General features: G+C 71.6%; 56 protein-coding genes (1 of these 56 cut by a window edge). 27 read left to right on the top strand and 29 right to left on the bottom strand.

Annotated elements, in window-relative coordinates:
- The 3 genes from ACZ4D5_RS19120 to ACZ4D5_RS19110 all read right to left on the bottom strand — a co-directional run.
- Positions 1–973: the 5' portion of a DEAD/DEAH box helicase gene (locus ACZ4D5_RS19120; protein ID WP_467773513.1), read on the bottom strand. 446 nt of this gene lie to the left of the window's left edge; only the first 973 of its 1,419 coding nucleotides appear in the window; it begins with the start codon at positions 971–973; its stop codon lies beyond the left edge, outside the window.
- Positions 974–1,283: 310 nt separating this feature from the next.
- On the bottom strand, positions 1,284–1,487 hold the full coding sequence (locus ACZ4D5_RS19115) for a cold-shock protein (protein ID WP_030788646.1): 204 nt from the start codon (positions 1,485–1,487) through the stop codon (positions 1,284–1,286).
- A 321-nt stretch (positions 1,488–1,808) separates the two neighbouring features.
- On the bottom strand, positions 1,809–2,156 hold the full coding sequence (locus tag ACZ4D5_RS19110; RefSeq protein ID WP_467773512.1) for a MerR family transcriptional regulator: 348 nt from the start codon (positions 2,154–2,156) through the stop codon (positions 1,809–1,811).
- A 464-nt stretch (positions 2,157–2,620) separates the two neighbouring features.
- Between ACZ4D5_RS19110 and ACZ4D5_RS19105 the strand changes: the two genes are divergently transcribed.
- From ACZ4D5_RS19105 to ACZ4D5_RS19095, 3 genes are all read left to right on the top strand, one after another.
- Complete coding sequence (locus ACZ4D5_RS19105) at positions 2,621–2,998, top strand: hypothetical protein (RefSeq protein WP_467773511.1); 378 nt, start codon at positions 2,621–2,623, stop codon at positions 2,996–2,998.
- Positions 2,999–3,149: 151 nt separating this feature from the next.
- Positions 3,150–3,569 carry an Hsp20/alpha crystallin family protein gene (locus ACZ4D5_RS19100; protein ID WP_467773598.1) on the top strand — a complete coding sequence of 140 codons (420 nt, stop codon included), beginning with the start codon at positions 3,150–3,152 and terminating at the stop codon, positions 3,567–3,569.
- A gap of 76 nt (positions 3,570–3,645) precedes the next feature.
- Positions 3,646–4,044 carry a DUF2267 domain-containing protein gene (locus tag ACZ4D5_RS19095; protein WP_467773510.1) on the top strand — a complete coding sequence of 133 codons (399 nt, stop codon included), beginning with the start codon at positions 3,646–3,648 and terminating at the stop codon, positions 4,042–4,044.
- A 144-nt stretch (positions 4,045–4,188) separates the two neighbouring features.
- Here the strand turns inward: ACZ4D5_RS19095 and ACZ4D5_RS19090 are convergent, their stop codons facing one another.
- Entirely contained in the window at positions 4,189–5,040 is an 852-nt protein-coding gene (locus ACZ4D5_RS19090; protein WP_467773509.1) for a trypsin-like serine peptidase, read from the bottom strand.
- Between the two features lie 189 nt (positions 5,041–5,229).
- On the opposite strand from ACZ4D5_RS19090, the gene ACZ4D5_RS19085 reads away from it, so the two are divergent.
- Both ACZ4D5_RS19085 and ACZ4D5_RS19080 read left to right on the top strand, forming a co-directional pair.
- Positions 5,230–6,441 carry a pyridoxal phosphate-dependent aminotransferase gene (locus ACZ4D5_RS19085; RefSeq protein WP_467773508.1) on the top strand — a complete coding sequence of 404 codons (1,212 nt, stop codon included), beginning with the start codon at positions 5,230–5,232 and terminating at the stop codon, positions 6,439–6,441.
- A gap of 133 nt (positions 6,442–6,574) precedes the next feature.
- Positions 6,575–6,985 carry an SCO4983 family protein gene (locus tag ACZ4D5_RS19080; RefSeq protein WP_467773507.1) on the top strand — a complete coding sequence of 137 codons (411 nt, stop codon included), beginning with the start codon at positions 6,575–6,577 and terminating at the stop codon, positions 6,983–6,985.
- A gap of 72 nt (positions 6,986–7,057) precedes the next feature.
- On the opposite strand, the gene ACZ4D5_RS19075 is transcribed toward ACZ4D5_RS19080, so the two are convergent.
- Positions 7,058–8,767, bottom strand: a complete 1,710-nt coding sequence (locus tag ACZ4D5_RS19075) for an Ig-like domain repeat protein (RefSeq protein ID WP_467773506.1) — start codon at positions 8,765–8,767, stop codon at positions 7,058–7,060.
- A 224-nt stretch (positions 8,768–8,991) separates the two neighbouring features.
- Complete coding sequence (locus ACZ4D5_RS19070; protein WP_467773505.1) at positions 8,992–10,824, bottom strand: phosphoenolpyruvate carboxykinase (GTP); 1,833 nt, start codon at positions 10,822–10,824, stop codon at positions 8,992–8,994.
- A 255-nt stretch (positions 10,825–11,079) separates the two neighbouring features.
- On the opposite strand from ACZ4D5_RS19070, the gene trhA reads away from it, so the two are divergent.
- The 4 genes from trhA (at position 11,080) to ACZ4D5_RS19050 (ending at position 14,906) form a co-directional block, all read left to right on the top strand.
- Positions 11,080–11,796, top strand: a complete 717-nt coding sequence (trhA, locus tag ACZ4D5_RS19065; protein ID WP_467773504.1) for a PAQR family membrane homeostasis protein TrhA — start codon at positions 11,080–11,082, stop codon at positions 11,794–11,796.
- A 111-nt stretch (positions 11,797–11,907) separates the two neighbouring features.
- Positions 11,908–13,467, top strand: a complete 1,560-nt coding sequence (locus tag ACZ4D5_RS19060) for an MFS transporter (protein WP_467773503.1) — start codon at positions 11,908–11,910, stop codon at positions 13,465–13,467.
- Between the two features lie 5 nt (positions 13,468–13,472).
- The gene (locus tag ACZ4D5_RS19055; protein ID WP_467773502.1) at positions 13,473–14,108 is read left to right on the top strand and encodes a TetR/AcrR family transcriptional regulator; all 636 of its coding nucleotides are present in this window, start codon (positions 13,473–13,475) and stop codon (positions 14,106–14,108) included.
- Positions 14,109–14,138: 30 nt separating this feature from the next.
- Complete coding sequence (locus ACZ4D5_RS19050) at positions 14,139–14,906, top strand: Mut7-C RNAse domain-containing protein (protein WP_467773501.1); 768 nt, start codon at positions 14,139–14,141, stop codon at positions 14,904–14,906.
- Here ACZ4D5_RS19050 and ACZ4D5_RS19045 read toward each other — a convergent pair.
- Positions 14,875–15,192 (bottom strand): hypothetical protein, encoded by a 318-nt coding sequence (locus tag ACZ4D5_RS19045; protein ID WP_467773500.1) that lies wholly within the window; start codon positions 15,190–15,192, stop codon positions 14,875–14,877. The genes ACZ4D5_RS19050 and ACZ4D5_RS19045 overlap by 32 nt on opposite strands.
- A 9-nt stretch (positions 15,193–15,201) precedes the next feature.
- Positions 15,202–17,229 (bottom strand): thioredoxin domain-containing protein, encoded by a 2,028-nt coding sequence (locus ACZ4D5_RS19040; RefSeq protein ID WP_467773499.1) that lies wholly within the window; start codon positions 17,227–17,229, stop codon positions 15,202–15,204.
- Between the two features lie 167 nt (positions 17,230–17,396).
- On the opposite strand from ACZ4D5_RS19040, the gene ACZ4D5_RS19035 reads away from it, so the two are divergent.
- Positions 17,397–20,615, top strand: a complete 3,219-nt coding sequence (locus ACZ4D5_RS19035; protein ID WP_467773498.1) for a tetratricopeptide repeat protein — start codon at positions 17,397–17,399, stop codon at positions 20,613–20,615.
- Positions 20,616–20,634: 19 nt separating this feature from the next.
- Here the strand turns inward: ACZ4D5_RS19035 and ACZ4D5_RS19030 are convergent, their stop codons facing one another.
- Together ACZ4D5_RS19030 and mca are read right to left on the bottom strand one after the other, a co-directional pair.
- Positions 20,635–20,853, bottom strand: a complete 219-nt coding sequence (locus tag ACZ4D5_RS19030) for a hypothetical protein (RefSeq protein WP_467773597.1) — start codon at positions 20,851–20,853, stop codon at positions 20,635–20,637.
- Between the two features lie 19 nt (positions 20,854–20,872).
- Positions 20,873–21,754 carry a mycothiol conjugate amidase Mca gene (mca, locus tag ACZ4D5_RS19025; protein ID WP_467773497.1) on the bottom strand — a complete coding sequence of 294 codons (882 nt, stop codon included), beginning with the start codon at positions 21,752–21,754 and terminating at the stop codon, positions 20,873–20,875.
- A gap of 113 nt (positions 21,755–21,867) precedes the next feature.
- Between mca and ACZ4D5_RS19020 the strand changes: the two genes are divergently transcribed.
- Positions 21,868–22,299, top strand: a complete 432-nt coding sequence (locus ACZ4D5_RS19020) for a DUF4307 domain-containing protein (protein WP_467773496.1) — start codon at positions 21,868–21,870, stop codon at positions 22,297–22,299.
- 192 nt (positions 22,300–22,491) lie between these two features.
- Positions 22,492–22,989 (top strand): transcription elongation factor GreA, encoded by a 498-nt coding sequence (gene greA / locus ACZ4D5_RS19015; RefSeq protein ID WP_467773495.1) that lies wholly within the window; start codon positions 22,492–22,494, stop codon positions 22,987–22,989.
- A gap of 69 nt (positions 22,990–23,058) precedes the next feature.
- Here the strand turns inward: greA and ACZ4D5_RS19010 are convergent, their stop codons facing one another.
- The 3 genes from ACZ4D5_RS19010 to ilvA form a co-directional block, all read right to left on the bottom strand.
- Positions 23,059–23,910 carry an ABC transporter permease gene (locus tag ACZ4D5_RS19010; RefSeq protein ID WP_467773494.1) on the bottom strand — a complete coding sequence of 284 codons (852 nt, stop codon included), beginning with the start codon at positions 23,908–23,910 and terminating at the stop codon, positions 23,059–23,061.
- On the bottom strand, positions 23,907–24,914 hold the full coding sequence (locus ACZ4D5_RS19005) for an ATP-binding cassette domain-containing protein (protein WP_467773493.1): 1,008 nt from the start codon (positions 24,912–24,914) through the stop codon (positions 23,907–23,909). The genes ACZ4D5_RS19010 and ACZ4D5_RS19005 overlap by 4 nt, the downstream gene beginning before the upstream one ends.
- A 232-nt stretch (positions 24,915–25,146) precedes the next feature.
- The gene (gene ilvA, locus ACZ4D5_RS19000; protein ID WP_467773492.1) at positions 25,147–26,376 is read right to left on the bottom strand and encodes a threonine ammonia-lyase; all 1,230 of its coding nucleotides are present in this window, start codon (positions 26,374–26,376) and stop codon (positions 25,147–25,149) included.
- A 157-nt stretch (positions 26,377–26,533) separates the two neighbouring features.
- Between ilvA and ACZ4D5_RS18995 the strand changes: the two genes are divergently transcribed.
- The 3 genes from ACZ4D5_RS18995 to ACZ4D5_RS18985 all read left to right on the top strand — a co-directional run bounded on the left by ACZ4D5_RS18995 (position 26,534) and on the right by ACZ4D5_RS18985 (position 27,847).
- A complete protein-coding gene (locus ACZ4D5_RS18995; protein WP_362331900.1) occupies positions 26,534–27,052 on the top strand; it encodes a MarR family winged helix-turn-helix transcriptional regulator in 519 nt (172 codons plus the stop codon).
- 64 nt (positions 27,053–27,116) lie between these two features.
- A complete protein-coding gene (locus ACZ4D5_RS18990; RefSeq protein WP_467773491.1) occupies positions 27,117–27,599 on the top strand; it encodes a sigma factor-like helix-turn-helix DNA-binding protein in 483 nt (160 codons plus the stop codon).
- Positions 27,596–27,847: a hypothetical protein gene (locus ACZ4D5_RS18985; RefSeq protein WP_467773490.1), complete on the top strand. Its 252-nt coding sequence runs from the start codon at positions 27,596–27,598 to the stop codon at positions 27,845–27,847. The genes ACZ4D5_RS18990 and ACZ4D5_RS18985 overlap by 4 nt, the downstream gene beginning before the upstream one ends.
- A gap of 23 nt (positions 27,848–27,870) precedes the next feature.
- Here ACZ4D5_RS18985 and ACZ4D5_RS18980 read toward each other — a convergent pair whose 3' ends face one another.
- Positions 27,871–29,025: a cystathionine gamma-synthase gene (locus ACZ4D5_RS18980; protein ID WP_467773489.1), complete on the bottom strand. Its 1,155-nt coding sequence runs from the start codon at positions 29,023–29,025 to the stop codon at positions 27,871–27,873.
- 101 nt (positions 29,026–29,126) lie between these two features.
- Between ACZ4D5_RS18980 and ACZ4D5_RS18975 the strand changes: the two genes are divergently transcribed.
- From ACZ4D5_RS18975 to ACZ4D5_RS18960, 4 genes are all read left to right on the top strand, one after another.
- Positions 29,127–30,245 (top strand): hypothetical protein, encoded by a 1,119-nt coding sequence (locus ACZ4D5_RS18975; RefSeq protein ID WP_467773488.1) that lies wholly within the window; start codon positions 29,127–29,129, stop codon positions 30,243–30,245.
- 99 nt (positions 30,246–30,344) lie between these two features.
- A complete protein-coding gene (msrA, locus tag ACZ4D5_RS18970) occupies positions 30,345–31,007 on the top strand; it encodes a peptide-methionine (S)-S-oxide reductase MsrA (RefSeq protein WP_467773487.1) in 663 nt (220 codons plus the stop codon).
- Between the two features lie 247 nt (positions 31,008–31,254).
- On the top strand, positions 31,255–31,914 hold the full coding sequence (locus tag ACZ4D5_RS18965; RefSeq protein WP_467773486.1) for a ClpP family protease: 660 nt from the start codon (positions 31,255–31,257) through the stop codon (positions 31,912–31,914).
- 20 nt (positions 31,915–31,934) lie between these two features.
- A complete protein-coding gene (locus tag ACZ4D5_RS18960) occupies positions 31,935–32,543 on the top strand; it encodes a ClpP family protease (RefSeq protein ID WP_467773485.1) in 609 nt (202 codons plus the stop codon).
- A 30-nt stretch (positions 32,544–32,573) separates the two neighbouring features.
- Here the strand turns inward: ACZ4D5_RS18960 and ACZ4D5_RS18955 are convergent, their stop codons facing one another.
- A complete protein-coding gene (locus ACZ4D5_RS18955; protein WP_467773484.1) occupies positions 32,574–33,062 on the bottom strand; it encodes a helix-turn-helix domain-containing protein in 489 nt (162 codons plus the stop codon).
- Positions 33,063–33,153: 91 nt separating this feature from the next.
- On the bottom strand, positions 33,154–34,128 hold the full coding sequence (locus ACZ4D5_RS18950; RefSeq protein ID WP_467773483.1) for a helix-turn-helix domain-containing protein: 975 nt from the start codon (positions 34,126–34,128) through the stop codon (positions 33,154–33,156).
- 117 nt (positions 34,129–34,245) lie between these two features.
- Between ACZ4D5_RS18950 and ACZ4D5_RS18945 the strand changes: the two genes are divergently transcribed.
- Together ACZ4D5_RS18945 and ACZ4D5_RS18940 are read left to right on the top strand one after the other, a co-directional pair.
- A complete protein-coding gene (locus tag ACZ4D5_RS18945) occupies positions 34,246–35,298 on the top strand; it encodes an NAD(P)-dependent alcohol dehydrogenase (protein WP_467773482.1) in 1,053 nt (350 codons plus the stop codon).
- 181 nt (positions 35,299–35,479) lie between these two features.
- Complete coding sequence (locus ACZ4D5_RS18940; RefSeq protein WP_467773481.1) at positions 35,480–35,866, top strand: VOC family protein; 387 nt, start codon at positions 35,480–35,482, stop codon at positions 35,864–35,866.
- Here ACZ4D5_RS18940 and ACZ4D5_RS18935 read toward each other — a convergent pair.
- Together ACZ4D5_RS18935 and ACZ4D5_RS18930 are read right to left on the bottom strand one after the other, a co-directional pair.
- The gene (locus ACZ4D5_RS18935; RefSeq protein ID WP_467773480.1) at positions 35,848–36,654 is read right to left on the bottom strand and encodes an alpha/beta fold hydrolase; all 807 of its coding nucleotides are present in this window, start codon (positions 36,652–36,654) and stop codon (positions 35,848–35,850) included. The genes ACZ4D5_RS18940 and ACZ4D5_RS18935 overlap by 19 nt on opposite strands.
- 6 nt (positions 36,655–36,660) lie before the next feature.
- Positions 36,661–37,113, bottom strand: coding sequence for an ASCH domain-containing protein (locus tag ACZ4D5_RS18930; RefSeq protein ID WP_467773479.1), 453 nt, complete (start codon positions 37,111–37,113; stop codon positions 36,661–36,663).
- A gap of 139 nt (positions 37,114–37,252) precedes the next feature.
- On the opposite strand from ACZ4D5_RS18930, the gene ACZ4D5_RS18925 reads away from it, so the two are divergent.
- Together ACZ4D5_RS18925 and ACZ4D5_RS18920 are read left to right on the top strand one after the other, a co-directional pair.
- Positions 37,253–37,855, top strand: a complete 603-nt coding sequence (locus ACZ4D5_RS18925) for a TetR/AcrR family transcriptional regulator (protein WP_467773596.1) — start codon at positions 37,253–37,255, stop codon at positions 37,853–37,855.
- Positions 37,852–38,226, top strand: coding sequence for a VOC family protein (locus tag ACZ4D5_RS18920; protein ID WP_467773478.1), 375 nt, complete (start codon positions 37,852–37,854; stop codon positions 38,224–38,226). Before ACZ4D5_RS18925 ends, ACZ4D5_RS18920 begins: the two co-directional genes overlap by 4 nt.
- On the opposite strand, the gene ACZ4D5_RS18915 is transcribed toward ACZ4D5_RS18920, so the two are convergent.
- Complete coding sequence (locus ACZ4D5_RS18915) at positions 38,223–38,606, bottom strand: winged helix-turn-helix transcriptional regulator (protein WP_467773477.1); 384 nt, start codon at positions 38,604–38,606, stop codon at positions 38,223–38,225. The two genes, ACZ4D5_RS18920 and ACZ4D5_RS18915, sit on opposite strands and share 4 nt — an antisense overlap.
- Before the next feature lie 247 nt (positions 38,607–38,853).
- Between ACZ4D5_RS18915 and ACZ4D5_RS18910 the strand changes: the two genes are divergently transcribed.
- Positions 38,854–39,045, top strand: coding sequence for a Cif family virulence factor (locus ACZ4D5_RS18910; RefSeq protein WP_467773476.1), 192 nt, complete (start codon positions 38,854–38,856; stop codon positions 39,043–39,045).
- A 12-nt stretch (positions 39,046–39,057) separates the two neighbouring features.
- Here the strand turns inward: ACZ4D5_RS18910 and ACZ4D5_RS18905 are convergent, their stop codons facing one another.
- The 4 genes from ACZ4D5_RS18905 to ACZ4D5_RS18890 form a co-directional block, all read right to left on the bottom strand.
- Positions 39,058–42,396, bottom strand: a complete 3,339-nt coding sequence (locus ACZ4D5_RS18905; protein WP_467773475.1) for a S8 family peptidase — start codon at positions 42,394–42,396, stop codon at positions 39,058–39,060.
- A 153-nt stretch (positions 42,397–42,549) separates the two neighbouring features.
- Positions 42,550–43,242, bottom strand: coding sequence for an ABC transporter ATP-binding protein (locus tag ACZ4D5_RS18900; RefSeq protein WP_467773474.1), 693 nt, complete (start codon positions 43,240–43,242; stop codon positions 42,550–42,552).
- Between the two features lie 126 nt (positions 43,243–43,368).
- Positions 43,369–44,625: a L,D-transpeptidase gene (locus tag ACZ4D5_RS18895; protein WP_467773473.1), complete on the bottom strand. Its 1,257-nt coding sequence runs from the start codon at positions 44,623–44,625 to the stop codon at positions 43,369–43,371.
- Positions 44,626–44,912: 287 nt separating this feature from the next.
- Positions 44,913–45,251 (bottom strand): hypothetical protein, encoded by a 339-nt coding sequence (locus ACZ4D5_RS18890; RefSeq protein ID WP_467773472.1) that lies wholly within the window; start codon positions 45,249–45,251, stop codon positions 44,913–44,915.
- Positions 45,252–45,379: 128 nt separating this feature from the next.
- On the opposite strand from ACZ4D5_RS18890, the gene ACZ4D5_RS18885 reads away from it, so the two are divergent.
- Entirely contained in the window at positions 45,380–45,697 is a 318-nt protein-coding gene (locus ACZ4D5_RS18885; RefSeq protein WP_467773595.1) for an LPXTG cell wall anchor domain-containing protein, read from the top strand.
- On the opposite strand, the gene ACZ4D5_RS18880 is transcribed toward ACZ4D5_RS18885, so the two are convergent.
- On the bottom strand, positions 45,609–46,988 hold the full coding sequence (locus ACZ4D5_RS18880) for an MFS transporter (RefSeq protein ID WP_467773471.1): 1,380 nt from the start codon (positions 46,986–46,988) through the stop codon (positions 45,609–45,611). The two genes, ACZ4D5_RS18885 and ACZ4D5_RS18880, sit on opposite strands and share 89 nt — an antisense overlap.
- 135 nt (positions 46,989–47,123) lie before the next feature.
- On the opposite strand from ACZ4D5_RS18880, the gene ACZ4D5_RS18875 reads away from it, so the two are divergent.
- Together ACZ4D5_RS18875 and ACZ4D5_RS18870 are read left to right on the top strand one after the other, a co-directional pair.
- Complete coding sequence (locus ACZ4D5_RS18875; protein ID WP_467773470.1) at positions 47,124–47,885, top strand: TetR/AcrR family transcriptional regulator; 762 nt, start codon at positions 47,124–47,126, stop codon at positions 47,883–47,885.
- The gene (locus ACZ4D5_RS18870) at positions 47,882–48,511 is read left to right on the top strand and encodes an AAA family ATPase (RefSeq protein ID WP_467773469.1); all 630 of its coding nucleotides are present in this window, start codon (positions 47,882–47,884) and stop codon (positions 48,509–48,511) included. Before ACZ4D5_RS18875 ends, ACZ4D5_RS18870 begins: the two co-directional genes overlap by 4 nt.
- 34 nt (positions 48,512–48,545) lie before the next feature.
- Here ACZ4D5_RS18870 and hutH read toward each other — a convergent pair whose 3' ends face one another.
- From hutH to ACZ4D5_RS18845, 5 genes are all read right to left on the bottom strand, one after another.
- Positions 48,546–50,084 carry a histidine ammonia-lyase gene (gene hutH, locus ACZ4D5_RS18865; RefSeq protein WP_467773594.1) on the bottom strand — a complete coding sequence of 513 codons (1,539 nt, stop codon included), beginning with the start codon at positions 50,082–50,084 and terminating at the stop codon, positions 48,546–48,548.
- 96 nt (positions 50,085–50,180) lie between these two features.
- Positions 50,181–51,122 (bottom strand): hypothetical protein, encoded by a 942-nt coding sequence (locus ACZ4D5_RS18860; protein ID WP_467773468.1) that lies wholly within the window; start codon positions 51,120–51,122, stop codon positions 50,181–50,183.
- Between the two features lie 207 nt (positions 51,123–51,329).
- Complete coding sequence (locus ACZ4D5_RS18855) at positions 51,330–52,505, bottom strand: GGDEF domain-containing protein (RefSeq protein WP_467773467.1); 1,176 nt, start codon at positions 52,503–52,505, stop codon at positions 51,330–51,332.
- Between the two features lie 94 nt (positions 52,506–52,599).
- A complete protein-coding gene (locus ACZ4D5_RS18850) occupies positions 52,600–53,397 on the bottom strand; it encodes an enoyl-CoA hydratase/isomerase family protein (protein ID WP_467773466.1) in 798 nt (265 codons plus the stop codon).
- A gap of 88 nt (positions 53,398–53,485) precedes the next feature.
- A complete protein-coding gene (locus ACZ4D5_RS18845) occupies positions 53,486–54,664 on the bottom strand; it encodes an adenylate/guanylate cyclase domain-containing protein (RefSeq protein ID WP_467773465.1) in 1,179 nt (392 codons plus the stop codon).
- Positions 54,665–54,729 lie beyond the last annotated feature (65 nt).

Here is a 54,729-nt window from a genome sequence, read left to right as displayed (position 1 = left end):
CCAGCGTACGGGTGCGTTGGGGCTGGGACTTGCCCCCGTGCAGCGCCGCCGCGCGCACCCCGCTGTTGAGCAGGTGCTCGGCGAGCCGGTCCACGCCGTGCTTGGTGTCCAGGAACAGGATCACCCGTCCGTCACGGGCGGCGATCTCCGTGGTGGTGGCGTACTTGTCGGCACCGTGGATGTGCAGGAGGTGGTGCTCCATCGTGGAGACCGCGCCCGCCGACGGGTCGACCGAGTGGACGACCGGGTCGTTGAGGTACCGGCGGACCAGGAGGTCGACGTTGCGGTCCAGGGTGGCCGAGAACAGCATCCGCTGACCGTCGGGCCGCACCTGGTCGAGAACCTCGGTGACCTGGGGCAGGAAGCCCATGTCGGCCATCTGGTCGGCCTCGTCGAGCACGGTGACGGCCACCTGGTCCAGATGGCAGTCGCGGCGCTCGACGAGGTCCTTGAGCCGCCCCGGCGTCGCGACGACGACCTCGGCCCCGGCACGCAGGGCCCCTGCCTGCCGCCCGATGGACATGCCGCCGACCACGGTGGCGAGGCGCAGCCGCAGCGACCGCGCGTACGGCATGAGGGCGTCGGTCACCTGCTGGGCGAGCTCACGGGTGGGGACGAGGATCAGCGCGCGGGGACGGCGCGGTTCGGCGCGCTGCCCGGCGGTCCGGGTGAGCACCGCGAGGCCGAAGGCGAGTGTCTTGCCCGATCCGGTGCGCCCGCGGCCCAGGACGTCCCGGCCCGCGAGGGAGTTGGGCAGCGTCGCCGCCTGGATCGGGAACGGCTCGGTGACACCGAGGCCGGCGAGGGTCTTCAGGACACCGTCCGACAGGCCGAGCGCGGCGAAGTCCTCGACGGGCGGCAGGGCCGGGGTGACGGTGACCGGCAGGGCGAACTCGCCCTGGAGCGGGGCGGGGCGGGTGCGGCGACCGGGGCTCGTGGAGCGTCGGCCATATGTGCGAGTTGAGCGGTTCATGGAGAACCTTCCTCGATGCGGCACGTATCGAGGAATTCTCATCGGGCACCGATCGGTGCCGAGAACCGCAGGAACGGCCGGGGGAAATGAAAAACAATCCTGGCCGCCGGTGAATCACTCCGGGTCCGGCCCGAGAAAAAGCGGCGCACCACCCGAAGGAACCCAGAATTCTTTGAGCCCAGGATTCGAACGGGATACCGACCGCTTCGAACGGCAAAGCGTCGGGGTTTTCCACCCCCGAAAACGCGACGAGCTGGGGCCCGCACCCAAGGTGCGGGCCCCAGCTACGAAGTGCGCGTCAGCGTCAGCGTCAGGCGGGAACGATGTTCTCGGCCTGCGGGCCCTTCTGGCCCTGCGTGACGTCGAAGGTCACCTTCTGGCCCTCCTGCAGCTCACGGAAGCCCTGGGTGGCGATGTTCGAGTAGTGGGCGAAGACGTCGGCGCCGCCACCCTCCTGCTCGATGAAGCCGAAGCCCTTTTCCGCGTTGAACCACTTCACGGTGCCAGTAGCCATGTCATATCTCCTTCGGGGCAGTGCCCGGGAGCCCGCACTGTGCGGACTCCACGTCGCCGCGATGATTACCCCGTCCGGATTCGAGCCCGGCAATACAAAGTGCCCCGCCGACACAGAAAGTCGACCGAGCACTTGAAGTCTCTGGGAACCACAACTGCAACTAATAGCGACAGTAGCACGCCACAGCCCTCGGCGGGAGGTTTTCGATATCGCTTCGCCGGTCGTCGAATAAACCCTCATCGCGCATCACACGAAATTCTATATTTGCCGTCGTAGATATCCGGTGGCGTGGGGCGCAGCGTTTCCCGGGCGGCGACGGCCTCAGGACGCGGGCGTCCCCTCGGACCCGGCGGCGGGACGGCGCAACTCCTCGTTGATGCGCAGCGCCTCTTCGAGCTGGTCCTCGAGGATGACGATGCGGCAGGCGGCCTCGATCGGCGTGCCCTGGTCGACCAGCTCCCGGGCGCGCGCGGCGATGCGCAGCTGGTAGCGGGAGTAGCGGCGGTGACCGCCGCCGGACCGCAGCGGCGTGATCAGGCGGGCCTCTCCCACGGCCCGGAGGAAGCCGGGTGTGGCGCCGATCATCTCGGCGGCCCGGCCCATCGTGTAGGCGGGGTAGTCGTCGTCGTCGAACCGATCCCGGTCGCGCGAGGGGTTCTCTTGGGTCATTGGCACCTATTCCGGAACGCGTCGAGGGGCCTGGTGCCGTACGGCACCAGGCCCCGAGGGGTTTCACACCATCTGCCGACCTTGCGGGCCGGCTACATGTTTCCGCAGGGACACCCGGCTGAGCGGGGCTGCGGGGATCGCGGATGCGTGACCGGGGACCACCTTCCAATCCGGGGCCTGCGGTACCCGAGCGGCCTCTGAGCCCGCCCGGGCGATCCAGATGGCGTGCACTCCTCTCACTCATCTCATTCATCTTCTGGGGTACTGCCGCGCCAGTTCATGTCTGCCGCATATCGCTGACCCTCATTGGCTACATCAGGAACTCTACCCACGACAGGGGCGCATGTCTACTTCAGCCGCGATAGATTTTCGGAGACGGGAGGGCGAGGGTGAGACAGACGGGAGGGTCCGGGGTGAGGTACCGACGGCACGGCCCGCGCCAGCCACCAGTAGGCTGACCGGTCATGTCGAAGCCTGACGAACTGCTCGCCGACATCGCCGCCCTGGTGGAGTCCGAGCACAGCAATCAGATGCCCCTCACCGTGGTCGTCGCCGGCGCCGTCATCACCGGACGGCTGGCCCCCGAAGCCCTGTGGCGACAGCGCGTCGCCGAAGTCCTGAAGGACTCCGACCAGTTGGGCCCCTTCGCCTCCGCGTTCGCGGCCCCCGGCGCGGCCTCCGCCCCGCCGCCGGACACCGCACCACCCACCCACCTGCACTTCCACCTGGCCCGGATCCTCCAGGGCAGCCTGGGCCTCCCGGAGACCGGCGGGATGTACCGCATCGCCCTCCAGGACGTGAGCGCCTGGACCGTGGGAGACCTCAGCTACTCCGACGCCTGACCCGCATCCGACCCGTCGCCCGACCCAGATCCGGCACCGCGTTCACTCCCGACGCCGGACCTGAGTCGGGCCTTGTCAATTTTCCTCATCGGGGCTATATAGAAAACCGTAGGGCATCGCACCCAACACCTGAGGAGAGGAGAGATCCGTGATGCTCATGCGTACCGACCCGTTCCGCGACTTCGACCGCTTCGCCCAGCAGGTCTTCAACAGCGCCCGGCCGGCCGGGATGCAGATGGACGCCTACCGCCAGGGCGACGACTTCGTGGTCCACTTCGACCTGCCGGGCGTCGACCCGGAGTCGATCGACCTGGACGTCGAACGCCACGTCCTGAACGTACGGGCCGAGCGCCGCTCCCCCGCCCCGGAGGGCGCGGAGATGATCGCGGCCGAGCGCCCCACCGGCAGCTTCTCCCGCCAGCTGTTCCTCGGCGACACCCTGGACACGGAGCGGATCGACGCCTCGTACGAGGCCGGTGTCCTGACGCTCCGCATCCCGGTGGCCGAGCAGGCCAAGCCGCGGAGGATCCGGATCAGCGGCGGCAGCGACCGCAAGCAGATCAACAGCTGACCCCGCCGCGCGACGGCGCGGCCGACCATCGCGACGACATCACCGGGAACGCGACGAAACGGAGGAGAACGGCACGATGAGATGGAGCGAACTCATCGAGGCGGTAAGGGAGTCCGGCCAGTACGCCACCACCGCGGAGGCGGAGCGCGTGACGCGCGTCGTCCTGTCCGCCCTCGGCGAGCACGTCGTCGGGGACGAACGTGTCGACCTGGCGCGGCAGTTGCCCCCGCAGGCGGCGCAGGTGATCGCGGACCGGATCCCCGCGACGCGGCCGCTCACGGCCGCGGAGTTCGTCGGGGGCGTGGGACTGCGCCTGGAGGGTGCCACGCCCGCCACCGCCCGATGGGACGTCAGCTCCGTCCTCACCACCCTGGCGCGGGCGGTCGACGAGGAGCTCGTCGACCGCCTGCTGGGGCTGCTCCCGCCCGGCTACGCCCTGCTGTTCGGCAGGGCCGAGCTGGCACCGGCGGCCTGAGGACCTGACGCACGGGTGCCGTCCGGACCCCGAACGGGCTCCACGGACGGCACCCGTCGACCGCGGTCACCGCACCCGGAGGACCGCGGTGTCACCGCGCCCCGGAGGACCGCGGTGCCACCGCGCTCCGGAAGGCCTTCACCGTCACCGCACCCCGGAAGGCTTCGGCAGCGTGCAGCCCTCGCGGTTCAGGTCGATCTTGTTGCCGGGGGCGACGCACGGCACGAGCGTGTAGGTCTGCTGCGCGTAGTTGATGCCCTCGCGCACCGTGACCTTGCCGTTCTCGTCGACCTCGCACGGGTTGTTGTCCGTGCACCGCCCGCCGCTCTCGTTGCCGGTGTTGTTGACGGCGACGACCTTGCCGGTCTCGTCGTCGATCACCGGGGAGCCCGAGGTGCCGCCGATCGTCTTGCAGTCGGGGGTGTAGCGGACCGAGTCCTTCCAGGTCCAGTTCCCCTCCTTCAGACGGTAGGCGAAGCCGTCGATGCTGCACTTGTACAGCTTCTTCCAGTAGCCGGACGCGACGGTGATCTTCCGCCCCTGCTGGGGGCGCGCCGCGTTCAGCTCCAGGGCCTTGATCCCGTACTTGCTCTCTATGTCGCTGTAGGTGCTGGTGAGTTGGTACAGCGACATGTCCGTGTCGGTCATCGTGCCGTACGCGATCTTGCTCGCCCTGACGGTCCCCGCATTGCCGCCGGAGGCGTTGAGCAGGGTGAAGCTGCGGGACGACGGCTTGTCGACGATGACCTGGCCGGGCGCGGGGAAGCCGCTCTCCAGACAGTGTCCGTTGGACAGGACGAGCGCGGGGTCGCCCGGCTTCGAGTCCGGCACGCGGACGACGGAGCCGGAACAGTTGCTGAGCGCCACCGTCCCCGCGAAGTCGACGGCCTTCGCCTCGGGCTTGGCGGGCCGTTCGTCACTGACGGCCGTCGCGGGCGCCGCCGTCGCTCCGATGAGAAGAGCGGCGAAGCACGCACCGACGAGAGGCTTGTTCATGTGGGGGTCCCCTCTGATGACTAAGTGACCGAAGTTCCTTCGGTTTTGTCATGCGCATTGTTGGGCCCCAGCGCCCCCAGGACAAGACCACAAGCGGACACAGCTGACCGCTGAGGGAACACACGCGCCCGAACCAAGCCCCGCTAAAGAATTCCGCCCCACCGCAGCCGGAACGCTAGGCTCGCCGACATGCAGGTCATCCAGTCGACGAAGCTCGCCAACGTCTGTTACGAGATCCGGGGCCCGGTACTCGAGGAGGCGATGCGGCTGGAAGCCGCAGGGCACCGCATCCTCAAGCTGAACACTGGCAACCCCGCCGCCTTCGGCTTCGAGTGCCCGCCGGAGATCCTGGAGGACATCCTCCGCAACGTCGGCGACGCACACGGCTACGGCGACGCGAAGGGCCTCCTCGCGGCCCGCCGCGCGGTCGTCATGCACAACCAGACCCTCGGCATCGAGACCGACGTCGAGCACGTCTTCATCGGCAACGGCGTCTCCGAACTCATCGTGATGGCCATGCAGGGCCTGCTCGACGACGGCGACGAGGTCCTCGTACCGGCGCCCGACTACCCCCTGTGGACCGCGGCCGTCTCCCTGTCCGGGGGCACCGCCGTGCACTACCGCTGCGACGAGCAGGCGGACTGGATGCCGGACCTCGCCGACATCGAGCGCAAGATCACCGACCGCACCAAGGCGCTCGTGATCATCAACCCGAACAACCCGACCGGCGCGGTCTACGACGAGGCGATGCTGCGCGGCCTGACCGACATCGCGCGCCGCCACAACCTCCTGGTCTGCTCGGACGAGATCTACGACAAGATCCTCTACGACGGCGCGACGCACACGCCGACCGCCGCCATCGCCCCCGACCTGCTGACCCTCACCTTCAACGGCATGTCGAAGGCGTACCGCGTCGCGGGCTACCGGGTCGGCTGGATGTCGATCTCGGGCCCGAAGGCGCACGCGTCCTCGTACATCGAGGGCCTGACGATCCTCGCCAACATGCGCCTGTGCGCGAACATGCCGGGCCAGCACGGCGTCGTCGCGGCGCTCAGCGGACGCCAGACGATCAACGACCTGGTCCTTCCGGGCGGGCGGCTCCTGGAGCAGCGCGACACCGCGTACGACCTGCTGACCCAGATCCCCGGCGTGACCTGCGTGAAGCCGAAGGGGTCGCTGTACCTCTTCCCGCGGCTCGACCCGAAGGTCTTCAAGATCAAGGACGACCGGCAGATGGTCCTGGACCTGCTGCGGGCCGAGAAGATCATGGTCGTGCACGGCACGGGCTTCAACTGGCCGGAGCCCGACCACTTCCGCGTGGTGACCCTGCCGACGGCGACGGACCTGGCGGAGGCCGTGACCCGCATCGGGACCTTCCTGGACGGCTACAGCCAGCCCTGACACCCGCGCCGCGCGAGGAATGCGGGTGAGGCCGGGCGCCGATCGGCGCCCGGCCTCACCGCTTTCCGGATCCAACTCAACTTTAGACGGAATCTAAGCTAGGATGTCTGCAAGACAGCTTGGAGGCCATCTCATGTACGAGCCGATCCGCACCAAGTCGGTCCACTCGATGGCCGACGACGCGAGCTTCCCGCACCGCTCCCGCGAGGAGGAGCTGGACATCCAGCTCGCCGGGCACCTGGCCGCGCTGCTCGCCGTCACCGACGAGCTCCGCACCCTCACCCCCTCCGCCGAACTGGACGCCGCGGCCGAGCAGTTGGCGCTCCAGGTCGCGCGGCTGCGCCGTGGCGTGCGGCCCGCGCGGTCCGCCGTGGCGGGCGCCATCCACGAACCGCACGTCGCCGCCCTGCACCAGCGCGCCCACGCCCTCGCGGGTCGCGCCCTGGTGGTGGCGGCCTCCCGCGCCGACACCGCGGCGGCGATCCTGGCCGCCGAGCGCATGGACGCCCACGCGGACGCCACGCGCCTGGTCGGCGCCTCCTGAACGGCCCCGGTCCGCGGCCGGGGAGGCCGCGGACCGGGCGCCACCAACCGTGGCGGCAGCTGGGGGCGCCGCCTAGCCGGTGATCTTCACGGTGGCCTTGGCGGACGAACCCTCGTGCAGGGCGTCGCCCGCGTAGCTCACCTCGTAGACCGTCCTGCCCCGCTTGCTCGGCAGGTCCCTGACCTTGAACGTGCCGTCGGCCGCGACCGACGCCGACGTCAGCTCGCCCGTCGTGCCGAACCGGTCCGTGCGGGTCACCTTCAGACCGATCCCGGACGGCAGCGCGCGGCCCTGCCCGGCCAGCTTGCCGGTGATCTCCACGCCGCCCGTGCGGGTCGCCTCGGCGGGCGCGGTCAGCTCGATCGCCGTCGGCGCCTTGGCGACATCCACCGTGACCGTGACGTCCTCGGCCGGACGGTGCGTGACGTCACCCAGGAACCTGAGCGTGTACGTCGCCTCGCCGAGGCGGTCCGGCACGTCCAGGACGGTGAAGCTGCCGTCGGCCGCGACCTTGGCGGCCGCCACCTCCTGCGTGCCGTCGGCGTCCTTGCGCACCGCCGTGACCTTCACGGGCTCTGCGGGCGCGGGCCCGTCGAGCTCCAACCTGCCCCGGATCCCGAGCGGTTCACCGACGACCGGCTTCGAGGGCGTGGTGCCGAGGGTGCCCGTGAAGCGCGAGTCGTACTGCGCGGCCGGCGGCTTGATGACGTGCAGCCAGTGGTCGCCGCCGCTGGCCGTCACCGCGAAGAGCCGCGAGCCGTCCTTGGCCCAGGCCAGCCCCTGCGGCGCGATCCGGGCGCCGTCCAGCTCGCTCTCGAAGGCGAACTCCAGCGGCGTGGTGCCTTCCGCCGGATCGGCGGGCTGGATCAGCAGGTCGGGCGTGCTGCCGGAGGCGGCGGCGCCCCGCGCCACGTACTTTCCGTCGCCGCTGAACGCCACCGCCGAGGCCTTCGCGCCCTCGGGGAGGGCCTGATAGCCGGTCGGCGCGTCCGACAGGTCGGAGGCGTCGAGCAGCCGCGTCCCGAACGCCGCGTCGGCGACGGCGATGCGCTTGCCGTCGGCGCTCTGGGCGATGTCCTTCAGGTCGAGCGCGCCCTTGCCCTCGGCGTCCGCGAAGCGCCGCTGGGGCCCGCGCACCAGGGTCTGGCCGCTCGCGTCGAACGTCGTGAGGAACGGGTTGGCCTTGTCGCCCGCGGCGGCCTGCCCCATCACGAGCCGGTCCGGTGCCCCGGGGCCCGCCTCCAGCTTGAGCCGCCCCTGCCCGGTCCAGCCGGTGCCGTTGGGATAGGGGCTGCCGACCTGGTACAGCGTCGTGGTGTTGTTGACGTCGTTGCAGTACGAGTCGCTGTACGGCGTCTCCGTGAACCACGCCTTGCCGCCCGCCACGGCCACCTCACGGCCACAGGTCACGTCGGCCGGCGTGTAACTGGCCCCGCTCCTCGTCTGCGTCGCCGTGTCGAACGTCAGCATCCGGTCCGTCTGCGACACGTGCAGCGTCGCGCCGTCCGCGCTGAGCGCCATGCCGGAGACCGGCTTGTCGGTCGCGAGCGAGCCCACCCGCTGGCCCTGGAAGTTGTAGACCCAGACCGAGCTCGCCGAGCTGCCCTTGCGGCCGTCGGTGACGTAGACCCGCTCGTGCGCGTCGTCGACGACCATCGCTCCGAACGACGCGATGGGCAGCTTCGCCACCTCGTCCGAGGGCGTCGCGGCGTACGCGGCGGGCGTCCCGGCGGCGACCAGGCCGGTCGCGCCGAGCGCCACCGCGAGCGCGGCGCCCGTCACACGTCTTAACCGCTGAGAGTTCTTCAACTTGGCCCCCCACAGGCTCTTTTGGGGCACGCGTCGATCAGCGGCCCCCCGTGTGGGCACATTGAAGCATGTGAGAGCCATGTGAAGGCAAGGTGCGCAAGATGCGGATATGGACGGGTGGGGTCCCTCCGCTCCCCTTCGTGCACGCGGATGGGCCCCGCACGCCGTTGTGCGGGGCCCATCCGGAATGCGGGGCGTCAGCCCAGGCGCTGCACCAGCGCGCGGTACTCGTCCCACAGCTCCTTGGGCGTGTGGTCGCCGAAGGTGTTGAGGTGTTCGGGGACGAGCGCGGCCTCCTCGCGCCAGACCTCCTTGTCGACCGTGAGCAGGAACTCCAGGTCGGAGTCGGCCAGTTCGAGGCCGTTCGTGTCCAGCGACTCCTTCGTCGGCAGGATGCCGATGGGGGTCTCGACGCCCTCGGCCTTCCCGTCGAGGCGGTCCACGATCCACTTCAGGACGCGGGAGTTCTCGCCGAAGCCGGGCCAGACGAACTTGCCGTCGGCGTTCTTCCGGAACCAGTTGACGTAGTAGATCTTCGGCAGCTTCGCCTGGTCCTTGTCGGCGCCGACCTTGACCCAGTGGTTCATGTAGTCGCCCATGTTGTAGCCGCAGAACGGCAGCATGGCGAACGGGTCGCGGCGCAGCTCGCCGACCTTGCCCTCGGCGGCGGCGGTCTTCTCGGACGCGACGTTCGCGCCGAGGAAGACGCCGTGCTGCCAGTTGAAGGACTCCGTCACCAGCGGCACGGCGCTCGCGCGGCGGCCGCCGAAGAGGATCGCCGAGATCGGCACGCCCTTGGGGTCCTCCCACTCGGGCGCGATGATCGGGCACTGCGAGGCGGGCGTGGTGAAGCGGGCGTTCGGGTGGGCGGCCGGGACACCTGATTCCGGCGTCCAGTCGTTGCCCTTCCAGTCGGTCAGGTGCGCCGGAGTCTCCTCCGTCATGCCCTCCCACCAGACGTCGCCGTCGTCGGTGAGCGCGACGTTCGTGAAGACGGAGTTGCCCCACAGCGTCTTCATGGCGTTGGCGTTGGTGTGCTCGCCGGTGCCGGGCGCGACGCCGAAGAAGCCGGCCTCGGGGTTGATCGCGTAGAGGCGGCCGTCCTCGCCGAACCGCATCCAGGCGATGTCGTCGCCGATGGTCTCCACCGTCCAGCCGGAGATCGTGGGCTCCAGCATGGCGAGGTTCGTCTTGCCGCAGGCGGACGGGAACGCGGCGGCGACGTACTTGGACTCGCCCTGCGGCGGCGTCAGCTTGAGGATCAGCATGTGCTCGGCGAGCCAGCCCTCGTCACGCGCCATGACGGAGGCGATGCGCAGCGCGTAGCACTTCTTGCCGAGCAGGGCGTTGCCGCCGTAGCCCGAGCCGTACGACCAGATCTCGCGGTCCTCGGGGAAGTGCGAGATGTACTTGGTGGAGTTGCAGGGCCACGGCACGTCGGCCTCACCCTCGGCCAGCGGGGCGCCGAGCGTGTGGACGGCCTTGACGAAGAAGCCGTCGTCGCCGAGCTCGTCCAGGACGGCCTGGCCCATGCGGGTCATGGTGCGCATGGAGACGGCGACGTACGCGGAGTCGGTGATCTCGACGCCGATCGCGGACAGCGGCGAGCCGACCGGGCCCATGCAGAAGGGCACGACGTACAGGGTGCGGCCGCGCATGGAGCCGCGGAAGACACCCTTCTCGCCCTGGAAGATCTCCCGCATCTCGGCGGGGGCCTTCCAGTGGTTGGTCGGGCCCGCGTCCTCCTCCTTCTCGGAGCAGATGAAGGTGCGGTCCTCGACGCGCGCGACATCGGTCGGGTCGGAGGCCGCGTAGTACGAGTTGGGGCGCTTGATCGGGTCGAGCTTCTTGAAGGTGCCCTTCGCGACGAGCTCCTCGCACAGGCGCTCGTACTCGGCCTCGGAACCGTCACACCAGACCACGCGGTCCGGCTGCGTCAGTTCGGCGATCTCGCCGACCCAGGAGACCAGCTTCTGGTGGTTGGTCGGGGCAGTGCCCAAGGACAGGGGAGCCGCGATGTCGCGCGCCACGATTGCTCCTAATCGGAGGGGTTTTGAGGATGTATGCCCCGTGGGGGCTGCGACCCGGACGCTTCACTTGATTTCCCTCTGGCGCTCATCCGGTGCCGACCGCACTCATTTGATCATCCGACGCGCACGCCCATCTGTCCAGAGGGCCTCACACGTGAGCGGCGTGAGCATCGCCACTTGTGCCGGTACGAGGGCGAGGGCGGTGATCCGTCCGTTTGATGTACGACTTACGGGCCCGTAGGTACGATGCGGCCCATGACCGCCCCCGTCCCCGAAGTGATCCCGGAGCCCGCGGGTACCACCCCACTCATCCCGCAGCAGTCCTCCCTGCCGCTCCCCGCGAAACCGAAGATGCGCGGCTGGCTGCACGCCGGCATGTTCCCCGCGGTGCTGGTCGCGGGCCTCGTACTCACCGCGCTCGCGGACTCCACCCGCGGCCGGGTCGCCTGCGGCATCTTCGCGCTGACCGCCTGTCTGCTCTTCGGCGTGAGCGCGCTGTACCACCGGGGCAACTGGGGCCCGAGAGCCGACGGCATCCTGCGCAGACTCGACCACTCCAACATCTTCCTGATCATCGCGGGCACCTACACCCCGCTGACCCTGCTGCTGCTCCCCGAGGCGAAGGGGCAGTGGCTGCTCTGGGGCGTCTGGGGAGCGGCGGTCGCCGGCATCGCCTTCCGTGTCCTGTGGGTCGGCGCGCCCCGCTGGCTCTACACCCCGTGCTACATCGCGATGGGCTGGGCCGCGGTCTTCTTCCTGCCGGACTTCATGCGCAAGGGCGGCATCGCGGTGCTCGTCCTGGTCATCGTCGGCGGACTGCTCTACAGCGCGGGCGGCGTGATCTACGGCATCAAGCGCCCCAACCCCTCGCCCCGCTTCTTCGGCTTCCACGAGGTCTTCCACTCACTGACCCTGGCGGCCTTCGCCGTGCACTACGTCGGCATCTCCCTGGTGGCCTACCAGCACGCCTGACGCACTCCCCCTTCCACCCCGGTGGCCGCGGCTCTTCAGCCGCGGCCACTTCTTCGTGCGCGCACACGAAAATATTGACAGTGACTCCCACTTGGGAGTTACTGTCATTTCATGGCCACTGTCACTGACTCCGCTGCCGCCGTGCGGCAGGACCCCCGCCGCTGGTGGGCGCTCGCCGCCCTGGTCGCGAGCATGCTCGTGCTCGGCTTCGACATGACGATCCTCAACGTCGCGCTGCCGACGATGGCCGAGCAGCTCGGCGCGAGCACCGGCGAGCAGCAGTGGATGGCGGACGCGTACGTCGTCGTCTTCGCCGCGCTGATGCTCCCCGCGGGCCTCCTCGGCGACCGGTTCGGGCGGCGCAGGATGCTGATGACGGGACTCGGGGTCTTCCTGGCCGGGTCGCTGATCGGCACCCTCGTCGACGACGTCTCCCTCGTCGTCGTGGCCCGCGCCGTCATGGGCGTGGGCGCCGCGCTCGTCATGCCCCTCGCGATGGCCGTGCTGCCCGCGCTCTTCGGGCCCGGCGAGCGGACCAGGGCCATCGGCATCGTCTCGGCGGCCGGTGCGCTCGGCGCGCCCCTCGGGCCGATCGTCGGCGGCTGGCTGCTCGACCACTTCTGGTGGGGCTCGATCTTCCTGATCAACGTCCCCATGGTCGGGATAGGCCTCACCGCCTGCCTGTTCCTGCTGCCCGAGACCCGCGACCCCGCCTCTCCCTCGGTCGACGTCGTCTCCACCGCACTGACCGTCTCCGGCCTCGGCGCGCTGATCTACGGCATCATCGAGGCGCCCGTACGCGGCTGGGGCGACCCCCTGGTCCTCGGCGTGCTCGCCGGCGCGGCCCTGCTGCTCGCCGCGCTCGTCCTGCGCGAGCGGCGGACGGCGCGGCCCATGCTCGACATGACGCTGCTGCGCGACCGCGCCTTCTTCCTCAACACGATGGCGGCGACGCTCGTCATGTTCGTGCTGTCGGGCCTGATGTTCGTGCTGCCGCCCTACCTCCAGGCCGTCCTCGGCCACGACGCGTTCGGCACCGGGGTGCGGATCCTGCCGATGATGGGCGGGCTGCTGATCGCGGCCAAGGGCGCGGAGCCCGTCGTACGCCGCTTCGGGGCGCGCGCGGTGATCAGCGGCGGGCTCGCGGTCCTCGCCTTCGCCGCGATCCTCGGCAGCCGCACGGACGTCGACAGCGGCTACGGCCTCACCGCGCTGTGGCTCTCGGTGGCCGGTCTCGGCTTCGGCTTCGCCATCGTGCCGTCGATGGACGCGGCGCTCGGCGCGCTGCCCGTGGAGCGCGCGGGGTCCGGCTCGGGGCTCCTCATGACCGTACGGCAGGTGGGCAGCGCCCTCGGGATCGCGCTGCTCGGCTCGCTCCTCGCCGGGGCGTACGCCGACCGCCTCGACACCGGCGGCCTGCCGGGCCCCGCGGCCGACGCCGCGGGCGACTCGGTGGTCGCCGCGCACGGCGTGGCCGACCGGCTCGGCGACGGCGGCCTCGTCGACGCCGCGAACTCCGCGTACGTCCACGGCATGGACCTCGTCCTCCTGGTCAGCGGCGTCGCCGCCCTCGTGACGTCCCTGCTCGTGGCCGCCCTCCTGCCGAGGGCCGGCGGCGCGGCGTCCGACACGCCTGACCTGGGCAAGGCCTCGGTGGATGCCCGACAATGAACACCATGACGGCCGCACGGACCTCCCCCGCCGGGACCGCGCCCCCACTGGGGCTGCGCGAACGGAAGAAGCTCAAGACCCGCCTCGCGATCCGGGACGCGACGTACCGGCTGATCCGCGAGCAGGGGTACGAGGCGACGACGGTCGAGCAGATCGCGGAGGCGGCGGAGGTCTCCCCCTCCACCGTCTTCCGCTACTTCCCGACCAAGGAGGACATCGTCCTCACCGACGAGTACGACCCGCTCCTGGAGAGCGAGTTGCGGGAGCGGCCCGTCGACGAACCGATCGTGGAATCGCTGCGGATCGTGCTGCGCCGGGCCGTGGGCCTCGGCTTCGCGGAGGAGCCCGAGGTCACCAGGCTCCGTACGAAGCTGATGACCGAGGTGCCCGCCGTGCGCTCGCGGATGCTGGAGAGCATGTCGGTCACCGGCGCCGTCCTGTGCCGGGTCATCGCCGAACGCACCGGCCGCGAGCCCGGCGACCTGGAGGTGCGGACCTTCTCCATGGGGCTGATCGGCGCGCTCACCGAGACCGCCGCGTACTGGGCCGAGCACGACCACGAGGACGACCTGCCCACGCTGGTGGACCGCACCCTGTCCATGCTCACCAGCGGGTTCACCGGGGCGGAAAATCCTCGGTGACGTCCGGACCCGCCATGCCATCCTGACCGCATGAACGGTCCGGAGATCCTCGTCGCTTTCGCCCCCGAGCTGGGTGTCTTCGTCCCGCACGAGCGAAGGGGCGGCGCCACCACGGCAGTTACGGACGGCGCGTCCACACTCGGGCACGTCGTCGAGTCCCTCGGCGTCCCGCTGACCGAGGTCGGCGCCCTGGTGGTGGACGGCCGCGAGGTCGCCGCAGGACACGTCCCCGCGGCCGGGGAGACCGTCGCCGTCCGTGCGGTGACGCGCCCCCAGCCGGTGCCCGGCGCCCCGCTCCGCTTCCTCCTCGACGTCCATCTGGGCACGCTGGCCCGGCGGTTGCGCCTCCTCGGCGTCGACGCGGCGTACGAGTCCACGGACATCGGCGACCCCGCCCTGGCCACGCGCTCGGCGGACGAGCGACGCGTCCTGCTCAGCCGCGACCGGGGGCTGCTGCGCCGCCGCGAGCTGTGGGCGGGCGCCTACGTCTACAGCGACCGCCCCGACGACCAACTCCGCGACGTACTCGGCCGCTTCGCCCCGCCGCTGTCCCCCTGGACCCGCTGCACGGCCTGCAACGGCACGCTCCGCCCGGCCACCAAGGACGAGGTGGCGGACCTCCTGGAGGGCGGCACCCGCGGCACGTACGACGTCTTCGCGCAGTGCGGCGACTGCGCCCGCGTCTACTGGCGCGGCGCCCACCACGACCGCCTGGAAGCGATCGTGGCGGGGGCGTTGGCGGAGTTCGGCGGCTCCCCCGGGCCGCTCACGGCTCGTACAGCGGCAGGAAGTGGATGACCGCTTCCTCGTAGGGATGGGCCGCGCACACCGCCTCCTTGACGGCGCGCGCCCGCTCCTCGTCGCAGACGGACTCGACGCGGCACTCCTTGCCCTGCCGCACCGCGCCGACCTCGCCGTCGAAGGGCCGCGCGCCCGGCAGCGGCAGCCAGGTGCCGGTGACCGGCCAGACGCTCGCACACCGGGCGTAGCCACCGACCTGCCCCGCGCCTGCCGCGTGGAGGGCGTCGACCACCTGCTCCACATGGCTCTCGGGGACGGATATCTCGATCTTCAGACGCGCCATGCCGGGCCCCTAGGCCCGGGAGAGCAGATCGGCGAGCGCGGCCGGGTCCGTCGTCGGCGCGTCGCAGACGAAGCCGCGGCAGACGTACGCGGCGGGGTGCCCGTCGACCAGCGAGCGGTCGGCCAGCAGCGGGAGTTCACCGGAGCCCGGCTCCCCCGCCGCGACCACCGCGCCCGGCGCCGTGCCGAGCAGCGCCGTCCGGTGGAGGTCGCCGAGGACGTCACCGACGACCGCCACCTCGCGGGGGCCGTCCAGCGCCGCCTCCGCCACGGCGAGCCCGTGGCCGATGAAGCGCGGGACGCGGGGGCCGAGCGCCTTGACGACGCCGAGGGCCCGCTCCGCCGCGGTGCGGTGCGGTGCGGCGCCCGTCTGCGCCGCGTACGAGAGGAGCGCGCCCGCGGCCGCCGTCCACCCGGAGGGCGCCGCGTTGTCCGTGGGGTCCTGCGGGCGGCGGATCAGCCGCTCCGCGTCCGCCGCCGTGTCGAACAGCGCGCCGCTCTCCGCGTCCACGAACTGCGCGAGGACGTGGTCGAGCAGGAAGCCCGCGAACTCCAGCCAGACCCCCTCCCCCGTGACCGAGGCCAGCGCGAGGAAGCCCTCCGCCACATCGGCGTAGTCCTCCAGCACACCCGCGTTGGCGCCGACTCGGCCGTCCTTCGAGGTGCGGGCCAGGCGCGCGCGGGCGTCCATGTGCAGACGTACGAGAAGGTCTCCCGCGCCGACGGCGGCCGCGATCAGGTCCGGCCGGTCGAAGTACGCGCCGACCTCGGCGAGGGCGGCGATCGCGAGGCCGTTCCAGGCGGCGACCACCTTGTCGTCACGGCCGGGCGCGGGCCGTACGGCGCGCGCCGCGAGCAGTCGCTCCCGCACGGACCCGATCCGCGCCGCGTCCACCAACGGGCCTTCGGCCTGCGGGAGTTGGAGAACGGAAGCACCCTTCTCGAAGGTGCCCTCCTCCGTGACGCCGAAGCAGGTCATCGCCAGCTCCGCGTCGGCCTCGCCGAGGACCTCCCTCAACTGCGCGGCCGTCCAGACGTAGTACGCGCCCTCGACGTGCTCGCCCGTCGCCGGGTCCTCGCTGTCCGCGTCGAGCGCCGAGGCGAACCCGCCCTCGTTGGTGCGCAGTTCGCGCACCATGAAGTCCGCGGTCTCCAGGGCGACCCGGCGCGCGAGCTCCGAGCCCGTGGCCCGCCACAGATGGGCGTAGGCCCGGCACAGCAGGGCGTTGTCGTAGAGCATCTTCTCGAAGTGCGGCACGACCCACTCGCGGTCGACGGAGTAGCGGGCGAAGCCGCCGCCGAGCTGGTCGTAGATGCCGCCGCGCGCCATCCGCTCACAGGTGTCGGCGGCCATCTGCAGCGCGCCCTCGGCGCCCGTGCGGGCGTAGTGCCGCAGGAGGAACTCGACGGTCATGGACGGCGGGAACTTGGGCGCGCCGCCGAAGCCGCCGTGCGTGGCGTCGTAGTCACGGGTCAGGCCGAGCAGCGCCCGCGCGAGCTCGTCCTCGCCGGGCTTCTCGTCGGCACCGTGCGTGAGCTGCCGCTCGCCGAGATCGCGCACGATCTTGCCCGCCACCTCGGCGACCTCGCCGCGCCGGTCCGTCCACGCCCGGTGGACGCCGTCGAGGACCTGCGGGAAGGACGGCATGCCGTGGCGGGGCTCCGGCGGGAAGTACGTACCGAAGTAGAAGGGTTCGGCGTCGGGGGTGAGGAAGACGGTCATGGGCCAGCCGCCCTGGCCCGTCGCGGCCTGCACGGCCTCCATGTAGACGGCGTCGACGTCGGGCCGCTCCTCGCGGTCGACCTTGATGTTCACGAACTTCTCGTTCATGAGCGCGGCCGTCGCGTCGTCCTCGAACGACTCGTGCGCCATGACGTGGCACCAGTGGCAGCTGCTGTACCCGACGCTGAGCAGCACCGGCACCCCGCGCTTGCGCGCCTCCTCGAAGGCCTCGGCCGACCAGGGCCACCAGTCGACCGGGTTGTCGGCGTGCTGGAGCAGGTAGGGGGACGTCTCATGGGCCAGTCGGTTCGGCATGGACCCATCTTGCCCTGCCGCCGCGGACGCGCACGGGAGCCCGTCCCCGAAGGGAGCCGCGGCGGGTACCACAAGGCCGCCGATCCGCTGACGCCCTCGCTTCCGGGCCCCGTACGCAGGACACTTGTGAATTGCAGGCAACTGTTGCTCTCGGAGGGGGAACCCATATGCGGGACAGCCATCGGGCCGAGGCCGAGCGGCTGTTGGCACGGGCCGTGGAGGAGGAGGTGCGCCGTTCGGGCGGGCGCGTCGACGGGAGCGTGCTGCTCGCGCGGTCCCGCGGCGCCCTGGACGCCATGGCGCAGACGGCCGCCGAGGAGTACGGCACGTACACGCGCGCGCTCGACGAGGCACAGGCGGGACAGCTCACCTTCGCGCAGCGCTACGCACGCGAGGGAGCGGGAACTCCCCTGCTGGTGGCGGTGGTTGCGGCGATCGCCGCCGGCGTCTGCGACCTCTCCTTCGGGACGAGCGTCGGCACGGCCCTCGGCACCGGCGCGGTCGTCGCCGTGGCGGGCGCGGCGGCCACCGTGGTGAAGGTGACGGCCTCCCATCTGCCCGCGGCCAGCCGCCGCGCGGGCGAGCTCAGCCGGCCCGGCGGGCCCGAGCAGCTGCGGCTGCAGTGGCTGACGGCGCTGGAGGTGCGCGGCATCCGGCCCTTCCTCGACCAGCAGCGGGTCCTCGCCGCGTCGACCGGCACCCGGACGGCGAAGAAGGCCGCACCCCAGCTGCGCGGCACGGACAAGAGCGCGGCGGCGCGCAGGCGCTCCGTACTCCAGCAGTCCTTCTCCCAACTCCCGCAGAACACGGGGCCGTTCGCGGGCCGCAGGACCGAGCTGGCGCGGATCGCGCAGTGGGTGCACGCGGCGCGCGCCAGCAGCGACACCCGGCCCACGGTCGTGATGCTGCACGGCGTGCCCGGCTCGGGGCGGACCTCGCTCGCGGTGCGGGCCGCGTACGACCTGCGGGACCAGTTCCGCGGGGCGTGCGTGGTGGACCTGCGCGGCGACAATCCGCAGGAGACCCCGCTCTCCACGCGCGACGCCCTGTTGCATCTGCTGAATCGATTGGGCGCCCCGCGCGAGCAGTTGCTCTTCCGGGAGCGGTCCTCGCAGGAACAGCAGGTCAAGCGGCTCAGCGAGCTCTACCACCAGTATCTGACGGGCCTGGCGGTGACGATCGTCCTGGACGACGCGAGCGACGCCGGGCAGGTCCGCACGCTGATACCGGAGCGCTCCGACAGCCTGGTCCTCGTCACCACCCGCGAGCCCCTGGAGCTGCCCGCGGACCTGCCCGCCTGGGTGCACCGGCTGCCGGTCGACGCGCTGGACGAGGCCGGCGCGGAGGACCTCCTGCGGGAGTGCGCGGAGGACCTGTCGGGGCCCTACGACGCCGAATCGGCCGACGCGGTGCGCCAGTTGTGCGGCGGGCTGCCGCTGGCCCTGCGCGCCGCGGGTTCCTCCCTCGGTCCGCGTACGCCGCGTCAGCTGGCCTCGGACCTGTCGGCGTACGGCCCCGCCGAGAAGGTGAGCCCCGTCGAGCGCGTCCTGTGGCTGCGCTACACCGACCAGTCCGAGTCGGCGCGGCGGCTGCTGCGCCGCCTCGCGCTCGCCGGACGCGCCTCGCTGGGCGCGGCCGCGGCCGCCGCGCTGCTCGCCACCGACGAGCAGGAGGCGGCCCGGCAGCTGACCGCGCTGTCCCGGGCGGGCCTGGTCGACCAGTTGCGGGGCGGCCGCCACCGCCTGCACGACCTCGTCCGTGCCTTCGCGCTCGCCCGGCTCCTGGACGAGGAGGAGCCCGCCGAGCGCAGCGCCGCGCAGGAGCGCCTCATCACCAGCTACGGAGAGCTGGCCGACACGGTGATCCGCCTGGTCGACGGCAAGACGTCCACACGCGCCGACCAGGTCGGCCAGCACGGCTTCGCCTCGCTGGACGCGGCGCTGCGCTGGCTGGACGACGAGTCGACGTTCATCACCGCCGCCCTGCGGCACGCGGAGGGCGTCGACCAGCGGACCGTGCTCAACCTGCTGGGCGCGCTGTGCGACTACTGCCTGCTGCGCGGCGACCTCTACCGCCTGGGTGAGATCAACGAACTGACGCAGGCCATCGACCAGGGGCTGCTCGGCCGCAGCGTGCAGTGGCGCACGGGCATCGCGGCCCGCCAGCTCGGCGAGCTCGACCAGTCGCGCACGACGCTGAACTCGGTGGTCGACCTCTACTTCGAGGCCCACCAGGACGCGGCGGCCGCCCGCGCCCTCGGCTCACTCGGCATCACACTGCACCACCAGGGCAATCTCACGGAGGCCGCGGCCCGGCTCACGGAGGCGCTGGGCCTGCAGGCCGCCGACGAGCTGGCGGGCGACCGCGCCTGGACGCTGCACGCGCTCGCCGCGGTGGAACGGGACCGGGGCCACCTCGCGCACGCCCTGGAGATGCTGAACACGGCGCTGGAACTGCACCGCCGCAGCGGCTCCGTGCACGGCGAGGCATGGACGCACTTCCAGCTCGGCCAGCTCTGCCTGCGCATGGGCGACGTACCGCGCGCGGAGGGCGAGCTGCGCAGCGCCCTCGACCTGTACGGCCGCACCCGCGACCCGCGCGGCGAGGCCTGGGCGATGACGCAGCTGGCGCGGGCCCGCCTGGTGGACGGCGACCCCTCGCCCGCGGTCGACGGCCTGCGTCAGGCGGTGTCCCGGCACCGCGACAACGAGGACGCGCGCGGCGAGGCCTGGTCCCTGTACTACCTCGGCCAGGCCCTGGAGGAGACCGGCAGCCTCGACCAGGCGGTGCGGGACCTGGAGCGGGCGCGGACGATGTTCTCCCGGATGCGGGACGTGTACGGCCTGGCGTGCGCGCGCCACCACTCGGCGCGCGTCACCCGCGACCAGCGCGCCGCCCAGACGGGCTCGCTGCGCAACTCCGGCTTCGCGCGGCAGCTCCTGATGGACGCCCGCGCCGACTTCCAGCGGATCGGCGTCGCGCACGGCGAGGCCTGGACGTGCCTGGAGCTGGTGGTCGTGGACGCGGGCAACAACCGCACCCAGCAGGCGCTCACCCTGTGCGACGAGGCCATCGGGCTCTTCGCCTCGTACGGCGACCGCCGGGGCGGCGACTGGGCCCGCTTCCTGCGCTGCACCCTGCTGCCCTACGCCTCGCCGGGCGGCTGGGAGGTCGGCACGGCCGTCGCCCAGGAGGAGCTGGACCAGCTGTCCCGCGAGGACCATCCGACCCGTGACGGCAAGCTCGCCGACTACGTCCAGGCGTTCGGCCTGCTCCTGGAGCGCGGCGCCGACCTGGAAACGGGATGGCAGGCATGGCGGCTCGGCATGGTGCCGAGCCGGCATGCGCGCGAGGTGATGGGGGTGGAGGTGACCCAACCGAGCTGAGCCCCACCCGCGCCGGGCGTCAGCCCCGCTGCGGTTCGGCGCCGGAGGACGCCTTCGCCTCCGCCTTCGCGGAGGAGTCCTCCGGCTCCTTGAAGTCGACCTTCCCCATGTGGCGGTTCATCGACTTCATCAGACCCCAGACGGCGAGGGCCATCACCGCGAAGACGATGAAGCCCAGAACGCCGGGGGTCACCTTGTCGTCGTCGACCTCCTTGGCAAGAGGGACGAGATGCGTCATTGCCAGATGTACGTTCACGCTAGGCATTGTCGCGGATGCCCGCAAAGAGGTCGTCCTCGGGGAGGGAAGTATCGACGAGCGACTTCGCGAGCTCGTACTCCTCCGTGGGCCAGACCTCCTTCTGGATCTCCATCGGGACCCGGAACCAGCCGCCGTCGGGGTCGATCTGCGTGGCGTGCGCGATCAGGGCCTTGTCGCGGATCTCGTAGAAGTCGGCGCACGGGACGTGGGTGGTCAGCGTGCGCTCGACGCGCTCGAACTCGTCCCAGCGCTTGAGCCAGTCCCCGTACGGCGACTCCAGGCCGCGGTCGAGCATCGCCTGGTGCAGCGCCTCGGTGCGCGGGCGGTTGAAGCCCTGGTTGTAGTAGAGCTTCTGCGGCTGGAAGACCGGGCCGAACTCCGGCTCCGGGTACTTCTCGGCGTCCGCCGCACCGTCGAAGGCCACCATCGTGATCTTGTGGGTCATGATGTGGTCGGGGTGCGGGTATCCGCCGTTCTCGTCGTACGTCGTGATGACCTGCGGACGGAAGGAGCGGATCTGGCGCACCAGCTCGCCGGCCGCCTTGTCGACGTCCTCCAGGGCGAAGCAGCCCTCGGGCAGCGGCGGCAGCGGGTCGCCCTCGGGCAGCCCCGAGTCGACGAAGCCGAGCCACTCCTGCTTGACGCCGAGGATCTCGCGCGCCTCGTCCATCTCCTTCTTGCGGACCTCGTGGATGTTCTCCTGGATGTACGCGTCGCCCTGGAGCTTGGGGTTGAGGATGTCGCCGCGCTCCCCGCCCGTGCAGGTCACGACGAGTACGTCCACCCCCTCGGACACGTACTTGGCCATGGTGGCCGCGCCCTTGCTCGACTCGTCGTCGGGGTGGGCGTGAACGGCCATCAGTCGCAGCTGCTCAGTCAAGATCGATCCTCAGTAATTGGGCGCCCTCGTGGTTCCGGCGCAACATGCGGCTTCTATAGTGACGGAACCGGGGGGCGGAAAATTCCGGCATCCCCTGTTCCTGGAGGACGATCATGGCGGCGGTGGGCTCGAAGCTCCCGGAGGGCCTTCCCGAGGGTCTTCCCGAGGGGCGGTACGGCCGTTCCCGCACGGCCGACGCGGCCGCCGACCGCAAGCTGAAGATCATCGGCTCCGTGCTCGGCGTGCTCCTGCTGGGCGTCGTCGGCTGGTTCGGCTACGACTACGTCAACAGCCAGAAGGTCAGCGCCGAGGTCATCAAGTTCGACATCCTCTCGGACACCACCGTCGAGGCGCATCTGGAGGTCCGCAAGGACACCGACGCCCGCGGTTACTGCACGCTGCGCTCGCAGGCCCGCTCGGGCGCCGAGGTGGGCCGCGCGGACTTCCGCTTCGACCAGCGCACGGACCGCATCGACAAGACGGTCACACTGCGTACGACGTCGAAGGCGACCAGCGTCGAGCTGCTCGGCTGCCACTCCGACTGACGTCGCGGGCTGACGCCGCCACCCTGCGCCGGGTGGCTTTACCTCGCTCACCTGCGTTGACGCAAATCTGATGGCTTATGTCCTCCCCCTTCCGCGCCTGAATTGTTAGGCTCGTGGTTTCGCCCACCCGTGAGGGAACATCCTTCTGGGTAGGGCGATGCTTTGTATTCCCAGTACCTACGAGGAGCACCTGTGACCCAGACCAGCGAGAACGTCACCTGGCTGACCCAGGAGGCGTACAACAAGCTCAAGGACGAGCTTGAGTACCTGTCTGGTCCCGCGCGCACCGAGATCGCAGCGAAGATCGCGGCCGCACGCGAGGAGGGCGACCTGCGCGAGAACGGCGGGTACCACGCGGCCAAGGAGGAGCAGGGCAAGCAGGAGCTCCGCGTCCGGCAGCTGACCCAGCTCCTGGAGACCGCCCGCGTCGGCGAGGCCCCGGCCGACGACGGCGTCGTGGAGCCGGGCATGGTCGTCACCATCGCCTTCGACGGCGACGAGGACGACACCGTGACCTTCCTGCTCGCCTCCCGTGAGTACGCGAGCAGCGACATCGAGACGTACTCGCCGCAGTCCCCGCTGGGCACCGGCGTGAATGGCAAGAAGATCGGCGAGAACGCGGAGTACGAGCTGCCGAACGGCAAGTTCGCCTCCGTCAAGATCCTCGCGGCCAAGCCGTACGCGGGCTGACGCCCGCCGTCCGCTTCGGCCGCGAAGGGGCCCCGGCACGGTGCGTGCCGGGGCCCTTTCGTATGCCTGTCAGGCCGTCGCGGAGCGGTACTTGCGCACCGCGAGGGTGCGGAAGATCAGGATGATCAGGACGGAGTAGATCACCGAGGCCCAGACCGGGTGCTGCATGGGCCAGGCCGAGGACGCGGAGACACCCGGGTTGCCGAAGAGCTCGCGGCTGGCCTGGACGGTCGCGCTGAAGGGGTTCCAGTCGGCGACGTGCCGCAGCCAGGGCGTCATGTTGCTGGAGTCCACGAAGGCGTTCGAGATGAACGTGACCGGGAAGAGCCAGATCAGGCCACCTGACGTGGCCGCCTCCGGGGTGCGGACCGAGAGGCCGATGAGCGCGCCGACCCAGGTGAACGCGTAGCCGAGCAGGAGCAGCAGGCCGAAGGCGCCGAGGGCCTTCCAGATCCCCTCGTGAATGCGCCAGCCCACCAGGAGCGCCACGATCGCGAGGACCAGGAGGGTCAGCGCGGTCTGCACGAGGTCGGCGATGGTGCGTCCGGTGAGGACCGCGCCGCGTGCCATCGGCAGCGAACGGAAGCGGTCGATGAGGCCCTTGTGCATGTCGTCGGCGATGCCGGCGCCCGCGCCCGCGGTGGCGAAGGTGACGGTCTGCGCGAAGATGCCCGCCATCAGAAAGTTGCGGTAGTCCGCGGGGTCGGTGCTGGTGCCGATCTTCATGGATCCGCCGAAGACGTAGCTGAACAGCACCACGAACATGATCGGCTGGATCAGGCCGAAGATGACCATCTCGGGGATGCGGGACATCCGGATGAGGTTGCGCTTGGCGACGACCAGCGAGTCCCTGACGGACTGGCCGATCCCGCCCGCGGGCCTGGGGCCCGCCGTGGGCACGGTGTCGGTGACGGCACTCACTTGTCCGCCTCCTTCCTTCGCCTGGCCTTGGCGTCGGCCGCCTCGCCGTTGCCCTCGTCCGTCAGCTCGGCGACATGGCCGGTGAGGGAGATGAAGACGTCGTCGAGGGTCGGGCGGCGCAGTCCGATGTCGTCGATCTCGATGCCGCGGCCGTCCAGTTCGCGGATGACCTCGGCGAGCAGCTTGGCGCCGCCGGTGACGGGGACGGTCAGTTTGCGCGTGTGCTCGGCGACGGCCACCTCGCCCTTGCCGAAGCCGCGCAGCACGTCGGAGGCGGTGGCGATGTGCTCGCGCTCGTGGACGACGACCTCGACGCGCTCGCCGCCGGTCCGGGCCTTGAGCTGGTCGGAGGTGCCGCGGGCGATGACGCGGCCGTGGTCGACGACGCAGATGTCGTGCGCCAGGTGGTCGGCCTCTTCGAGGTACTGGGTGGTCAGGAGCAGCGTCGTGCCCCCCGCGACCAGTTCCTGGATGACCTCCCACAGCTGCTGGCGGTTGCGCGGGTCGAGGCCCGTGGTCGGCTCGTCCATGAACATCACGGGGGGCGAGACGACAAGGGCGGCCGCGAGGTCGAGGCGGCGGCGCATACCGCCCGAGTACGTCTTGGAGGGGCGGTCGGCGGCGTCGGCGAGGTTGAACCGGTCGAGCAGCTCGCCCGCCCTGGCCTTCGCCTCCTTGGCCCGCATCTGGTAGAGCCGGCCGACCATCTGGAGGTTCTCACGGCCCGTCAGGTACTCGTCCACCGCGGCGAACTGGCCGGAGAGGCCGATGGAGCGCCGGACCTCGTTCGGATGCCTGAGGACGTCGATGCCCGCGACGACGGCCTTGCCGCTGTCCGGTGTCAGGAGCGTCGTCAGACAGCGGACCGCGGTGGTCTTCCCCGCGCCGTTCGGCCCCAGGAGGCCGAGCACGGTGCCTTCCGGGACATCCAGATCGACGCCGTCCAGAGCCCTTACGTCGCCGAAGGTCTTCACCAGACCTTCGGCGTAGATGGCGCCTGGCATGTGGGTTCTCCCCGTTGTGTGGGTTACTTCCTACGCAAAAGCTTAGATTTGCCGGACTTCGCCCGCCCGGCGACCAGTGACCTGACACACACCATAACGCGATACATCGCGTCGCCTCAGCTGTTTTTCAGAAGTCGTTGACACCTGGACGTTCCGCGCACCATCCGGACGCCTGTCCGCCCGTCCGCCCGTTCGCCCGTCCGGACATCCGGACATCCGGACATCCGGACGTTCAGCCGATGACCGTGTAGCCCGCCTCGCGCAGGGCCGCGCCCACCTCGGCGCAGTGCGCGGGGCCCTTCGTCTCCAGGTGCAGCTCGACCTCCGCCTCCGTGAGCCCGAGCCGCGGATCGGTCCGCACGTGGCTCACGTCCAGGACGTTGGCGTCGACCTCCGAGAGCACGCCCAGGAGCGTGGCCAGCGCGCCGGGGCGGTCCGTCAGACGCAGCCGCAGCGAGAGGTAGCGGCCCGCCGCCGCCATGCCGTGCCGCAGGATCCGCTGCATCAGGAGCGGGTCCACGTTGCCGCCCGAGAGCACCGCCACCACCGGGCCCTCGAACGCCTTCGGGTTGCCGAGCAGCGCCGCGACCGGGCTCGCGCCCGCGGGCTCGACGACCATCTTGGCCCGCTCCAGGCAGAGCAGCAGGGCGCTGGAGAGCTCGTCCTCGGAGACCGTGACGACGTCGTCCACCAGCTCGTGGACCAGTTGGAACGGCACGTCGCCGGGGCGCCCGACCTTGATGCCGTCGGCCATCGTCGCGGGGTTCACGATCGACACCGGGTGCCCGGCGGCCAGCGAGGGCGGGTAGGCGGCGGCGCCCGCCGCCTGCACGCCCACCACCCTGACGTCCGGGCGCAGCGACTTGACCGCGACCGCGATGCCCGCCGCGAGACCGCCGCCCCCGACGCCGACGACCAGGGTGCGCACCTCGGGGCACTGCTCCAGGATCTCCAGGCCGACCGTGCCCTGCCCCGCGATGATGTCCGCGTGGTCGAAGGGGTGGATGAACACCGCGCCCGTGTCGCGCGCGTACTGCTGCGCGGCGGCCAGCGTCTCGTCGACGACCTGGCCCTGCAGGCGCACCTCCGCGCCGTAGTCCCGGGTGGCCGCGACCTTGGGCAGCGGCGCCCCGGCCGGCATGAACACCGTCGAGCGCACGCCCAGCAGGGTCGAGGCGAGCGCGACGCCCTGCGCGTGGTTGCCCGCGCTGGCGGCCACGACACCGGCCGCGCGCTCCTCGGGGAGCAGGCCCGCGATGCGTACGTAGGCGCCGCGGAGCTTGAACGAGCCGGTCCGCTGGAGGTTCTCGCACTTGAGGTGCACCGGGGCCCCGACCAGCTGGGACAGGTGCCTGCTGCCCTCCATCGCCGTCGTCCTGGCCACTCCGGAGAGCATCTTCTGTGCGCCGCGCACGTCGTCGAGGGTCACCGAGGGCAAGGAGTCAGTCGTGCGGTAGCTCATGACGGCAAGTCTTGCAGCAGGCGCCCGAGTCCTCCCGGGAAGACCGAGGGGCGAGACCGTTCTGCCCGTAGGTTTGCGCAGCGCAGGTACGGTACGGGCCTTGTCCGCGTACCCTGTCCCCCAACCCACCGCCCTCGCATGAAGTGAGCCCCCGGCCATGCCCACAACTCCGGACATGACGACCGCCAGTGAACCCGGCCTTCTCGACAGCCTGCAGCACCAGGTGGCGGTCTTCGCCCGCCGCGCGGAGCAGACCCGTCTCGGCGGCGTAGGCCAGGTCCGCAACTCCATGGACCGCGCCGCGTATCTGCTGCTCAACCGCCTCGACAAGGAAGGCCCCATGGGCGTCAAGGCGCTCGCCGCGAGCATGGGCATCGACTCCTCGACGGTCACCCGGCAGGTCGCCCCGCTGGTCGACACCGGGCTCGTCAAGCGCACCTCGCACCCCGAGGACGGCCGTGCCGTGGTGCTCCAGCTCTCGCCGCGCGGCCAGGCCAGGCTCGACGAGGTGCGCTCCTCGCGCCGCGAGCTCATGGCCGAGTTGACGCAGGACTGGGCCCCGGAGGAGCGCGAGAGCTTCTGCGCGCTCCTCACACGCTTCAACTCCGCCCTCTCGGCACGGCAGACGTCACAGACGGCACCCGGTGGTGAGGTTCCGGCCACTCCGGAGTCTTGACCCCGGCCCCGCCTCTGGCCTCATATGAGACCGGGATCCCCCTTCCTTCCGGCCGGGAGGCGCGGTGCGAGAGCGGCAGGCGTTCCAGGACGCCCGCCGTGCCCGGGACTTCGAGGCATTCGTCGCGGGCGCGGCAGGGCGGCTGCTGCATGCCGCCACCCTGCTGACCGCCGAGCCCCCGGACGACAACCCACGCGCGCGTGCCCTGCTGACCGCAGCCCTCGCGCACACGTACGCGACGTGGGACCGGCTGCGCGGCGAGGACCCCTACGACCGTGCGCGCCAGCAGCTCGCCCTGCGCTTCGCGCGCGCCGCCTGGCGCCGCCACCGCGGGCACGGCGGGGTCCTGGAGCGGCTCAGCCCCCAGGAGCGGCTGATTCTGGTGCTTCGGATGTACGAGGGAGTGGCCGAGGAGCAGACGGCGGCACTCCTCGGTCTGCCCGCCGAGCGGGTCTCGTCGATCTGTGCCCGCGCGATGGCGACGGTGCTGCACCCGCCGCGCGGACCGGCGCCGGCCCGCGCGCTGAGCGGGACGGCACCCTCATGAGCCAGTACGAGCGCAAGGAGAACGCGATCCGGCGCCTGCTTGACGGCACGCCGCCCGCGGTGCCGCCCGAGCTCTTCGAGGACGCGGTGCGCCGGGGCGGCCGGATGCTGCGGCGGCGCAGGGCGGTGCGGCGGGTGTGCTGGCTGCTGCTGTTCGCCGCCGTCGTGGCCTTCTCCGTGTGGGCCTCGCTGGCCCGGCCGTGGGTGGAGCCGCCGTCGCACACGACTCCACCCCTGACGCGCTGGTAGGCCCCCTGGCGCGCCGCTGAGGCCTAGCCCAGCGCCTGCTGCAGGTCGGCGACGAGGTCGTCCGCCGACTCGATGCCCACCGAGAGGCGCACGAGGTCCGCGGGGACCTCCAGGGCCGAGCCCGCCACCGAGGCGTGCGTCATGCGGCCCGGGTGCTCGATGAGCGACTCGACGCCGCCCAGGGACTCCCCCAGGGTGAACAGCTTGGCGCGGTTGCAGACCTCGACGGCCGCCTCCTCGCCGCCCTCGACCTGGAAGGAGACCATGCCGCCGAAGGCCCTCATCTGCTTGGCGGCGATCTCGTGACCGGGGTGCTCCGGAAGGCCCGGGTACAGCACGCGCGTCACGCGCGCGTGCCGGGTGAGCATCTCGGTGACCTTGCCGGCGTTCTCGCTGTGCCGGTCCATGCGCACCGCGAGGGTCTTGATGCCGCGCAGCACCAGCCAGGCGTCGAAGGGGCCCGCGACGGCGCCCATCGCGTTCTGGTGGAACGCCAACTCCTCGCCCAGCTCGGGGTCGTTGACGACGAGGGCGCCGCCGACGACGTCCGAGTGGCCGCCCATGTACTTCGTCATGGAGTGCACGACGACGTCCGCGCCGAGCGCGAGCGGCTGCTGCAGGTAGGGGCTGGCGAAGGTGTTGTCGACGACGAGGCGCGCGCCCGCCTCGCGGGCGATCTGCGCGACCGCCGCGATGTCGGTGATGCCGAGCAGCGGGTTGGAGGGGGTCTCCACCCAGATCGCCTTCGTACGGTCGGTCAGCGCGGCCCGCACCGACTCGGGGTCGGAGGTGTCGGCCACGGACCACTCCACGCCCCACCGGGAGACGACCTTGGCGAACAGGCGGAACGTGCCGCCGTACGCGTCGTTGGGGATGACCACGTGGTCGCCGGGCGCGAGCAGCGTACGGAGAAGGCAGTCCTCGGCCGCGAGACCGGAGGCGAAGGCGAGCCCTCGGCGGCCGCCCTCCAGTGCGGCCAGGTTCTCTTCAAGGGCGGTCCTGGTCGGGTTCGCGCTGCGGCTGTACTCATAGCCGCCGCGCAGTCCGCCGACGCCGTCCTGCTTGTAGGTCGACACCTGGTAGATGGGCGGGACGACGGCGCCGGTGAGGGGGTCGGCGGTGTTGCCCGCGTGGATCGCCACTGTCTCGAAGTTCTGCGTGCTGTGCGAGTCACTCATGCGGCCTGAGCGTAGTGCGCGCACGGGTTCTTCCGCCGGGTCGGTCCGGGTACGTCCGGGCAGGTTGGCCAATTGTCGGACGCGTCTGGTTCGCTTGTGTCATGGAGATTCTCTGGTTCCTGTTCGCGGTGGTCATGATCGGTGCGGTCCTCGGACCCGTGCTGCTGCGCAGGCGCGGCGGAATCCGGCAGGTCGCCCCCGGTTCCCCGGACGCCGCGGACCCGGCGAACTACGGCTTCCTGCGCCAGGAGGAGCTGGACATCCGCATGCCGGGACCGGACGCCGACCTCCTCGAAGTGCTCGACCTCGTGCAGCGCACGCAGGAGTGGAAGGCCGCCTCCCAGCTCCTCGCGGGCACCGAGACGCACGGCGAGCGACGCTGGCAGCGCGTGCAGGCCTTCGCGGGCGCGGCCTCGCTGGAGCTGCAGCAGCGGCCCGGCGGCGTCAGCGACAACCCGGGCGGGCAGTGGCTGCGGGTGTGGCGTGCCGAGGCGCCCAAGGACGCGGGCGGCGCCGCGGTGCACGCGGAGTTCCTCGTCCAGCAGGCGTGGCGCACCTCCACGCAGGGGACGGACGAGTTCCGGATCATCCTGGAGGAGGCCAAGGAGGCGTGCGCGCAGGCGGCGCTGCTCTCCCCCGGTGACCCCGTCCCGTACATCATCGAGCTCTCCATCGCGCGCGGACTCGCCTACCCCCGCGAGGAGTTCGAGCAGCTGTGGCTGAAGATCCTGGACCGCTCGCCCGCGCACATGGGTGCCCATCTGGCGGCGCTGCACTACTGGTGCGAGAAGTGGCACGGCTCGCGCGACCTCGCCTACAGCTTCGCGGAGGCCGCGGCCGCCCGCGCGCCCAGGGGCTCGCTCCTCGCGGCGCTCCCGCTCTTCGCGGTCTACGAGCACCTGCCCGAGGTCAATCTGGTCCGTGGGTTCTACGAGAGCGAGGTCGTCACCAAGGCCGTCGAGGGCGCGCTGTTCGCGGTGCACTCCGCGCGCGCGGACGACCCGATGCTGGCGCACGTGCGCCATCTCCTCGTCTTCTTCCTGGTCCGCTGCGAGCGCTGGGCCGAGGCCATGCACCAGCTGGTGCACGTGGACGGGCACGTCGGCGCGCTGCCCTGGACCCTGTCCGCGGACCCCGCCGAGGGGTACGCGCTGTACCGCGCCCTGGCCGTCGCGGGGTATGAGGCGAACGGCGGCAGCCCGGCCACGCTGCCGCACTGAGGCCTGGGCGCGGCTCCGGAATGCCACGCCGCCGCCCTGCGTTGACATGACTGACCCCTGTCACGCACGAGGCACTGTCCCGCACGAGGAGAGACCGACATGATCTTCGGCCGCACGCCCGAGCTCCCCACCCCCGAGCAGGCGCTCAAGGGCCGGGCGACCCCGGAATTCGAGGTCCCCTCCCGGCACACGGTCCTCGGCAACGCCCTGCTCGGCCCCTACCCCGAGGGCCTGGAGGTCGCGGACTTCGCACTCGGCTGCTTCTGGGGTGCCGAGCGGAAGTTCTGGCAGGCGGACGGCGTCTGGACGACGTACGTCGGCTACCAGGGCGGCTACACCGAGAACCCGTCGTACGAGGAGGTCTGCTCCGGCCAGACGGGCCACACGGAGGCGGTCCGCGTCGTCTTCGACCCGTCCAAGGTCTCGTACGAGCAGCTCCTGAAGCTCTTCTGGGAGTCGCACGACCCGACGCAGGGCTTCCGCCAGGGCAACGACGTCGGTACGCAGTACCGCTCGGCGCTCTACACCCACTCCCCCGCGCAGCAGGCCGCGGCCGAGGCGTCCCGCGACGCCTACCAGAAGGTCCTGACGGCCTCGGGCCACGGCACGATCACGACGACGGTGCTCCCCGCCCAGGACCGCACCTTCTGGCCGGCCGAGGCCTACCACCAGCAGTACCTGGACAAGAACCCCGACGGCTACTGCGGCATCGGCGGCACGGGCGTCTCCTGCCCGATCGGGGTGGCGCGGGCCGAGGGCTGAGCGGCCCCACCGGACACCACGGCGCCCGGACACCACGGAGCCCGGACACCACGGAGCCCGGACACAACAGCGCACGGACACCACGGCGCACCAGAGCAGCGGCCCACCAGGCACGACGACCCGGTGGGCCGCTGCTCTGCCCTCAGCGAATCTGCCGCAAGCCGAGATTTCTGACAGGGGCCGTGGCATGGGGCAACAGTGAGGTCACAGCGCGGCGTTCGGAGCCGCGAGACTTCCAGGAGGCGCCATGACACGGCTCGGCAGCGGGTGGGACGCGGCAACGCGGCCGCGGGGTGAGGACGGGGAGACGCCCCCGTCGCGGTTCGACGACCATCTCGCCGCGCAGCTGCTCAACCAGCGGATCGTGTTCCTGGGGACGCAGGTCGACGAGGTGTCCGCCAACCGCGTCTGCGCGCAGATGCTGTTGCTGTCCGCGGAGGACCCGAAGACCGACATCAGTCTCTACATCAACAGCCCCGGCGGCTCCGTCACCGCCGGGCTCGCCATCTACGACACCATGCGGCTCATCCCGAACGACGTGGCCACCCTCGCCATGGGATTCGCCGCCAGCATGGGCCAGTTCCTGCTGAGCGTCGGCACGCACGGCAAGCGGTTCGCGCTGCCCAACGCGCGGATCATGATGCACCAGCCGTCCGCCGGCATCGGCGGCACCACCGCCGACATCGCCATCCAGGCCGAGAACCTGGAGTTCACGAAGAAGGCCATCGAGCGGATCACCGCCGAGCACACCGGCCAGACCCAGGAGACCATCTCGCGCGACGGCGACCGCGACCGGTGGTTCACCGCCGAGCAGGCCAAGGAGTACGGGATGGTCGACCGCGTGGTCGAGTCGCTGGAGGACGTGCGGCCCGCGGGGTCGAAGCGGCGCATCGGGCTCGGAATCTGAGGACTGAGGGGTTGTCAGCCATGAGTCAGTACACCATTCCCACCGTCGTCGAGCGCACCCCGCAGGGCGAGCGCGCCTACGACATCTACAGCAGGCTGCTCTCCGAGCGCATCATCTTCCTCGGGACCGAGATCGACGACGGCGTCGCCAACGTCGTCATCGCGCAGCTGCTTCACCTGGAGTCCTCCGCTCCCGAGCGCGAGGTCGCCATCTACATCAACTCGCCCGGCGGATCCTTCACTTCGCTCATGGCCATCTACGACACCATGAGCTTCATCACCGCGCCGATCTCCACGTTCTGCGTCGGTCAGGCCGCGTCGACGGCCGCCGTGCTGCTCGCAGGCGGGGACCCGGGGCGGCGGTTCGTGCTCGACCACGCGCGTGTGCTGCTCGGGCAGCCCGCGAGCCGCGGCCAGCAGGGCACGGTGTCCGATCTGAGCCTGCAGGCCAAGGAGATGCTCCGGATCCGCTCGCAGGTCGAGGAGGTCCTGGCGCACCACACCCACCACGACGTGGCCACGCTCCGCGCCGACATGGACCGCGACAAGGTCTTCACCGCGCAGGAGGCCGTCGCGTACGGACTCGCCGACCAGGTCCTGAGCAGGCGGGCGGTGCCCGTCGCCGCGTGAGGGCGGCGACGGGACCCGACGGTCGTGCGGTCAGGCCGCCAGGCGCACCTCGCCCTGGTACGAAGCCCTGGATGTCGCAGAAGACCTGGACGCCGTAGAAGCCCTGGATGCCGTAGAAGCCCTGGACGCCGTAGAAGCCCCGGACGCCCCGACCGGCCTCGCACGGGGGAGGCCGGCCAACTGGCCCTGGGCCAGGGACAGCAGATCCGCCAGGCGCAGGCCGAGCGCGTGGGCGGCGGCCGCGAGGACCTCGGAGGAGGCCTCCTTGCGGCCCCGCTCCAGCTCGGAGAGGTAGGGCATGGAGATCCGGGCGGCGTCGGCCACGTCCTTGAGCGTGCGCTCCTGGGCGAGGCGCTCACGGCGCAGGACGTCTCCGACGACGTCCCGCCAGAGCGGTTCCTTGGCCGCCGGGGCCTGGCCGCCCTTCGCCTCCTTGGAGGGGTTCGGCGCCGCCTTGAGCGGGCGCAGGGGGATGACGCGGGCTTCGTTCGGCGCTTGGCTCGTCTCTTGGCTGCTCACTTCCTCAGCGTAGGAGCGGGACGGCCGCCGGCGCAGCGCGAAGCGTTCCGCCGCCCGCGAAATCCCGTGCCCCGTAGGCCCCGTGGAGCGGTCAGCCCTTCTTCGACGCCGAGCCCACCGACGACGCGTCCCGCCCCCAGCTGGCGAGCAGCCGCAGTCCTTCCGCCGACGCCGAGTGCGGCTCCGCGTGGTACATCATCAGCGACTGGTCGCAGTCGTCCGGCAGCCGCAGCGTCTCGAACGAGAGCGTCAGGTCGCCCACCAGCGGGTGGTGCATGCGCTTGACGCCGTGGCCCTTCTCGCGGACGTCGTGCGTGGCCCACAGGCCCCTGAACTCCTCGCTCTTCACGGAGAGTTCGCCGACGAGCGAGGACAGCTGCGGGTCGTTCGGATAGCAGCCCGCGTCCATGCGCAGATAGCTGACGATGTCCGACGCCTTCTGGTCCCAGTCCACGAACAGGTCGCGCGAGCGCTCGTCCAGGAAGCAGATCCGCGCCCAGTTCCGGTCCTTGGGCGCGAGCTCGCCCCAGTCGCCGAAGAGCGCCGCCGCCAGCGCGTTCCAGCCGAGGATGTCCGTGCGGCGGCCCACCACGTACGCGGGCACGTCGTGGATGGAGTCGAGGAGCTGCTGGAGGGCGGGCCGCATGGGCTGGGGGCGCGCGGCCTTCTTCTTCTTGAGCGCCTTCGGCTTGGCCAGGCGCGTCAGGTGGGCCTGCTCGGCGTCGGTCAGGCGCAGGGCGCGCGCGATGGCGTCGAGCACCTCGGCCGAGACGTTGCGGCCGTTGCCCTGCTCCAGCCGGGTGTAGTACGCGACGGAGACCCCCGCGAGCTGCGCCAGCTCCTCGCGGCGCAGTCCCGGCACCCTGCGGTGCCGTCCGATGTTCGGCAGGCCGACGTCCTGCGGCTGCAGCCGCGCCCTGCGGCTGCGCAGGAACTCGCTGAGCTCGGCCCTGCTGTCCAGGGGCGGGACCGCGGCGCTGTCCGGGGGCAGGCCCGCGGCGCTCGGGGTGCCGTGCGGGCGCTCGGCCGCCGCGGGGTTCTCGGCCGCCTCCGGGTTCTCGTCCATGCCTCCAGTATCCCGGGTCGCACGGCCGTGAGCCTGACCCCGCCAGTGGTAGGCACAGTGGTCGTAGGCAAACCGGGTGTCTGGGTGACGTCGCAGGTCACTGGCAGTCTCGATGACATGACTGAGCAGATCACCACCGTTTCCGCCTACGCCGCTCCCGCCCCCGAGGCGCCCCTGGAACGCACCACCGTGCCGCGCAGGGCCGTCGGCGAGTTCGACGTCCTGATCGACATCAAGTACGCCGGTATCTGCCACTCGGACATCCACCAGGCCCGTGACGGCTGGGGCGAGGGCATCTACCCGATGGTCCCCGGCCACGAGATCGCCGGTGTCGTTGCCGAGGTCGGTCCCGGTGTCACCAGGTTCACCGTCGGTGACCGCGTCGGCGTCGGCTGCATGGTCGACTCCTGCCGCGAGTGCGAGAACTGCAAGAACGGCCTGGAGCAGTACTGCCTGAAGGGCAACATCCAGACGTACAACGCGCTCGGCAAGGACGGCGAGCCGACCTACGGCGGCTACTCCACGCACATCGTCGTGGACGAGGCGTTCACCCTCCGCATCCCCGACGGGATCTCGCTGGACGTGGCCGCGCCGCTGCTGTGCGCCGGCATCACCACGTACTCCCCGCTCGCGCACTGGAACGCGGGCCCCGGCAAGAAGGTCGCGATCGTCGGCCTCGGCGGTCTCGGCCACATGGCCGTCAAGATCGCGCACGCCATGGGCGCGGAGGTGACCGTCCTCTCGCAGTCCCTGCGCAAGAAGGACGACGGCCTGAAGCTGGGCGCCGACCACTACTACGCGACCAGCGACGAGGCCACCTTCGAGGAGCTCGCCGGCAGCCTCGACCTGATCGTCTCGACGGTCTCTGCGCCGCTGCCGCTGGACAAGTACCTGGGCCTGCTGCGCACGGACGGCGCCTTCGTGAACGTCGGCGCCCCCGAGGAGCCGGTCTCGCTCAACCTGTTCTCCGTGATCGGCGGCCGCAAGACCCTCGCGGGGTCCGGCATCGGCGGCATCCAGGAGACCCAGGAGATGCTGGACTTCTGCGCGGCGCACGGGCTCGGCGCGGAGATCGAGCTGATCCGCGCCGACCAGATCAACGAGGCGTACGAGCGGGTCCTGGCCAGCGACGTGCGCTACCGCTTCGTGATCGACACCGCGACGATCTGAGTCGCCGCACGGCCTGAACGGCTCGGCCCGGTGGCTCGATCCCGACTGGGTCGCTGGGCCTAGTCCGCATTGCGCACCGGGCAGGGGCCCGGTGACCGATACGGCGTCCGGTCGTCCGAACCTAACGTTGTCCATGTCACCGCAGGACAAGGCGAGTTCGGACAGACCAGGAGGTCACACGATGTCCATCGAACTGAACCACACGATCGTCGTCGCGAAGGACAAGAAGGCGTCCGCGCAGTTCCTCGCGGACATCCTGGGGCTCGAAGTCGGCCCGCAGTACGGCCCGTTCTTCCCGGTGGAGATCCCCAACGGCGTGACCCTCGACTACTACGAGGGCGACGGCGGCCCGTTCGTGCCGCAGCACTACGCCTTCCTGGTCTCCGACGACGAGTTCGACGCGATCTTCGGACGCATCAAGGAGCGGGGCCTGACCTACTGGGCCGACCCGTTCCACGAGCGCGTGGGCGAGACCAACACGAACGACGGCGGCCGGGGCCTCTACTGGGAGGACCCGAACGGCCACAACCTGGAGATCATCACCAGGCCCTACGGCGCCGAGGGCTGATCCAGGAACGCGAGCACCGGCTCGGTGGCCACGTCCGCGAACTCCTCGAAGTACGCGTGCCGGGCGCCGGGGACCAGCAGGGTCCTGGCGTCCGGGATGCGGGCGGCGAGCAGCGGCGCGTTGGCGGTCGGGTTGAACACGTCGTCCGTGCCGTGGACGACGAGCGTCGGCGCCTCGATCCGCACCAGCGCGTCCCACGCGTCGTGCCGGGCGCTGGCCCGCAGATGGCGGCGGCGGGCGTACGCGGGCATGGAGGCGTCGCCCAGCGTGTGGAACTCCCGCCCGGGGCGGGCGCGTTCCTGCTCGGCCAGCCAGGCCGGGGTGTACATGAGCTCCAGCAGAGCGCGGCGCACGGCGTCCGGATCGGCCCGGGTCAGGGCCGCCCGGACCTCGGGGCCGCGCTCGACGCCGTGCTTCCCGCCGGGTGAGGTGCAGCCCAGGACGAGGCGGTCGACGCGCTCCGGGTGGTCGGCGGCGAGCCACTGGGCGACGCGGCCGCCCATCGACGTGCCGTAGACGTGGGCGCGGTCGATGCCCGCGTGGTCGAGGACCGCGAGCACGTCACGGGCGAAGCCGGGCGTGCTGTACGTGTCGGTGTCGGGCCGGTCGCTCTCGCCGGTGCCGCGGTGGTCGAGGACGACGGTGGTGAAGCGCGCGGCGAAGTCGGCGCGCACCGGGTCCCACCAGTGGTGGTTGTTGGACTGCCCGGCGAGCAGCACCAACGGCGCGCCGGAGCCGGACAGTTGGTAGTGGATCCCGGCGCCGTCGGCCGCCTTCGCGAAGGGCACGGTCGGTCACTTCCCCGTCGATCGCGGATCGGTCACGACCCGGAAGCGTTCGAGGACGCACAGCGTGGTGTCGTCGACGGTGAAGTCCGGGTCGTCGAGCGCTTCGCGCATCTCGGCGCTGTGCCAGAACCTCTCGTGCCCCGCCCGCCACCCGGCCACGGTCTCGTCCCCTTCGCCCTCGTCCACGGCGTGCGCGAGGTCCACGTCGGCGAGTGGCACGACGCGTACGTCCGTCACCTCGATGACGGCCACGGGCCGGTCGTCGGAGTCGACGACGACAGAGCGCTCCCCGACGGCGGGCAGCGGGTCGCCGTTGTGTTCGTAGTCGACGACGAGGCCCGTCGTCGAGGTCTTGGAGCCGTCGAGGATCGCGGCCACGAGCTGGTCGCGCAGCGGGCCGGGGAAGGCGAACTCGGCCTTGGGGAGCGGGTTCCCGGCATCGTCCTTGATCTCCGTCATGGGGTCACAGTAGCCCCCCTTACCTGCCGGACCCCCTTGACGGAGTGAGCGCTCACTCCGTAGGTTGCCCCGCATGCCGTCCACCCCGACACCTCCCCGGCGCCGCGCCCCCGGCATGAGCGCCGAGCAGCGCAGGGCGATGATCGTCGCCGCCGCGCTGCCGCTGGTCGCCGAGTACGGCGCCGCGGTCACCACCGGCCAGATCGCCCGTGCCGCGGGCATCGGAGAGGCCACGGTCTTCCGGGCCTTCAAGGACAAGGACGAGGTGCTCGACGCCTGTGTGAACGAGGCGGTCAGCCCCGACCACGCGGTGCGCGAGCTCGCCTCGATCCCCCTGGACGGGCCGCTCGCCGAACGCCTGACGCAGGCCGCCGACGCGATGCGCGCCCACCTGGAGCGCATGGGCGCCGTGGTCGGCGGACTCCACGCGTCGGGCCGCCGGCGCGGCCGCCCCTCGGGACCCTCGGCCGGGCAGCCGGGCCAGGGCGGCCGCGAGGCGTCGGTACGGGCCCTGCGCGACGCCCTCGCCGACCTGATCGAGCCCGACCGCCCGGCCCTGCGCCATCCGCCGGAGAAGGTCGCCGCGGTCTTCCTCGGCATGCTCTTCAGTCAACTGCGCGGCCCGGTGGACGACATGGACCCGACGCCGGCCGAACTCGTCGACGTACTCCTGAACGGAGCGCTCGGCCCACAGCCCCCGTCGCGCCCGTCGCACCCACGCCAAGGGAGCCGCACCCCGTGACCGTCACGCTCAACCACACCATCGTCCCGGCCGTCGACCACCGCGAGGCGGCCCGGTTCTTCGCCTCCGTCATGGGCCTCGAACAGCTGCCGCCCGCGGGCCGCGAAGGCCACTTCGCCCCGGTCCGCGTGAACGACCAGCTCACCCTCGACTTCATGTCCGTGCCGCACCCCGAGGGCCACCACCTGGCCTTCGACGTCGACCCCGCCACGTTCGACCGCGTCCTCGCCCGACTCCAGGAGCTCGGCGTCCCCTACGGCAGCGAGCCGCACGAGCCGGACAACGGCCGCGTCGACCACCCGCTCTGCCCGCGGGGCCTGTTCTTCGTCGACGAGGCACGGAACCTGTACGAGCTGATGTCCCCCGCCTAGGCGGCGCTCCCGGACCCGGCGGCGCCCCAGTCCCACAGAGCCTGCAGGACCGGCCCCAACGCACGTCCGCGCGAGGTGAGTTCATAGGTCACGGTGGAGGGCCAGCCGGGGGTGCGGGTGCGGTGGACCGCTCCCGCGGTGACGAGTTGCGCGAGGCGCTCCGTCAAGGTCTTGTCAGACAACTGCGGGAGCGCCGCGGCCAGTTCGCCGTACGTGCGGGACTCGCGGCGCAGCAGTTCGCGCACGACCAGCGTGGTCCAGCGGCCGCGCAGGGCGGCGAGTGTGATCTCCACGGGGCAGTCGGGGCTCGGCGCCGCGACCTCGGCCAGGGCGTCGTCGGGCAGCCCGGGGCGCAGGCCGCTTACCGTTCGGTGAGTCACGAGGGGGCCTCCTACGGTTCAGCCATGACCACCACGAAGAATACGAACCCGCCCACCCTGCCCACCCGCCCCGAGGACGTCCCCGCGGCGTTCGCCGAGCGGTTCAACAGCGGCGACCCCGCGGCCGTACGCGCGATCTACGAGGACGGGGCCGCGTTCGTCCCGCGGTCGGGAGCCGCCGTGCACGGCAGCGCACAGATCGCCACCGCGAACGCCCCCCTTCCTCTCCCTCGGCCTGCCGATCTCGGTGCGCACCCGGCACGTACACGTCGCGGGCGACATCGCGCTGCTCGTCGTCGACTGGGAGATCGGCACGGGCGAGGTCCGCTCCACGGCCACGGACGTGGTACGACGCGGCGCCGACGGGTTCTGGCGATACGCGATCGACAGCCCCTTCGGCGCCGCGCCTTCAGGTGTCAGTGCTCAGCTGCACGACTGACCCCTCGTACGCCTACTTGCCGTAGTACGCGTTGTAGATCGACAGCGTCGACTTGTTGCCCTTCTTGTCCGCGATCTTGGCGTGGAAGGAGATGCCCTTGCCCTTCGCCGGGTTCTTCACGGAGATCTTTCCGCCGGTGACCGTGGCCTTCTTCCAGGTCTGGCCGTAGTCGTAGGAGACGTACACGGAAAGGGACTTGAGGTTGGCGCCCGCTGCCGAGCCCTGGACCGTGACCGGCACGGACTGCTTCTCGTCGGCCTTCGCCTTGCTGCTCAGGTCGACCTTCGGGCTGAACCGCACCGTGGAGACCGGGAGCTTGGCGCTGTCCACCTTCTTGGAGCGGAAGGAGAAGCTCGCGTCGATGCGCGTGGAGGCCGCGGCCACCTTGACGCTGCGCTTCACGGACGTCGTCAGCTTGTACGCGGCGTCGCCCGACGACACCTTGAACGGCGGCGCCCCGCCGGCCAGCGGGTCCTCGTTCTCGCCGATCTTGGTGCCGTTGCGGTACAGCGTGGTCTTCACCGACGAGTACACCGAGGAGCCCACGTGCGACTTGCCGTCGGCGAACAGCGGCAGGGAGCCCGTGATCTCGTTGCCCTCGCGGAAGACCCCGAAGTCGCCGCCGACGCGCGGTCCGAACACCGCCGTGTTGAAGGTCTTCTCGTAGCTCTGGCCCGCCTTGAAGGTCTGCGGGGCGCCGAGCGTGTAGCCCGCGTCGACGATGGGCCAGCCCTCCGGGTCGCGCCCGGCCTGCTGCTCGAACTCCAGGCCCCACTTCACCTTGTCGGCCGTGGACAGGTACAGCGTCCGTGTGGTCGGCAGCGGCTGCGGCACGCCGATCGAGGAGCCGCTCATGCTGCCGGGGATCTCACCCAGGGCGCTGAGCGCACCCTGCTTGCCCGAGGCCGACGCGCCGAGGCCCACCTTCACCGTGGAGAGCTCGCTCGCCTTGAAGTGCCGGGTGTACCCGGTCGCGACCTGCTTGACCTTGCCACCGGTGACGACGTTGTACTCGGTGCTGTCGCCCTTGGTCCAGTGCCCGTCCCACTGCTGGAACAGCGAACCGTCCGTGACCTGCGGACCCAGGTGCCTGGAGCGGAAGTTGGCGTACGAGTCGAGGAACCAGCCGAAGCTGTAGCCCGCGTTCGGGGTGTCGACGCTGAAGTCCGGGGCGGCGAACTCCATCTTGGCCCCGGCCTCGGGCACCGTGATGTCGACGGGCTTCGTCGTCCGCGCGTCCAGCGTGATCGTCGCGTCCTTGGTGACGCTCAGCTTCGGCTGCGCGATCCAGTCGGCGCCCTTGGTGAAGTCGGCCGGGTCGACGTAGATGCCCGAGTTCAGGACGTAACCGCCCTTGGGAACACGGACCTTGACGGTGCCGGACTCGTCGTACGGGTTGTACGACTTGCCGGTGGCGAGGCCGCTCAGGCCCTCCAGGTCACCGTCGTAGGTCTTGGCGGGCCTGCCGTCGCGGTCGATGAACTTCAGCGTCAGGTCGTAGGACTCGACCTCGTTCTCGACCGCGGCCGCGGTGCGCACCGACTGGCCGCCGCCACTGGCGACGACGTACGCGGAGTACGTGCCGTCGAGGGCCGCGCCGCGCTTGGAGTCGGCGGTCAGGTCGACCGAGGCGGTGCCGCCCGCGGGGACGGTCACCTTCTTCGCACCGAGCGCGAAGAACCCGGCCGGGGCCGGGCGGCCCTTCGGGTCGGTGGCGGTCACCGTCAGGTCGAGGGTGACGTCGTCCTTGCCGAGGTTGCGGTAGGTGACCTTCTTCGTGACCGGCTTGTCGTCGGTGTGCGGCCACTGCTGCGTGCCGAAGTTCACCGACACCGGGTCGGCGATCACGGACTGCTTGATGGCCTTGTCGACGGCGATACGGCCCGAACCCTGCTGGAACGGCGTGTACTTGCCGCCCTTCGTGGACGCGGTCAGGGCGCCCTTGAGCTCGGTGTACTTCCAGTCCGGGTGCTGCTGCTTGAGCAGCGCCGCGGCGCCCGCGACGTGCGGGGTCGCCATCGACGTACCGGAGATCGTCAGATAGCCCTCGGGCTTCTGGCCGACCTCCTTCTCGATGATGCTGCCCGGCGCGGCGGCGGCCGTGATGTCCACGCCGGGGCCGGTCACGTCGGGCTTGATCGCGCCGTCGCCGACCCGCGGGCCCTGGCTGGAGAAGTCCGCCAGCTTGTCGTTGTCGTCGACCGCGCCGACGGTCAGGGCGGCGTCCGCGCTGCCCGGCGAGTCCACCGAGCCCGGCTCGCCCGCGTTGCCCGCGGCGATGGCGAAGAGGATGCCCTTCTCCGCGGAGAGCTTGTTGACCTGGGCTTCGAGCGGGTCGACACCGGGGGTGTCGCCGCCGCCGAGGCTGAGGTTGACGACGTCGACGCCCTCGGCCGCCGCCCAGTCCATGGCGGCGATGATGCCGGAGTCCTCGCCGTAGCCGTCGTCGCCGAGGACCTTGCCGTTCAGGAGCTTGGCCCCCGGGGCGACGCCCTTGAACTTCCCGCCGGACTTGGCGCCGGTGCCCGCGGCGATGGACGCGACGTGCGTGCCGTGGCCGTAGCGGTCCTTGGCGTCGGCCGACTCCGTGAAGTTCCTCTCGGCGATCACCTGGTCCTTGAGGTCCGGGTGGGTGGCGTCGACACCCGTGTCCAGGACGGCGATCTTGGTGCCCTTGCCGTCGTACCCGGCGGCCCAGGCCTTGTCGGCGCCGATCTGCTTGACGCTCTTGTCCAGACGCACCTTGCGCACGCCGTCCAGCCAGACGTGGCTGACGCCGGCCGCCGCGCGGGCGGTGCCCTTGCCGCTGGTGAGCGCGGCCCACAGGTCGGGCGCGTCCTTCTTGGGCGTGGTGATGGCGTCGGCGTTCAGCGCCTTCAGGGTCCTGCGGACCGTGGTGTCGCCGGCGGCGCGGACGTCGGCCTTGGCGGCCGCGGCGGCGCCCTGGTAGCCGACGATGACCTTCAGGCCCTTCTTCTGGGCCGCGCGGTTGCGCTTCTTGTTCAACTCCGTCACGTCGAAGAGCCGTTGGTCGATCCGGCCCTCGGATATCAGGCGCTGCGCGTCGGCGGGTATCAGCAGCGTGTGCCCGCCGCTGCGGCGCACCTGGACGGGTATGTGCTCCCGGCCCTTGGCGCGCTCCAGGCCGATCACACGGCCCTTGGCGTCGAGGACGGCGCGGTCACCGGTGATGAGCGTGACACGGCTCGCGCCCGCGGACCCGGCCGCGGCGCCCTCCGCCCCGCTCGCCTGCCCCGCGGACTGCGGCTGCGCGGCCGCCGGGCTGGTCATGCCCGCCGCGAGGGCCACGGCGACCGCCGCGGCCACGGTGGCGCCGCACGCTCTCTTCACTTGTCTGTGCAAGTCTCCCCCTGGAGGTTAAGGGGCTGCCGCCCCTCGGAAGGCGAAGTATGCCGAGGGGCGAACATCTGCTCAATAGCGATACAGAAGTGCAGAGTTGGTGCACGGGGAAATTCATGACTCCGTTACGACGGTTGGCCCATATCAGGCCAAAGGCACGGTGACCGAGACGCGGCCGCCCCGGATCGTCGCGAGGCGCGGGGCCCGGCGCGCGACGGCGGTGTCGTGGGTGACCAGGACGCAGGTCAGGCCGTGCGCCCGCCAGAGCTCTTCGAGCAGCTCCGCGATCTCGCCGCGCGCGGCCGCGTCGAGCTCCCCCGCGGGTTCGCCCGCCGGTTCGTCGGCGAGCAACACCTTGGGCCGCTTGACCAGGGCGCGGGCGATGGCGACCCGCCGCCGCTGGCCCGCGGAGAGCTCGGCGGGCAGCCGTCCGCGGCGCCGTCCCAGACCCACCGAGTCCAGCGCGGCGGCGGCACGTTCGGCGCGGGCCTCCGGGCCGAACCCCAGCGGCACGAGGGCCGTCTCGACGTTCTGCTGGGCGCTGAGCGCGGGCAGGAGGTCACAGGCGCGGGAGACGAAACCGATCGACTCGGCGCGCACGTCGGTGAGCCGCGCCTGGGGCAGCGCGGCCAGATCCGTGCCGTCGAGCACGACGCTGCCGCGGGTGGGCCGGTCGAGGCCGCCGAGCATCCGCAGCAGCGTGGACTTGCCGCCGCCCGCGGGCCCGTGGACGACGAGCCGCTCGCCCTCGCCGATGACCAGATCGACCCCGGCGAGCGCGTCGATCGTCTCCGCGCCGCGGAAGTACCGCTTGGTGACGCCGCTGAGCTGATACATGTGGCGAAAAAGTAGGCGTACGCCGTGATGAACGGCTGAGGCGGACGTAATAGCGGCATGAGAAGACGACGGTGGCCCGCACCCCGGAAGGGATGCGGGCCACCGTGCGTACGCGCGGTACGGGCGTCAGACGGCCGAGCCGGCCTTCCACTGCGCCCAGTCCATGTTCCAGCCGTTGAGGCCGTTGTCCGGGGCGATGGTCTTGTCGCCGGTGTTGCGGACGTCGACGACGTCACCGGTGATCGTGTTCTCGTAGAACCAGGAACCCGGGGTGCTCTTGTCGTTCGCGCCCTTGGCGTCCTGCAGGCCGATGCAGCCGTGGCTGGTGTTGGCGCTGCCGAAGATCGACGGCGAGCCCCAGTAGTTGCCGTGGATGAACGTGCCGGAGCTGGAGAGGCGCATGGCGTGCGGCACGTCCTTGATGTCGTACTCGCCCTTGCCGTCGCCGTCGGTGAAGCCGACGGTCGCGCCGTCCATGCGGGTCTCCTTGAACATCTCGGAGACGACCATCTTGCCGTTGTACGTCTTGTTCTCGGGCGAGCCCGCGGAGATCGGGATGGTCTTCACGACCTTGCCGTCCCGGGTCACCTTCATCGTCTTGGTCTTGGCGTCGACGATGGAGACCTGGTTGCGGCCGATCTGGAACTGGACGGTCTTGTCCTGCACGCCGTACACCCCGTCGGCGCCCTCGACGCCGTCCAGGGCGAGCTTCAGCGTGACGGTGGAGTTGCCCTTCCAGTAGTCCTCGGGGCGGAAGTCCAGGCGGTTGTTGCCGAACCAGTGCCCGACGACCTCCTGGCCGCTGCTCGACGACACCTTGATCGCGGACTGGACGTCCTTCTTGTTGGTGATCGCCTTGTCGAAGTTGATGGAGACGGGCATGCCGACGCCGACCTTGGAGCCGTCCTCGGGCGTGAAGTTCCCGATGAAGCTGTTGGCCTGGGAGACGGTCGTGAACGTCGAGTTCTCGTGCGCCTTGCGGCCCTCGGAGTCCTTGGCGGTGGCCGAGATCTCGTACTTCGTGGCGCGCTCGAGTTGGGTGCTGGGCTTCCAGGACTTCTTGTCCGCGGATATCTTCCCGGCGACGTCCTTGCCGGCGTCGGTCTTCATCGTCACGTCCGTGAGCGTGCCGTCGCTGACCGTCACCCGGGCCGCGCTGTTGATGCTCGCGTTGTCGGAGCCGTTCTTCGGCGCGATCTTGATCCGGGCGGCAGAGGTCTTCTTGGCGGCCGCCTCGTCGACCTGGTTCTGCGACTCCTTGCCGCCCGAAGCCTTGTCGCCGTCGTCGCTGCTGCACGCCGAGAGCACGAGCACGCCGCCCACGAGGGCGGACACGGCCGCGAGGCCCTTGCGCCCACGCCTGCGACGCATACTGTCCGTCATCACACGCATCTCCATAGTTGCCGAATCCCCAAATCAACCCCGAGCGTCCCCGCAACCCCGCATAACGTCCTGCCCGGTTCGTCCCGTTCCATTGCCGCGGGAAATGTGGGGAACACCACGTCCGCGGTGCTGGATCCGAGCCCGGTCACCACTGCGCCGTGCGGGACGGCGGAGGGGTCGGCCGTCTCACCGTGCACGGTGAGACGACAGAACCCCGGACGGCGGTTGCTGTCCGGGGTCCCCGATTCCGGATTCTTCAATCGTTCTTCGATCCGGAACGCTTCCGACTACCTCAGCTCGTCGCCGTCCTCGTCGCCATCATCCTCGTCCGGGTCCCAGTCCGGCGAATCGGGGTCGTAGTCGATCTTCTCGCTGCTCCAGGAGGCCTGGGTGAGCTCGGTGCCGGGCACCTGGCTGACCAGGTCGAAGGGGTCCACGAGGTAGGCGAGCGCCTCGGCCTCGTCCTCCCTGACCGCGGCCTCGGCGTGCGCGCGCTCCTCGCCGGGCATCTGCTCGTCCTCGGCGATGCGGGTCAATGCGGCGCCGGTCAGCTTCTCCGCGTCGCCCACCTCGACCACCATTTCGACCCGCAGTCGCACAAACCGTGATGTCTCGTCTCCGCTCATACGACGGAGCGTACGACCCCCGACCCCCGCGACTTTCCCGCGACCCGCGCCTTTCATTACCATCGCGCCACACGGCCAATTCGCCAGCACCACAAGGGGGATCCGATTCCGTGTCCGCACGCCGATCGTTGCTGACCGCCACTGCCGCAGGAGCCCTCCTCGGCGCCCTGTGGTTCGTCCCCTCAGCCAACGCGACGTCCTCTTCCTCCCACGAGACCACCCCTGGCGAGCGCACCGAACAGACCTCGACCTCTTCTTCCGCCTCCTCCGCTTCCTCCGCTTCCTCCGCTTCCTCCACGGCCCACTCCGACCAGCCCCGCCTGGCCGACACGGGCGGCTTCGACTCGACCCCGTACGTCATCGGCGGCACGGCCTTCCTGGGCCTCGGCGCGGGCTTCGTGGCCTACTCGGTCCGCAGGGAGAGGACGGGCGGGGCGGTTCACTGAGCCGGGCCCCCCGCAGCCCCGGGAACGCCCAGGCCACCAGCAGCGTCGCGGCCACGCAGACCACGCCGCCCGTCACCACCGCCGACCGCGCGCCGTTCAGCTCCGCGAGGAGGCCGACCGCCGCGTTGCCGAGGGCCGGGGAGACGGTGGCCTGGACCATCCAGAGGCCGCTGACCCTGCCCCGCAGCGCGTCCGGCGTGCCGTGCTGGAGCAGGGCCGAGCGGAGCGTCTCCGAGACGAGGTCGCCGAGGCCCGCCAGGGCGAGCAGGACGAGGGCCGCGGGCAGGTACGAGGTGAGGCCGAAGCCCGCCAGCGACAGGCCCCACAGCAGGACCGCCCCGATCAGCGCGTGGCCGCCGGCCCGCGCCGTCCAGCCACTGGTCGCGGCCCCGACGAGCGCGCCGAGCGCGGGCGCGGCGTAGAGCAGTCCGACCACCCCGGCGCCGCCCCCGAACTGCTCGTCCGCGAGGACCGGGTACAGGGCCTGCGGCATCGTGAAGACCATCGCGGCCGCGTCGATGAGCAGCAGCCCCACGACGATCCGGTGCCCCCGCACGAACCGCACCCCGTCCGCGACCGCGGCGAAGGCCTGCCGAACTCCCTTGCCGGAGGCGCCGGAAGGACCGGAGGCGCCGGGACCACCGGGACCACCGGAACCACCGGGACCACCGGAAGCGGACGTCACCGGCGGCAGCGGCCGTACGAAGAGCAGCGCGACGGAGAAGACCAGGAAGCCCGCCGCGTCGACCGCGAAGCACGCGGCGAGCCCGGGCCCCGCGATGAGCACGCCGCCGAGCGCGGGCCCGAGCAGCGCGGCCAGCTGCGTGGAGGCCGCCGTCAACGCGCCCGCCGCCGCGAGGCGTTCGGTGCCGACGAGGGCCGGCACGGCCGCCATCATCGCGGGACCGCCGAGCCCGGCGAAGAGCCCGGTGAGGCCGGTGGCCGTGTAGATCACCCACAACTGCGGCTCGGGCAGCAGGGCGTTGACCGCGAGCCCCAGCGCGACGAGCGTCAGGGGCAGCCGGGTCACCAGCATCAGCAGGCGCCGATCGCGGCGGTCGGCGAGGACGCCGCCGATCAGCACGCCCACGACCAGCGGCAGCGCCCGCGCCAGGCTGACCAGGCCGATCTGCAGGGGCGAGCGCGTGAGGTCGTGGACCTGGACGGCCACCGCGACGCTCGTCATGAGGGTGCCGAGCAGCGCGCCGAGGAATCCGGCGTACAGCAGCCGGAAGTCGCGGCTCTCGCGGAGCGGGGTGAGGTCCATGGCGAGGCCGGACACACGGGACATGAGCGGCTCCAACAGGGGTTAGGACAGCCTTACTTGGATCACCCTGCCCACCCTCCGCCTTAAAGTCAACAGGTGTGAAGTTCTGCCCTCCGGCCACCCTCGCGCCGCCGCCCGGCGCCGCCGTACGCTGATCCGGTGACCAGCAAGCCCCCGGCCCCCGACACCCCGGCGGCCCCCACCAGGTCCCGCGCCCGCCCCACCCACCGCAAGGGCCGCGCCACCCTCACCCGCGAGTCCGTGGGCGAGGCCGCCCTGGACCACCTCGGACGGCACGGGCCCGCCGAGCTGACCATGCGGTCCCTCGCGGCCGACCTCGGCGTCTCGCCGCGCGCGCTCTACAACTACGTGGAGGACAGACGGGACCTGCTCACCGTCGCCGCCGAGATCTTCGAGTCGCGGTGGCGGCCGCCGGCACTCGACCCCTCGCCGGAGCGCTGGCGGGAGACCCTGCGCGCGTACTGCCGCGACCTGCGCGCGCACTACCGCCGCCACCCCGGCATGACCACCCTGGCCCTGAACGAGAACATCACCATGGCCCGCCATCCCACGATGCTGCGGAACGTGGACGCCGTCATCGGCTTCTTCACCGAGCTCGAGGGGACCGGCCTGCCGCTGCGCGACGCCTACCTCGCGTGCATGGAGTCGCTCCGCCAGGTCGTCGGCTTCGTGGAGTTCCAGGACCGTCTGCACGACCGCCCGCCGCCGCACCTCGACCCCGTCGACCTGCGCCGCACGCCCCCGCCCTGGCTGCGGGACGAGGGGCAGAACGCCGAAGGCCTCCCCCACCTCCACCGGGCCGCACGGGAGCTGCGCCCCGAATCCCCCGACGCCCTCTTCGAGTTCACCCTCGACCTCCTGGTGGACGGCATCGCCACCCGGGTGGAGGCCGCCCGATGACCGGGCCGCGCCAGGACATCGTGCTGATCGGCGGCGCGTCCGGCATCGGCAAGAGCCGGGCCGCCGCGCAACTGGCCGAGGAGTCCAAGGCGTTCGTGGTCGAGTTCGACGACGTCGTCGCGGCGGTGCAGGCGATCACCACCGCCGCGCACCACCCGGACCTCCACCTCTTCGACGGCGTCGCGGACGCGGACCTGACCGCCGAGCGGGTCCTCGATCTCCAGATCGCCACCGCCCGCGCCCTGGAGCCCGCCGTCCTCGGCGTCGTACGCAACCGTCTGAGCGTCGACGTGCCCGCCGTGGTCGAGGGCGACTACCTCACCCCGGCCGCCGCCGCGCGGGCCGTGGCCGAGGGCGCGGCGGCCGGACGCGACGTGCGGGCCGTCTTCCTGCACGAGGACGACCCGGAGCAGATCACCGCCAACTACACCGTGCGGGAACCGGACAGCGGCGTCCAGGCGGAGCGCGCCGAGGTCAGCGCCGCGTACGGCCGCTGGCTCGGCCGCGAGGCCGCCCTGCACGGCCTGCCCGTGGTCGCGTGCCGCCCCTGGAGCACCCTCGTCCCCCGCATCCGGCAGGCCCTCGGACACGGAAACGGAGAAGGGGGCGCGGCCACCCCGTGGTGACCGCGCCCCCTCCCCCGCGTACGGGCAGGGAACGCTAGGCGAGCGCCCCCGTCACCGGCTCGACCGCCGCCACGAGCGCGCCCGTGCGCACGAACTCGTCGGCCGCCGCCAGGTCCGGGGCGAGGAAGCGGTCGGGGCCCGGGCCCTCGACGCCCGCCTTGCGGACCGCGGCGATGACCGCCTGCGTCGCGGGCGCCGGGGTCAGGCCCTCGCGCAGCTCGACGGCGCGCGTGGCCGCGTACAGCTCGATCGCCACGATGCGGGTCAGGTTGTCGACGGCCGTACGGAGCTTGCGGGCGGCCGACCAGCCCATGGAGACGTGGTCCTCCTGCATCGCGGAGGACGGGATCGAGTCGGCGGACGCCGGGACGGCGAGCCGCTTCATCTCGCTGACCAGGGCGGCCTGCGTGTACTGCGCGATCATCAGGCCCGAGTCGACGCCCGCGTCGTCGGCGAGGAACGGCGGCAGGCCGTGCGAGCGGTTCTTGTCGAGGAGGCGGTCCGTGCGGCGCTCGGCGATCGAGCCGAGGTCGGCGGCGGCGACGGCGAGGAAGTCCAGGACGTACGCGACCGGGGCGCCGTGGAAGTTGCCGTTCGACTCGACGCGGCCGTCGGGCAGCACGACCGGGTTGTCCACGGCGGCGGCCAGCTCGCGCTCGGCGACCAGGCGGGCGTGCGCCATCGTGTCCCGGCCCGCGCCCGCGACCTGCGGGGCGCAGCGCACCGAGTACGCGTCCTGGACGCGCGGCGCGTCGTCCTGGTGGTGGCCGGTGAGGCCCGAACCGGCAAGGACGGCAAGCATGTTGGCGGCCGCGGCGGCCTGGCCCGGGTGCGGGCGGATGGCGTGCAGCTCGGGGGCGAGGACCTTGTCGGTGCCGAGCAGGGCCTCCAGCGTCAGGGCCGCGGTGACGTCCGCCGACTTGTAGAGGGTCTCCAGGTCGGCGAGGGCCATCACCAGCATGCCGAGCATGCCGTCCGTGCCGTTGAGGAGGGCGAGGCCCTCCTTCTCGCGCAGCTCGACCGGCGTGATGCCGTGCGCGGCGAGCAGCTCGCCCGCGGGCTTCACCACGCCGTCGGGGCCCTCGGCGTCGCCCTCGCCCATGAGCGTCAGCGCGCAGTGGCTGAGCGGCGCGAGGTCGCCGGAGCAGCCGAGCGAGCCGTACTCGTGGACGACCGGCGTGATCCCGGCGTTGAGGACGTCCGCCATCGTCCGCGCGACCTCGGGACGCACCCCCGTATGCCCCGAGCAGACCGTCTTCAGCCGCAGGAACATCAGCGCGCGGACCACCTCGCGCTCCACGCGCGGGCCCATGCCGGCCGCGTGCGAGCGGACGATGTTGCGCTGCAGCTGGGCGCGGAGGTCGGGGCCGATGTGGCGGCTGGCGAGGGCGCCGAAGCCGGTCGAGACGCCGTAGACGGGGTCGGGCTTGGCCGCGAGCGCGTCGACGATCTCGCGCGAGGCGGCGAGCGCGTCCAGCGCGTCGGCGGTCAGTTCGATCCGCGCGTTTCCGCGCGCGACGGCGATGACGTCGTCGGCGGTCGTCCCGGACGTCCCAAGGGCCACGGTGCCCACGCTGTGCATATCCATATTCAGCAGCGTACGGATTGAATCGCCGGGTGTCACGGGTGGGTTCGGGCCGGACCACTTACCTCGCTCGCCGCACGCCGGTCAGCCGCGCCCCAGCGCCCCCCTGAAGGTGATCCCGTGACGGCCGCGCAGCCTGCGGATCTCCCACACGGACAGCGCGGTCACCGAGACCGGCGCCCCGAGCATGAACGCGTAGAGCACCGTGGGCGGCGCGGCCACCACGGCGTCGTCGAAGAACTGCAGGACCGCGAGGCCCCACAGCAGCACGGGCGAGAGGACCGGCGGCAGGAGCTCGTGGATCGCCCCGGCGCGGAAGCAGCTGTTCACCGCGTACACGAGGAGGGCGATCGTGTAGACCAGGCCCGCCAGGAGGCCGAGGAGGGCCGCGACCCAGGCCGCGAAGGAGAGGAGGTAGTAGAACAGGACGACCAGGAACGAGCCCTGGTTGTCGGTGAGTCCGAGCCCCTCGCGCAGCACGTACCAGCAGAGCCAGACCACGCCCGCGCCCGCCGCGAGCGCGGCCAGCGTGCCGAGCGGCTGGAGCGCGCGGCGCAGGTAGATCCGGCGCAGCGAGGACTCGGCGAGGCCGATGAAGACGACGGTGGCGACGAGGATCGCGACGACCGCGAAGCCCGCGGCGACCACCAGGTCCTCGACCTTCCCGAGGACGAACTCCTCGCGCCCCTGGCGCAGCGGATAGGCGAAGACGAGCCACACGGTCGCGCCCAGCCCGAGGAGCGTACGGCCGGTCTGCAGGGCGGTGATGGTGCGGTCCTCGACGGCGCCGGGGCGGTCGGGGGTGCCGAAGCGGCGGGCGAGGTTCAGGGGGCTGTCGGCGGCGGCGCGGACGGTGCGGGCGGGTGGGGGTGCGGGTGTGGGGACGGGGTACGCGGAGGGGTTCCCGTCGTGCGTCCCGTAGGGCCCGGCGCCGGGCACCCCGTACTGCCCTTGCCCGCCACCCTGCGCCGGATCCCCGTACCCGTACTGAGCCGGATCCCCGTACCCGTACTGCTGATCGCTCAACGCCCGCTCCCCCGTGCGGGCTTGTGCGGCCCCGCGTACCGCGCGGCCCGGCTTCCGGGCGCGGCACACCTTAACTGATCATGCTCATGCCGCTCCTCTCGCCGGCGGCGCACGTTCGCGCCCGAAGGGGCGCGGGGAACTGCGCGACCGGCCACGACGAACCCGCAGGCACCCGACGGGCGCGGCACCGCACACCCGGCGGAGCGCCTACTCACCGGCGCCCCGCACCCCGCGCCCACGGAACTTCCGCCGCTCCCCCGCCGGAGGCGACCCCGCGGGCGCGTCGGCGAGGCGGACCACCGGATCGCCGTCCCCGCCGTGGCCCTCGCGCCCCGCGACCACCGGCTTGGCGGCGCGGGCGGCCTTCGCGCGGTACTGCGCCGCGTCGGCGAGGCGGAAGAGGCGGCGGGCCGAGCGCACGGGGCCGATCGGATCCCCGGTCGAGGCGACACCGCAGGCGACCCCGTCACCGAGCTCCAACTCCGCCGCCCGTACGCAGAGTTCATCGGCGACCCGCACCACCTCGTCGGCGGTGGGCCCCACGGACAGCAGGCAGAACTCGTCGCCGCCGAGCCGCGCCGCGAGCGCGCCCGGCAGCATCGCGCCGCAGAGCGAGAGCACCGAGCCGAAGCGCTCCAGGAGGCGGTCGCCGACCGCGTGGCCGTGGGTGTCGTTGACCCGCTTGAGCCCGTTCACGTCGCAGACGACCAGGCTCACCACGGCCCCCTCGGCGCGGTGCCGCTCCACCGCCTCGTCCAGGCGCAGGTCGACGGCGCGGCGGTTGGCGAGCCCGGTCAGCGCGTCCGTGAAGGCGAGGCGGCGCGCCTCCTCCAGGCGCTCGGTCTGCGCGATCCCCGCGGCGACCACGGCGGCGAGGACCGTCGCGAAGTCGGCGTCGGCCCGGTCGAAGACCGGCTCGCCCGGCGGGCGCGCCACATACAGCTCGCCCCACGCGCGCCCGTGCAGCACGATCGGCGCGACCACGCAGCAGCCGCGCCCCCTGCGGCGCAGGGCGGCAACGCGCTGGTGGCAGTAGCCGGCCGCGCGGGCGCCCTCGGGGCCCTCGGCGGTCTCGACCCACGCGTGCGGTTCGCCGCCCCCGGCCCAGCGTTCGTGCAGGAACTCGGTGATCTCCGGGAACTGGTTGACGGGGTAGGCCTCGTCGTCGGGGAACTCGACCTCGTGCTGGACGCGTTGGCCCACGTTCACCAGGACCCGCAGCCGGCCCCGGTCCCGCTCCCACACGGACAGCGCCGAGAAGCTCCCGTTCAGCGCGCGGCAGGCACCGAGAGCGGCCGCCCGCCAGGACTCACGCGGAGTGTGCGCGGCGGCCATTCCCTGCGCAAGCTCCACCACGGCCCGCAGCCGAACATCCTCACCCATCTCCCCAGGCTAGGAGGTTTGGGGCATTTTGGAACTTTGGGGCGCAGGGTGCGGGGGTGCGGGGCGAAGGGGCACAGGGCGGGGATTCACGGATTCACTCCCCGGGCCACTGCGGCTTCCGCTTCTCGTTGAACGCCGCGACGCCCTCCGCACGGTCCCCCGAGAACGCCACCGTCCGCCACGCCGCGTCCTCGACCTCCAGTCCTGCCCGCAGGTCGAGGCCGTGCCCGAGACGGAGCGCACGCTTGGCGGCGCGCAGCCCCACCGGCGAGTTGGCGGCCATGCGGGCGCCGAGCGCGAGCGCCTCCGTACGCGCCTCGCCCTCCCCCACCAGCAGATCGACGAGCCCCAACTCCCGTGCCTCCGCGGCCTCCACGCGCCGCGCCGAGAAGATCAGCTCGGCGGCGCGCGCGGCACCCACGCGGCGCGGCAGCAGCTGCGTGCCGCCGCCGCCGGGGATGACGCCGACGGACACCTCGGGGAGGCCGACGACCGCGGTCGGGTCGGCGACGATCACGTCGCAGGAGAGCGCGAGCTCGAAGCCGCCGCCGAGCGCGAAGCCGTGCACGGCGGCGACGGTCGGCATGGGCAGTTCGAGTACGCCGGTGTAGGCGCCCCGCGACGTCGGGCGCTGGCGGAGCAACTCGGCGTCGCTGAGGGAGTTCCGCTCCTTGAGGTCGGCGCCGACGCAGAAGGCCCGCTCGTGGGTGGACGTCACGACGACGACCCGGGCGTCGCGGTCGTCGCTCAGGGCGGCGCAGGCGGCGGCGATGGAGCGGGCCATCTCCGAGGAGACGGCGTTCATGGCCTTGGGCCGGTCGAGGACGAGCTCGACGACGTGGCCGTGCCGCCTGACCGCCACGTACTCCCCGTACCGCTGCTCGTCACCCATGACGCCTCCTCCACCTCCGGTTAACGACCGTTACCGGAGGATCATGTCAGCCGGGCCCCGCCCCGGGAAGGGGCTCATCGGCCGGTCCTCAGCCCCTGCGGGCCAGGAGCCACGGCTCGACGACGCCGAGGCCGCGCACGGGGCGCTGCCACATCGGCTGGAGTGCGAAGCGGTACGAGGGGGGCTCCTCGCCCTCCTTCTCCGCGGCGGCGGCCGCCTCCGCGGCCTCCGTCTCGGAGGCCGGTGCCTCGCCGGTGCGCGTCAGTTCCTCCGCGAAGGCCCCGTCCACGAGCACGGCGTCCCGGGGAGCTATCGACGTGAGCCGCGAGGCGAGGTTCACGGTCGTGCCGAACACGTCGCCCATCCGCGTGGTCACGGTGCCGAAGGCGATGCCGACGCGCAGCTCCGGCATGGTCTCGTCGTTGGCCATCGTCTCGATGAGCCGCAGCGCGATCTCCGCGGCCGTGCCCGCGTCGTCGGCGGCGTACAGGACCTCGTCGCCCAGCGTCTTGATGAGCCGTCCGCCGTGCGCGGCCACGAGGTCGGCGGCGGTGGTCTCGAAGGCCTCGACGAGCTCGCCGAGCTCTTCCTCCTCCATCCGCCGCGTGAGCCGGGTGAACCCCACGAGGTCGGCGAAGCCGACGGCGAGGCGCCGGTCGACCATCTCCTCGTCGTCCGCGGCCTGCACGACGCGTCCCGTGGCCGCGGCGAGCTGGCGGCGCCACACGTAGACGAGGAACTCCTCCAGCTCGGGCAGGAGCAGCTCGACGAGCGGATACGTGACTTCGGTCCTGGTCATCCCCGGCTCGGGAGGCTCGGTGAGCCCCTCCAGGAACGAATCGATCTGCCATTCCGCGAGCCGGGCGGTGGTCTGCCCCGTGGACCGCGCCACCTGCACGGCCATGGCCTCGCTGAGCAGCCCCGCCTCGACGAGACCCGCCAGCCGCCGCAGCGCGAGCACGTCGGCCTCGGTCAGCGCCTTGGCCTGCCCGATGTCGGGGAACCCCATGGCCCGCCAGAACCGCGAGGCCAGCTCCATGGAGACGCCCGCGCTGCGCGCCGCCTGGAACGGGGTGTACCTGCGGTCGGCGCCGAGGATGAGCTGTTCCAGACGGAGGGCGAGAGGATCCTTCTCCGGGTCGTCGTCCGGCTTCTCGTCCACTTCGGGAACCCCGGGCACCTCCCCGACCGACCCAGCGGTACGGCCGGACCCGCCGTCGGGGGCGGGGTGTGCACCCGTGCCGGAGCCCGTGTCGTCGACGGTCACGCCTGCTGCCCTTCCGATCTGCCGCGGTCAGGTATCGACCGGCGTCAACTTTACGGCAGGTGTGC

It is taken from the genome of Streptomyces sp. NPDC025651 (assembly GCF_055558735.1).
This window is presented reverse-complemented; position numbering and strand designations above follow the sequence as displayed.

Excerpts from the sequence above, each read along its gene's own strand:
- ACZ4D5_RS19115 (WP_030788646.1), bottom strand. The coding sequence starts at position 1,487 with ATGGCTACTGGCACCGTGAAGTGGTTCAACGCGGAAAAGGGCTTCGGC.
- ACZ4D5_RS19110 (WP_467773512.1), bottom strand. The coding sequence starts at position 2,156 with ATGACCCAAGAGAACCCCTCGCGCGACCGGGATCGGTTCGACGACGAC.
- ACZ4D5_RS19105 (WP_467773511.1), top strand. The coding sequence starts at position 2,621 with ATGTCGAAGCCTGACGAACTGCTCGCCGACATCGCCGCCCTGGTGGAG.
- ACZ4D5_RS19100 (WP_467773598.1), top strand. The coding sequence starts at position 3,150 with ATGCTCATGCGTACCGACCCGTTCCGCGACTTCGACCGCTTCGCCCAG.
- ACZ4D5_RS19095 (WP_467773510.1), top strand. The coding sequence starts at position 3,646 with ATGAGATGGAGCGAACTCATCGAGGCGGTAAGGGAGTCCGGCCAGTAC.
- ACZ4D5_RS19090 (WP_467773509.1), bottom strand. The coding sequence starts at position 5,040 with ATGAACAAGCCTCTCGTCGGTGCGTGCTTCGCCGCTCTTCTCATCGGA.
- ACZ4D5_RS19085 (WP_467773508.1), top strand. The coding sequence starts at position 5,230 with ATGCAGGTCATCCAGTCGACGAAGCTCGCCAACGTCTGTTACGAGATC.
- ACZ4D5_RS19080 (WP_467773507.1), top strand. The coding sequence starts at position 6,575 with ATGTACGAGCCGATCCGCACCAAGTCGGTCCACTCGATGGCCGACGAC.
- trhA (WP_467773504.1), top strand. The coding sequence starts at position 11,080 with ATGACCGCCCCCGTCCCCGAAGTGATCCCGGAGCCCGCGGGTACCACC.
- ACZ4D5_RS19060 (WP_467773503.1), top strand. The coding sequence starts at position 11,908 with ATGGCCACTGTCACTGACTCCGCTGCCGCCGTGCGGCAGGACCCCCGC.
- ACZ4D5_RS19055 (WP_467773502.1), top strand. The coding sequence starts at position 13,473 with ATGACGGCCGCACGGACCTCCCCCGCCGGGACCGCGCCCCCACTGGGG.
- ACZ4D5_RS19050 (WP_467773501.1), top strand. The coding sequence starts at position 14,139 with ATGAACGGTCCGGAGATCCTCGTCGCTTTCGCCCCCGAGCTGGGTGTC.
- ACZ4D5_RS19045 (WP_467773500.1), bottom strand. The coding sequence starts at position 15,192 with ATGGCGCGTCTGAAGATCGAGATATCCGTCCCCGAGAGCCATGTGGAG.
- ACZ4D5_RS19040 (WP_467773499.1), bottom strand. The coding sequence starts at position 17,229 with ATGCCGAACCGACTGGCCCATGAGACGTCCCCCTACCTGCTCCAGCAC.
- ACZ4D5_RS19035 (WP_467773498.1), top strand. The coding sequence starts at position 17,397 with ATGCGGGACAGCCATCGGGCCGAGGCCGAGCGGCTGTTGGCACGGGCC.
- ACZ4D5_RS19030 (WP_467773597.1), bottom strand. The coding sequence starts at position 20,853 with ATGACGCATCTCGTCCCTCTTGCCAAGGAGGTCGACGACGACAAGGTG.
- ACZ4D5_RS19020 (WP_467773496.1), top strand. The coding sequence starts at position 21,868 with ATGGCGGCGGTGGGCTCGAAGCTCCCGGAGGGCCTTCCCGAGGGTCTT.
- ACZ4D5_RS19005 (WP_467773493.1), bottom strand. The coding sequence starts at position 24,914 with ATGCCAGGCGCCATCTACGCCGAAGGTCTGGTGAAGACCTTCGGCGAC.
- ilvA (WP_467773492.1), bottom strand. The coding sequence starts at position 26,376 with ATGAGCTACCGCACGACTGACTCCTTGCCCTCGGTGACCCTCGACGAC.
- ACZ4D5_RS18995 (WP_362331900.1), top strand. The coding sequence starts at position 26,534 with ATGCCCACAACTCCGGACATGACGACCGCCAGTGAACCCGGCCTTCTC.
- ACZ4D5_RS18985 (WP_467773490.1), top strand. The coding sequence starts at position 27,596 with ATGAGCCAGTACGAGCGCAAGGAGAACGCGATCCGGCGCCTGCTTGAC.
- ACZ4D5_RS18980 (WP_467773489.1), bottom strand. The coding sequence starts at position 29,025 with ATGAGTGACTCGCACAGCACGCAGAACTTCGAGACAGTGGCGATCCAC.
- ACZ4D5_RS18975 (WP_467773488.1), top strand. The coding sequence starts at position 29,127 with ATGGAGATTCTCTGGTTCCTGTTCGCGGTGGTCATGATCGGTGCGGTC.
- msrA (WP_467773487.1), top strand. The coding sequence starts at position 30,345 with ATGATCTTCGGCCGCACGCCCGAGCTCCCCACCCCCGAGCAGGCGCTC.
- ACZ4D5_RS18965 (WP_467773486.1), top strand. The coding sequence starts at position 31,255 with ATGACACGGCTCGGCAGCGGGTGGGACGCGGCAACGCGGCCGCGGGGT.
- ACZ4D5_RS18960 (WP_467773485.1), top strand. The coding sequence starts at position 31,935 with ATGAGTCAGTACACCATTCCCACCGTCGTCGAGCGCACCCCGCAGGGC.
- ACZ4D5_RS18950 (WP_467773483.1), bottom strand. The coding sequence starts at position 34,128 with ATGGACGAGAACCCGGAGGCGGCCGAGAACCCCGCGGCGGCCGAGCGC.
- ACZ4D5_RS18945 (WP_467773482.1), top strand. The coding sequence starts at position 34,246 with ATGACTGAGCAGATCACCACCGTTTCCGCCTACGCCGCTCCCGCCCCC.
- ACZ4D5_RS18940 (WP_467773481.1), top strand. The coding sequence starts at position 35,480 with ATGTCCATCGAACTGAACCACACGATCGTCGTCGCGAAGGACAAGAAG.
- ACZ4D5_RS18930 (WP_467773479.1), bottom strand. The coding sequence starts at position 37,113 with ATGACGGAGATCAAGGACGATGCCGGGAACCCGCTCCCCAAGGCCGAG.
- ACZ4D5_RS18925 (WP_467773596.1), top strand. The coding sequence starts at position 37,253 with ATGATCGTCGCCGCCGCGCTGCCGCTGGTCGCCGAGTACGGCGCCGCG.
- ACZ4D5_RS18900 (WP_467773474.1), bottom strand. The coding sequence starts at position 43,242 with ATGTATCAGCTCAGCGGCGTCACCAAGCGGTACTTCCGCGGCGCGGAG.
- ACZ4D5_RS18895 (WP_467773473.1), bottom strand. The coding sequence starts at position 44,625 with ATGACGGACAGTATGCGTCGCAGGCGTGGGCGCAAGGGCCTCGCGGCC.
- ACZ4D5_RS18890 (WP_467773472.1), bottom strand. The coding sequence starts at position 45,251 with ATGAGCGGAGACGAGACATCACGGTTTGTGCGACTGCGGGTCGAAATG.
- ACZ4D5_RS18880 (WP_467773471.1), bottom strand. The coding sequence starts at position 46,988 with ATGTCCCGTGTGTCCGGCCTCGCCATGGACCTCACCCCGCTCCGCGAG.
- ACZ4D5_RS18870 (WP_467773469.1), top strand. The coding sequence starts at position 47,882 with ATGACCGGGCCGCGCCAGGACATCGTGCTGATCGGCGGCGCGTCCGGC.
- ACZ4D5_RS18855 (WP_467773467.1), bottom strand. The coding sequence starts at position 52,505 with ATGGGTGAGGATGTTCGGCTGCGGGCCGTGGTGGAGCTTGCGCAGGGA.
- ACZ4D5_RS18850 (WP_467773466.1), bottom strand. The coding sequence starts at position 53,397 with ATGGGTGACGAGCAGCGGTACGGGGAGTACGTGGCGGTCAGGCGGCAC.